Source organism: Micromonospora sp. DT15 (genome assembly GCF_049841475.1).
Taxonomy (GTDB): domain Bacteria; phylum Actinomycetota; class Actinomycetes; order Mycobacteriales; family Micromonosporaceae; genus Micromonospora.
In genome coordinates this window covers 73,754-128,748 of sequence record NZ_JBNCKJ010000010.1, presented here as the reverse complement: position 1 = coordinate 128,748, position 54,995 = coordinate 73,754, and the positions used below count along the sequence as shown (strand labels likewise).

Annotated in this window: 55 protein-coding genes (1 of these 55 cut by a window edge); 29 read left to right on the top strand and 26 right to left on the bottom strand. The window is 71.6% G+C overall.

Annotation, left to right across the window (positions count from 1 at the left end):
• Both ACLQ3F_RS22405 and ACLQ3F_RS22400 read right to left on the bottom strand, forming a co-directional pair.
• A protein-coding gene (locus ACLQ3F_RS22405) for a helix-turn-helix domain-containing protein (RefSeq protein ID WP_425851196.1) crosses the window boundary here: on the bottom strand, positions 1-53 show its start. The gene continues 1,324 nt to the left of window position 1, outside the view; the window shows 53 of its 1,377 coding nt (coding positions 1-53); its start codon is at positions 51-53; the stop codon falls past the left edge of the window.
• A 256-nt stretch (positions 54-309) separates the two neighbouring features.
• A complete protein-coding gene (locus ACLQ3F_RS22400) occupies positions 310-828 on the bottom strand; it encodes a flavoprotein (protein ID WP_425851195.1) in 519 nt (172 codons plus the stop codon).
• A 212-nt stretch (positions 829-1,040) separates the two neighbouring features.
• On the opposite strand from ACLQ3F_RS22400, the gene ACLQ3F_RS22395 reads away from it, so the two are divergent.
• On the top strand, positions 1,041-2,150 hold the full coding sequence (locus ACLQ3F_RS22395; RefSeq protein ID WP_425851193.1) for an FAD-binding oxidoreductase: 1,110 nt from the start codon (positions 1,041-1,043) through the stop codon (positions 2,148-2,150).
• A gap of 48 nt (positions 2,151-2,198) precedes the next feature.
• On the opposite strand, the gene ACLQ3F_RS22390 is transcribed toward ACLQ3F_RS22395, so the two are convergent.
• Both ACLQ3F_RS22390 and ACLQ3F_RS22385 read right to left on the bottom strand, forming a co-directional pair.
• Positions 2,199-3,674: a hypothetical protein gene (locus ACLQ3F_RS22390; RefSeq protein WP_425851191.1), complete on the bottom strand. Its 1,476-nt coding sequence runs from the start codon at positions 3,672-3,674 to the stop codon at positions 2,199-2,201.
• 61 nt (positions 3,675-3,735) lie between these two features.
• Positions 3,736-4,614: a fibronectin type III domain-containing protein gene (locus tag ACLQ3F_RS22385; RefSeq protein WP_425851189.1), complete on the bottom strand. Its 879-nt coding sequence runs from the start codon at positions 4,612-4,614 to the stop codon at positions 3,736-3,738.
• Positions 4,615-4,822: 208 nt separating this feature from the next.
• Here ACLQ3F_RS22385 and ACLQ3F_RS22380 point away from each other — a divergent pair, with 208 nt between their 5' ends.
• A complete protein-coding gene (locus ACLQ3F_RS22380; protein WP_425851187.1) occupies positions 4,823-5,728 on the top strand; it encodes a hypothetical protein in 906 nt (301 codons plus the stop codon).
• Positions 5,729-5,820: 92 nt separating this feature from the next.
• On the opposite strand, the gene ACLQ3F_RS22375 is transcribed toward ACLQ3F_RS22380, so the two are convergent.
• Positions 5,821-6,189: a DUF4180 domain-containing protein gene (locus ACLQ3F_RS22375; protein ID WP_425851185.1), complete on the bottom strand. Its 369-nt coding sequence runs from the start codon at positions 6,187-6,189 to the stop codon at positions 5,821-5,823.
• Complete coding sequence (locus ACLQ3F_RS22370) at positions 6,182-6,634, bottom strand: helix-turn-helix domain-containing protein (RefSeq protein ID WP_425851183.1); 453 nt, start codon at positions 6,632-6,634, stop codon at positions 6,182-6,184. The genes ACLQ3F_RS22375 and ACLQ3F_RS22370 overlap by 8 nt, the downstream gene beginning before the upstream one ends.
• A 108-nt stretch (positions 6,635-6,742) precedes the next feature.
• Here ACLQ3F_RS22370 and ACLQ3F_RS22365 point away from each other — a divergent pair, with 108 nt between their 5' ends.
• Positions 6,743-10,036 (top strand): ATP-binding protein, encoded by a 3,294-nt coding sequence (locus ACLQ3F_RS22365; protein ID WP_425851181.1) that lies wholly within the window; start codon positions 6,743-6,745, stop codon positions 10,034-10,036.
• 114 nt (positions 10,037-10,150) lie between these two features.
• Here the strand turns inward: ACLQ3F_RS22365 and ACLQ3F_RS22360 are convergent, their stop codons facing one another.
• From ACLQ3F_RS22360 to ACLQ3F_RS22350, 3 genes are read right to left on the bottom strand one after another with little or no spacing between them, the layout of a single operon-like run.
• On the bottom strand, positions 10,151-11,008 hold the full coding sequence (locus ACLQ3F_RS22360) for an ABC transporter permease (protein WP_357233369.1): 858 nt from the start codon (positions 11,006-11,008) through the stop codon (positions 10,151-10,153).
• On the bottom strand, positions 11,005-12,018 hold the full coding sequence (locus ACLQ3F_RS22355; RefSeq protein ID WP_355005493.1) for an ATP-binding cassette domain-containing protein: 1,014 nt from the start codon (positions 12,016-12,018) through the stop codon (positions 11,005-11,007). Before ACLQ3F_RS22355 ends, ACLQ3F_RS22360 begins: the two co-directional genes overlap by 4 nt.
• 27 nt (positions 12,019-12,045) lie before the next feature.
• Entirely contained in the window at positions 12,046-12,600 is a 555-nt protein-coding gene (locus ACLQ3F_RS22350) for an NADPH-dependent FMN reductase (protein WP_425851179.1), read from the bottom strand.
• Positions 12,601-12,733: 133 nt separating this feature from the next.
• Here ACLQ3F_RS22350 and ACLQ3F_RS22345 point away from each other — a divergent pair, with 133 nt between their 5' ends.
• Complete coding sequence (locus tag ACLQ3F_RS22345) at positions 12,734-13,249, top strand: GNAT family N-acetyltransferase (RefSeq protein WP_425851177.1); 516 nt, start codon at positions 12,734-12,736, stop codon at positions 13,247-13,249.
• An 88-nt stretch (positions 13,250-13,337) separates the two neighbouring features.
• Here ACLQ3F_RS22345 and ACLQ3F_RS22340 read toward each other — a convergent pair whose 3' ends face one another.
• The gene (locus ACLQ3F_RS22340; RefSeq protein ID WP_357194949.1) at positions 13,338-14,090 is read right to left on the bottom strand and encodes an SDR family oxidoreductase; all 753 of its coding nucleotides are present in this window, start codon (positions 14,088-14,090) and stop codon (positions 13,338-13,340) included.
• 102 nt (positions 14,091-14,192) lie between these two features.
• Between ACLQ3F_RS22340 and ACLQ3F_RS22335 the strand changes: the two genes are divergently transcribed.
• Positions 14,193-15,035 carry a helix-turn-helix transcriptional regulator gene (locus tag ACLQ3F_RS22335; protein WP_425851175.1) on the top strand — a complete coding sequence of 281 codons (843 nt, stop codon included), beginning with the start codon at positions 14,193-14,195 and terminating at the stop codon, positions 15,033-15,035.
• Between the two features lie 94 nt (positions 15,036-15,129).
• On the opposite strand, the gene ACLQ3F_RS22330 is transcribed toward ACLQ3F_RS22335, so the two are convergent.
• Positions 15,130-15,981, bottom strand: coding sequence for an aldo/keto reductase (locus ACLQ3F_RS22330; protein ID WP_425851173.1), 852 nt, complete (start codon positions 15,979-15,981; stop codon positions 15,130-15,132).
• Positions 15,982-16,078: 97 nt separating this feature from the next.
• A complete protein-coding gene (locus ACLQ3F_RS22325) occupies positions 16,079-17,044 on the bottom strand; it encodes a LysR family transcriptional regulator (protein WP_357259255.1) in 966 nt (321 codons plus the stop codon).
• A 52-nt stretch (positions 17,045-17,096) separates the two neighbouring features.
• On the opposite strand from ACLQ3F_RS22325, the gene ACLQ3F_RS22320 reads away from it, so the two are divergent.
• Positions 17,097-18,008, top strand: coding sequence for a serine hydrolase (locus ACLQ3F_RS22320; RefSeq protein ID WP_357194937.1), 912 nt, complete (start codon positions 17,097-17,099; stop codon positions 18,006-18,008).
• A 154-nt stretch (positions 18,009-18,162) separates the two neighbouring features.
• The gene (locus ACLQ3F_RS22315) at positions 18,163-19,140 is read left to right on the top strand and encodes an MBL fold metallo-hydrolase (protein ID WP_425851171.1); all 978 of its coding nucleotides are present in this window, start codon (positions 18,163-18,165) and stop codon (positions 19,138-19,140) included.
• A 41-nt stretch (positions 19,141-19,181) separates the two neighbouring features.
• Here ACLQ3F_RS22315 and ACLQ3F_RS22310 read toward each other — a convergent pair whose 3' ends face one another.
• Complete coding sequence (locus ACLQ3F_RS22310; RefSeq protein ID WP_425851170.1) at positions 19,182-19,721, bottom strand: DUF1697 domain-containing protein; 540 nt, start codon at positions 19,719-19,721, stop codon at positions 19,182-19,184.
• A 125-nt stretch (positions 19,722-19,846) separates the two neighbouring features.
• Here ACLQ3F_RS22310 and ACLQ3F_RS22305 point away from each other — a divergent pair, with 125 nt between their 5' ends.
• Complete coding sequence (locus ACLQ3F_RS22305) at positions 19,847-21,154, top strand: hypothetical protein (protein ID WP_425851169.1); 1,308 nt, start codon at positions 19,847-19,849, stop codon at positions 21,152-21,154.
• Positions 21,155-21,217: 63 nt separating this feature from the next.
• Here the strand turns inward: ACLQ3F_RS22305 and ACLQ3F_RS22300 are convergent, their stop codons facing one another.
• The gene (locus tag ACLQ3F_RS22300) at positions 21,218-21,886 is read right to left on the bottom strand and encodes a response regulator transcription factor (protein ID WP_357194925.1); all 669 of its coding nucleotides are present in this window, start codon (positions 21,884-21,886) and stop codon (positions 21,218-21,220) included.
• Positions 21,883-23,040, bottom strand: a complete 1,158-nt coding sequence (locus ACLQ3F_RS22295; RefSeq protein ID WP_357224870.1) for a sensor histidine kinase — start codon at positions 23,038-23,040, stop codon at positions 21,883-21,885. Before ACLQ3F_RS22295 ends, ACLQ3F_RS22300 begins: the two co-directional genes overlap by 4 nt.
• A 169-nt stretch (positions 23,041-23,209) precedes the next feature.
• On the opposite strand from ACLQ3F_RS22295, the gene ACLQ3F_RS22290 reads away from it, so the two are divergent.
• Genes ACLQ3F_RS22290 through ACLQ3F_RS22280 form a run of 3 tightly spaced genes read left to right on the top strand, consistent with a single transcriptional unit; the run spans position 23,210 to position 27,459 of the window.
• Entirely contained in the window at positions 23,210-23,959 is a 750-nt protein-coding gene (locus ACLQ3F_RS22290; RefSeq protein WP_425851167.1) for an ABC transporter ATP-binding protein, read from the top strand.
• The gene (locus tag ACLQ3F_RS22285; RefSeq protein ID WP_425851166.1) at positions 23,953-26,382 is read left to right on the top strand and encodes an ABC transporter permease; all 2,430 of its coding nucleotides are present in this window, start codon (positions 23,953-23,955) and stop codon (positions 26,380-26,382) included. Before ACLQ3F_RS22290 ends, ACLQ3F_RS22285 begins: the two co-directional genes overlap by 7 nt.
• Positions 26,383-26,424: 42 nt before the next feature.
• The gene (locus ACLQ3F_RS22280; protein WP_425851164.1) at positions 26,425-27,459 is read left to right on the top strand and encodes a hypothetical protein; all 1,035 of its coding nucleotides are present in this window, start codon (positions 26,425-26,427) and stop codon (positions 27,457-27,459) included.
• A 1-nt stretch (position 27,460) separates the two neighbouring features.
• On the opposite strand, the gene ACLQ3F_RS22275 is transcribed toward ACLQ3F_RS22280, so the two are convergent.
• From ACLQ3F_RS22275 to ACLQ3F_RS22260, 4 genes are read right to left on the bottom strand one after another with little or no spacing between them, the layout of a single operon-like run.
• The gene (locus tag ACLQ3F_RS22275) at positions 27,461-28,024 is read right to left on the bottom strand and encodes an SOUL family heme-binding protein (RefSeq protein ID WP_355005477.1); all 564 of its coding nucleotides are present in this window, start codon (positions 28,022-28,024) and stop codon (positions 27,461-27,463) included.
• A 32-nt stretch (positions 28,025-28,056) separates the two neighbouring features.
• Positions 28,057-28,806: a YqeB family protein gene (locus ACLQ3F_RS22270; protein ID WP_425851162.1), complete on the bottom strand. Its 750-nt coding sequence runs from the start codon at positions 28,804-28,806 to the stop codon at positions 28,057-28,059.
• Positions 28,807-28,808: 2 nt separating this feature from the next.
• Positions 28,809-29,603, bottom strand: coding sequence for an ABC transporter permease (locus ACLQ3F_RS22265; protein ID WP_393223363.1), 795 nt, complete (start codon positions 29,601-29,603; stop codon positions 28,809-28,811).
• Positions 29,600-30,496, bottom strand: a complete 897-nt coding sequence (locus ACLQ3F_RS22260) for an ABC transporter ATP-binding protein (protein WP_425851159.1) — start codon at positions 30,494-30,496, stop codon at positions 29,600-29,602. The genes ACLQ3F_RS22265 and ACLQ3F_RS22260 overlap by 4 nt, the downstream gene beginning before the upstream one ends.
• Positions 30,497-30,628: 132 nt before the next feature.
• On the opposite strand from ACLQ3F_RS22260, the gene ACLQ3F_RS22255 reads away from it, so the two are divergent.
• From ACLQ3F_RS22255 to ACLQ3F_RS22245, 3 genes are all read left to right on the top strand, one after another.
• Positions 30,629-31,882, top strand: a complete 1,254-nt coding sequence (locus ACLQ3F_RS22255) for a sensor histidine kinase (RefSeq protein WP_425851157.1) — start codon at positions 30,629-30,631, stop codon at positions 31,880-31,882.
• Positions 31,861-32,601 carry a response regulator gene (locus ACLQ3F_RS22250; protein WP_425851356.1) on the top strand — a complete coding sequence of 247 codons (741 nt, stop codon included), beginning with the start codon at positions 31,861-31,863 and terminating at the stop codon, positions 32,599-32,601. The genes ACLQ3F_RS22255 and ACLQ3F_RS22250 overlap by 22 nt, the downstream gene beginning before the upstream one ends.
• 201 nt (positions 32,602-32,802) lie before the next feature.
• A complete protein-coding gene (locus ACLQ3F_RS22245) occupies positions 32,803-33,156 on the top strand; it encodes a hypothetical protein (protein WP_357194895.1) in 354 nt (117 codons plus the stop codon).
• 104 nt (positions 33,157-33,260) lie between these two features.
• Here the strand turns inward: ACLQ3F_RS22245 and ACLQ3F_RS22240 are convergent, their stop codons facing one another.
• Entirely contained in the window at positions 33,261-34,040 is a 780-nt protein-coding gene (locus tag ACLQ3F_RS22240) for a D-Ala-D-Ala carboxypeptidase family metallohydrolase (protein ID WP_357194892.1), read from the bottom strand.
• A gap of 304 nt (positions 34,041-34,344) precedes the next feature.
• On the opposite strand from ACLQ3F_RS22240, the gene ACLQ3F_RS22235 reads away from it, so the two are divergent.
• From ACLQ3F_RS22235 to ACLQ3F_RS22225, 3 genes are all read left to right on the top strand, one after another.
• Entirely contained in the window at positions 34,345-34,983 is a 639-nt protein-coding gene (locus ACLQ3F_RS22235) for a DUF6642 family protein (RefSeq protein WP_357194889.1), read from the top strand.
• Positions 34,984-35,025: 42 nt separating this feature from the next.
• On the top strand, positions 35,026-35,490 hold the full coding sequence (locus ACLQ3F_RS22230; protein ID WP_357194886.1) for a PPOX class F420-dependent oxidoreductase: 465 nt from the start codon (positions 35,026-35,028) through the stop codon (positions 35,488-35,490).
• Positions 35,491-35,571: 81 nt separating this feature from the next.
• The gene (locus ACLQ3F_RS22225) at positions 35,572-36,630 is read left to right on the top strand and encodes a hypothetical protein (RefSeq protein ID WP_425851154.1); all 1,059 of its coding nucleotides are present in this window, start codon (positions 35,572-35,574) and stop codon (positions 36,628-36,630) included.
• Positions 36,631-36,677: 47 nt separating this feature from the next.
• Here the strand turns inward: ACLQ3F_RS22225 and ACLQ3F_RS22220 are convergent, their stop codons facing one another.
• Positions 36,678-37,910, bottom strand: a complete 1,233-nt coding sequence (locus tag ACLQ3F_RS22220) for a serine hydrolase domain-containing protein (protein ID WP_425851152.1) — start codon at positions 37,908-37,910, stop codon at positions 36,678-36,680.
• Positions 37,911-38,007: 97 nt separating this feature from the next.
• Between ACLQ3F_RS22220 and ACLQ3F_RS22215 the strand changes: the two genes are divergently transcribed.
• The 3 genes from ACLQ3F_RS22215 to ACLQ3F_RS22205 all read left to right on the top strand — a co-directional run bounded on the left by ACLQ3F_RS22215 (position 38,008) and on the right by ACLQ3F_RS22205 (position 40,179).
• Positions 38,008-38,601 carry a pentapeptide repeat-containing protein gene (locus ACLQ3F_RS22215; RefSeq protein ID WP_425851150.1) on the top strand — a complete coding sequence of 198 codons (594 nt, stop codon included), beginning with the start codon at positions 38,008-38,010 and terminating at the stop codon, positions 38,599-38,601.
• A gap of 200 nt (positions 38,602-38,801) precedes the next feature.
• Positions 38,802-39,734 (top strand): hypothetical protein, encoded by a 933-nt coding sequence (locus ACLQ3F_RS22210; protein ID WP_425851148.1) that lies wholly within the window; start codon positions 38,802-38,804, stop codon positions 39,732-39,734.
• 115 nt (positions 39,735-39,849) lie between these two features.
• Positions 39,850-40,179: a hypothetical protein gene (locus ACLQ3F_RS22205; RefSeq protein ID WP_357194873.1), complete on the top strand. Its 330-nt coding sequence runs from the start codon at positions 39,850-39,852 to the stop codon at positions 40,177-40,179.
• Positions 40,180-40,224: 45 nt separating this feature from the next.
• Here ACLQ3F_RS22205 and dacB read toward each other — a convergent pair whose 3' ends face one another.
• Together dacB and ACLQ3F_RS22195 are read right to left on the bottom strand one after the other, a co-directional pair.
• Positions 40,225-41,808 carry a D-alanyl-D-alanine carboxypeptidase/D-alanyl-D-alanine endopeptidase gene (gene dacB, locus ACLQ3F_RS22200; RefSeq protein ID WP_425851147.1) on the bottom strand — a complete coding sequence of 528 codons (1,584 nt, stop codon included), beginning with the start codon at positions 41,806-41,808 and terminating at the stop codon, positions 40,225-40,227.
• 66 nt (positions 41,809-41,874) lie between these two features.
• Positions 41,875-42,591 (bottom strand): MIP/aquaporin family protein, encoded by a 717-nt coding sequence (locus ACLQ3F_RS22195; RefSeq protein WP_357227241.1) that lies wholly within the window; start codon positions 42,589-42,591, stop codon positions 41,875-41,877.
• A gap of 109 nt (positions 42,592-42,700) precedes the next feature.
• Here ACLQ3F_RS22195 and ACLQ3F_RS22190 point away from each other — a divergent pair, with 109 nt between their 5' ends.
• On the top strand, positions 42,701-43,774 hold the full coding sequence (locus ACLQ3F_RS22190) for an NAD(P)-binding domain-containing protein (RefSeq protein WP_425851145.1): 1,074 nt from the start codon (positions 42,701-42,703) through the stop codon (positions 43,772-43,774).
• Between the two features lie 191 nt (positions 43,775-43,965).
• Positions 43,966-44,247 (top strand): adhesin, encoded by a 282-nt coding sequence (locus ACLQ3F_RS22185; RefSeq protein WP_091393621.1) that lies wholly within the window; start codon positions 43,966-43,968, stop codon positions 44,245-44,247.
• 10 nt (positions 44,248-44,257) lie between these two features.
• Here the strand turns inward: ACLQ3F_RS22185 and ACLQ3F_RS22180 are convergent, their stop codons facing one another.
• Complete coding sequence (locus ACLQ3F_RS22180; RefSeq protein WP_425851143.1) at positions 44,258-45,328, bottom strand: beta family protein; 1,071 nt, start codon at positions 45,326-45,328, stop codon at positions 44,258-44,260.
• A gap of 92 nt (positions 45,329-45,420) precedes the next feature.
• Between ACLQ3F_RS22180 and ACLQ3F_RS22175 the strand changes: the two genes are divergently transcribed.
• The 4 genes from ACLQ3F_RS22175 (at position 45,421) to ACLQ3F_RS22160 (ending at position 50,411) form a co-directional block, all read left to right on the top strand.
• Positions 45,421-46,299 (top strand): sulfotransferase domain-containing protein, encoded by an 879-nt coding sequence (locus ACLQ3F_RS22175; RefSeq protein ID WP_425851142.1) that lies wholly within the window; start codon positions 45,421-45,423, stop codon positions 46,297-46,299.
• 233 nt (positions 46,300-46,532) lie between these two features.
• On the top strand, positions 46,533-46,925 hold the full coding sequence (locus ACLQ3F_RS22170; protein ID WP_425851140.1) for a cupin domain-containing protein: 393 nt from the start codon (positions 46,533-46,535) through the stop codon (positions 46,923-46,925).
• 42 nt (positions 46,926-46,967) lie between these two features.
• The gene (locus ACLQ3F_RS22165; RefSeq protein WP_425851139.1) at positions 46,968-48,767 is read left to right on the top strand and encodes a glycoside hydrolase family 15 protein; all 1,800 of its coding nucleotides are present in this window, start codon (positions 46,968-46,970) and stop codon (positions 48,765-48,767) included.
• Positions 48,768-49,025: 258 nt separating this feature from the next.
• Positions 49,026-50,411 carry a pectate lyase gene (locus ACLQ3F_RS22160; protein ID WP_425851137.1) on the top strand — a complete coding sequence of 462 codons (1,386 nt, stop codon included), beginning with the start codon at positions 49,026-49,028 and terminating at the stop codon, positions 50,409-50,411.
• A gap of 51 nt (positions 50,412-50,462) precedes the next feature.
• Here the strand turns inward: ACLQ3F_RS22160 and ACLQ3F_RS22155 are convergent, their stop codons facing one another.
• Together ACLQ3F_RS22155 and ACLQ3F_RS22150 are read right to left on the bottom strand one after the other, a co-directional pair.
• On the bottom strand, positions 50,463-51,653 hold the full coding sequence (locus tag ACLQ3F_RS22155) for a threonine synthase (RefSeq protein WP_425851135.1): 1,191 nt from the start codon (positions 51,651-51,653) through the stop codon (positions 50,463-50,465).
• 14 nt (positions 51,654-51,667) lie between these two features.
• The gene (locus ACLQ3F_RS22150) at positions 51,668-52,717 is read right to left on the bottom strand and encodes a DNA polymerase ligase N-terminal domain-containing protein (protein WP_425851133.1); all 1,050 of its coding nucleotides are present in this window, start codon (positions 52,715-52,717) and stop codon (positions 51,668-51,670) included.
• Positions 52,718-52,811: 94 nt separating this feature from the next.
• Here ACLQ3F_RS22150 and ACLQ3F_RS22145 point away from each other — a divergent pair, with 94 nt between their 5' ends.
• From ACLQ3F_RS22145 to ACLQ3F_RS22135, 3 genes are all read left to right on the top strand, one after another.
• Positions 52,812-53,600 (top strand): aldo/keto reductase, encoded by a 789-nt coding sequence (locus ACLQ3F_RS22145; protein ID WP_357194844.1) that lies wholly within the window; start codon positions 52,812-52,814, stop codon positions 53,598-53,600.
• 126 nt (positions 53,601-53,726) lie between these two features.
• Positions 53,727-53,879 carry a hypothetical protein gene (locus tag ACLQ3F_RS22140; protein ID WP_238666485.1) on the top strand — a complete coding sequence of 51 codons (153 nt, stop codon included), beginning with the start codon at positions 53,727-53,729 and terminating at the stop codon, positions 53,877-53,879.
• Complete coding sequence (locus tag ACLQ3F_RS22135; protein WP_425851131.1) at positions 53,879-54,847, top strand: N-acetylmuramoyl-L-alanine amidase; 969 nt, start codon at positions 53,879-53,881, stop codon at positions 54,845-54,847. The genes ACLQ3F_RS22140 and ACLQ3F_RS22135 overlap by 1 nt, the downstream gene beginning before the upstream one ends.
• Positions 54,848-54,995: the final 148 nt, after the last annotated feature.

The window sequence follows — 54,995 nt, the reverse complement described above, 5'->3', positions numbered from 1 at the left end:
CGGTACGCCCGGATCACCCGCCCCAGATGCCGCTCGGCCAGCGCGAGTCGCACGGGCTCGTGCTCCCAGAAGCTCGCCGGCACCTTTGGTGGGGCGCTCAACCGGTCTCGCTCGGCGGCCTGGCACGGGGTGCACCGTCCGCTGTCGTTGTCCCGGGCCAGCCGTCCGCCGCACCGAGGGCAGTTCGCGTGTGTCACCGGCGGCTCCGTCCGTCTCGCCTCATCGAGCCTATCCATTGAACACGCTGCGTGGAGCACTGGTATACGCGCGACGCATATCGTCAGAGGACCGCCAATAAGCAGCGACTGCTCAGGACGGGCGCGCCGCCCGCAGCGCGTCGATGACCACGCCCCAACGCTCCGGCCCGTTCACCGAGTCCAGCGGCTTTCCGTCGGCCACGACCACGCCCGCAGCGCGCAGCACCTCCAGGTGGCCCGCATACGCCGGATGCGCGGCCAACTCCGCCTTGGTGTGCGGGAACGCGATGATCGGCAGCCCAGCCCCCAGCGACTCGTTGAGGACGCCGAGCGCCAGCGTGTCGTTGATGCCCAACGCCCACTTCGTCACCGTGTTGAACGTGACCGGGGCGGCCACCACCACATCAGCGGCCGGGTGCGGCTCGGGGTCGCCGGGCATCCGCCACTCCACGCGTACCAGATAGCCGGTCTTGTCCTGTAACGCCGCCCGGTCGAGCCACGACGCGGCGGTGGGGCTGACGATCATGCAGACCCGCCACCCGTCGGCGATCAGGAGGTCGACCAGCTCCTCGATGTGTTCCGCCGGTCCCGCGGCGCAGACGACCAGATACAGCACCGGGCGTTCCGTCATGCCCGCAGTCTGCCCGATTCGACAGTCGCGGCGTGCAGCGCATACCGATCGCGTATGCCATCAACGATCACCGAGACATGCCGTTGTGCCTGGTCAGCCGCGACAGTCGACGCATGGCCCGGGGCGGGTGCTCGGCCTCGGAGTTGCGCCGGCCCTCAACGGCGCAGCGCCTCCCGCCCCGGTGCCAGCCCACGAGTCGACTTGGAGCCGGCATGCCCACCGTGAACGACGACCACCCGGCTCGTGTGGGCCTGGCCGCCGCCTGGGAGTCGGTCGACGTGCGGGCCGCCGCCGACTTCTGGTGCACAGTCGAAGACCGCCGAGCTGGGCTGCTCCCGCAGCGCGACGCCCCGCTGTTCTTCACCGCGCTGGGTCGCCTCCTGGTCGACGGCGACGGCGACAGCCCGGCGAGTCGGGCGGCGCTGCTCCGGGTGCTCGGCCACGCGTACCGTCACTTCGACCTGCTTCCGCACGCCACCACCATCGGCGACGCGTTGCTCGCCACCGTCGCCCGTCACGCGCGCCCACTGTGGACGCCGCAGCTCACCGTCACCGCCGAGCGCGCCCTGTGCCGCGCCACGCACGCCATCCGCCGCGTCGCCGCCGAGGCCGGCGACGGCCGGGCCTGGTGGCACGTCGAGGTCATCGGCCATGACCGGCCGTCGTCCGACATCGCCATCCTGACGGTACGTCCCTGGCGGCGACTGCCTTTCCAGCCAGGTCAGGCCGTGCCGGTCTGCACGCCGCGCCTGCCGGGTCACTGGCGCTGGCTCTCGCCGGCCAACGCCCCACGCGCGGACGGCACCGTCGAGCTGCACGTCCGCGCCGTGCCCGCCGGCACCGTCTCCCACCGCCTGGTCCATCGGGTACGCCCCGGCGAGCTGCTCTGGCTCGGCCCACCCGTCGACACCGGCCTGAGCCTCGACCCGGCGAGCACGAACGATCTGCTGCTCGTCGCCGGTGGCACAGGCCTGGCGCCGCTGCGCGCCCTGGTCGAACAGGTCGCCGCCGCGCCGGACGGCCGGCGGGTGACGCTGATCGTCGGCGCGCGCACCTTCACCGACCTGTACGACCCGATCGCCCTCGACACGTTGCAGTGCGCCCACGACTGGTTGACCGTCGTGCCGGCCCTCTCCGACGACCCCTGCGCCGAGCCGGCCGAGCGGGGCGACGCCCTGACCATCGCCCTCGACCATTACCAGCCGGATCAGGACATCTACCTCTGCGGCCCACCCGCGATGCTGACCGCGGCGCGGTCACGGCTGCCCGCCCTCGGCATCCCCGCCGCGCGCATCCACCTGCCCAGGGGCTTCACCTGCTGATGGTGTGCCTACCGGACGAACTCTGATCCGCCCTCATACGCCCGTCGATCACCAGTTGACACTGAGCTGCGTGACGGCCTGGCGGAAGCGCCGCGGCGGCAGGACGGCCCGGAGCTTGTCGGCAGCGTCAGCGAAGTCCGAGATCGTGGTGACGCAGCCGTGGCCGAGATGGGCGAGCCGGATGACGCCGAACCGCTCCACCACGAGCGCCTGGGACAGCGGGACGGTGTGCACGTTCCCGTCGCCATCCACTGTCGAAATCGCGTCGATGCCGATGACCAACGAACCCTTGTTGCGGAACCGCTTGGAGAGCGCCGGCCTGACCACCTCGCCTGCCGGTACGAAGCGGGTGGTCGGGCAGGAATCTTCGGTGGCGCCAGGAAGGCTCGGTTTCGACAGGTACGGCACGACGATCATGGCGGAGGAGAGCCAGCCCGATACGACGTCCCGCGCCGATTCCGGAGTGAGTCCTCCCAGCTCGCCGAGCGATTCCCAGTAGTCGATCTTTGCCGTGCCGAGCAGCTCCCGGTGGGTCAAGGATTCGAGGCTGGAGATCGCATCGATCCATTCAACGTCGACCGTCAGGTCCTCGTCCTGCGTTGGCATCAGGTCTGCGATCTCCGCTCGGTCAATTCCGTCCGAGACAAACCGCCGCAGCTCGGCCCAGAGCAGCTCCGCCGCGACGGTGGCGTCGAACCTCTTGCCCTTCCTGCCGAACTCCGGCGTGACCCTCAACCCGAGCTCGTGCCGCGTACTGTCGACGACCTCGCACATGAATTCAGCACCGAGGGCAACCCCGGCCCGGTGTACCGCCTCAGCGACTCGCGCCCTCAGGGCCCACATCAGGAAGGCCGCTTCCGCGCTGGGCTCGACACTAATTATCAGCGCTACGCCATGGACCTCGTCGGCGTACCAGATCGGTCCCATCTGGTTGTTGACGAGTGGCGTGCTGCGGGTGACTCGCGGGCCAGTGGGCAACGGGAGTCGCATCGCCTGAGGCGGTTCGCCCGTCACTGTGAGAACCGCGTTTCCGCTGGTGAAGAACCTCTCGACGTACCGTCGGATCTCGTCCGCCGTGAAGAGCCTGTAGTCCACTGCGGGCCAGCGCGACAGGCCGTGTCCGCTCGGCCCGAAACGCCGCGACAGCAGCGCGCCCCACGGGTCGCGTAGCCCTTCTTCGATGTTCGACATGTACCGGCTGTCCGCATCGAGGCCCTCGACCGCGTCGGACAGATCCTCCGGCGGAAGATTGCTGATAGCCGAGCAGATGGTGGCGAAATGCCTCACTACCTGGTCAGGTGGGCCGCCTGCGAGGAATGACGTGTCGTTCATCCATATGTTGTCCTGGTGGTTCTCCGCGACATGATCCTCGGTCCAGTCCACCAGGTGCTGGACGAGATGGGTCAGGCCGATGGAGTCGATCTCTTCGTCGCGGGCGCCGCACCCAAAGGTCAACGACGCGGCCAGGGTGCCAGGCACATTGCGTTGGATGACAGTAACTCCGTCTATCTCCGCACGCCGCATGAGCGGATCGTAAGGTGACCGGTCAAGGGCTGAGGCGTTCGACCGAGCCGGTGCCGTTGGGTCAACTGTTGGTGTCGCCGAACTCGCGTACCCCGTCGACGTCCAACGTGATCCGCCCGTTCTCGGTCCACTGGCCGGTGGCGGCGAGCCAGCTCGGGTCGTCGCGCTCGTCGATGGTGCTCCAACTGTGCCGGTGGTGCCGTAGCTGGATCGGCCCGGTCGACTGACCCGGCGCGAGCGTGCCGTCGGTGAAGGTCAGCTCCACCCAGCCGGGGACCGGCGTGCCCGGCGGGGGATAAGGCGGCGCCGGCGTCGACAACACGGACGGCCCACCCGGGGGTACGAAGAACTGCACGGTCTGCTGGATCCGGTCACAACCCAGCGCGGCCCAGTCGCAGTTGGGAACCAGCGAGGTGTTGCCGCCCTCGAAGCGCAGGTGGTAGCGCACCTGCACGGTGCTCAGGTCGAGCGGCCCGGTCCCGGTGTTGGTGACCTTCAAGAGGTGCTGGATCTGGTTGTTCGTCGGTGACCAGTCGAGGTTGAGGTAGCTGACCGTCGCGCGTCCGTTGGCGGTGCGCACCGTGGTGGCGGGTGAGGTGTCCGAGTAGCCGCCGAGCGCGCGGGCGGCGATCGCGATCCGGTACGTCGTGCCGGGTGCCAGGTCGGTGAGCGTGATCGTGGTGTCCGTGGTGGCGCCGAGGAAGCGGTACGTGTTCGGCCCCAACGGCACCTGCACCTCATAGTTGATCGGCTGCCCCGTGCCAGGTTCGACCCAGGTGGAGGGCGCCCAGCTGAGCGTGAGCTGATGCGGTTCGTTGGCGACCACAGTCGGGGTGCCCGGGGTGCTGATCGCTGGGCCGTCGGCACGGGCGGCGTTGACGGCGAGCAGGCTCGCCAGCGCGGCGACGGCTACGGCGGCGGTGACGCGGCGAGCGGACATGAGGCGAATGCTAGGACCGCACCCGCAGAACTGATAGTTAACAGTCAATATGTGGACGCGGGTTCATACTGCTGGTCTGTTACGCGACGTAGTCGGTTTGGAGATAATGCCTGGTCAGGGGGCTACCTAGCGTCAACCCGTCATCACGAACGGCTCGACGTCGGCGTCGCACCTGCCGCCCCGTCCGGCCACAGACGGGAGAAAACCTATGCGTACTCAGAACACAGGCCGGCGGTTCGGCGCTCGGGCGTCCGTACTCGTGCTCGGTCTTGTCGCGACCGGAGCGGTGCTCGCCCCGGCGAGCCCGGCGTCCGCCGCGGTCCCCGGCCTGGTGCGGGTCGCCGCCACCAGCGTCAGCAGCTCGGCCGACTACCACAGCGTCACGGCGACCTGCCCGGTCGGCAAGGTGCTGACCGGCACCGGCTACGAACTCAACGGCGTCACCGGCGAGGGCATCGTCGACGACCTGCGCCCCAACGGTGGCCCGGCCACCGCGCCGACCGCCGTCACCGTCGGCGCCTACGAGACCGAGGCGTTCGCGGGCAACTGGTCGGTGACGGCGTACGCGATCTGCGCCAACCCGGTGCCCGGCCTCGTCCGTGTCACCGTGGCCGGCGTCAGCAGCTCGGCCGACTACCGCAGCGTCACGGCCACCTGCCCGGTCGGGAAGGTGCTGACCGGCACCGGCTACGAGCTGAACGGCGTCACCGGTGAGGGTGTCGTCGACGACTTCCGCCCCAACGGGGGCGTGGCCACGGCACCGACCGCGGTCACCGTCGGCGCGTACGAGGCGGACGCCACAGCCCTGAACTGGTCCGCCACCGCGTACGCGATCTGCGCCAACCCCCTCGCGGGCCTGGTGCGCGCCTCCACCGTGGGGGTCAGCAACTCCCTCGACTTCCGCAGCGTCACGGCGACCTGCCCGGTCGGGAAGGTGCTGACCGGTGCCGGCTACGAGCTGAACGGGGTGACCGGCGAGGGCATCGTGGACGACTTCCGCCCCAACGGCGGCCCCGCGACCGCCCCGACGTCCGCAGCGTCCGGCGCTTACGAGGAGGACGCCTTCGCCGGCAACTGGTCCGACACGGCGTACGCCATCTGCGCCCTGCCGTAACGCCAGCTCATTGGTGGTGGCCGCCCCGCACCCAGGGCGGCCACGCCTGTGCTCGTTCCCCCGAGCGCTGTCGTGCCCGACCGCTGAGGTGGCTATCGGGCGGCGCGGAGGCGGGTGTCGAGGGTGTCGAGGTCGGGGACGAACCAGATCTGCCCGCCCTGGTTCGACTCGTGCACCAGCGCGCGCAACGCTGAACTCTCCGCGAGCTGCGCCGAGATGTCGCCGACGACGGCCAGCCGCACCCGGTAGTTGACGAACTTCTGCATCACGTCGCCGGCGAAACGGGTGCCCAGCGAGAAGAAGCGTGCGTCGAGCCGGTTGGCCGGCACGGCGACCACCTGGGCGCCGAGGAACGCCGCCCCGATCAGGTCCAGCGCGTCCTGCTCGGTGACCACCGGCGGGCCGTCGGGGTCGCAGACCAGCACGGGCACTCCGGCGCGTTCCTGGATCTCGTCAGGCATCGTGGACCTCCCGGTCGAGCAGGCCGTTGTCGGCGTTGAGTACGGCGTCGAGCAGGTGCAGCAACTCGGCGGTGGCGGCCGGGTCGCCCAGGATGATGATCTTCATGCGATGGCGTTGCTCGTCGTACACGGTCTGCACCCGCAGCGGGTTGGCCTGGTCGTGGCCGGTGTTGGCGCTGGTGAGCACGAGCGTGCCGAGCCGGTCGGCGGCGGCCCTGTCGACACCGTCGACCTGGACGATGCTCGACACTTCCGCCTGCCTGGCGACGCCGGGCGCGGCCGGGGCCTGGCCGGTGAGCGCGTCGAGGTCGCCGGCGGCGATCCGGTACTGCTTGCCGATCCGCACCGCGCGCAGCCGGCCCGAGCGGATGTAGCCGCGCACGGTGCGTACGTGCAGGTTGAGCCGGTCGGCGACCTGCTCGACTGAGTACATTTCTTCCGTCATTGGTCCCTATCCTACCCGGAGAGGGAAGTATAGGGAGTGATGGGGTCGACTCGTTTACCGCATTAACCCGCTCGCGCTGTCGGACAGGTCCAGTACCGTCTGGGGACCATGGACGCGCTCGGCGACGCCATCATCGGGCGGGATCACCCCGCAGGTCTGCTGCGCGCCGAGTTGGATCGCGCCACCACCAGCCACGGCGGCCTCGCCCTGGTCACCGGCGAGCCGGGCATCGGCAAGACGACCCTCGTCACGTCGGCGGCCCGGGAGGCCCGCCAGCGGGGCGCGCTGGTGCTCGGCGCCGCCTGCTGGGACTCCGACAGCGCCCCCGGCTACTGGCCGTGGGTGCAGGTGCTGCGTGCCCTGCGGCGCTCCGCCGACGACTGGGCGGTGGCGCGGCAGTCCGCCGAGCCGGCCCTCGCGGCCCTGCTCGGCCAATCCGGTGCCGACGGCGAGCAGGCCGGTCGCCTCGTCGGTTGGGCAGGCGTCGACTCCGGCCCGGACGCCGCCGACCAGGAGGCGTTCGCGCTGTACGACGCGGTGACCGCCGCCCTGGTCGCCGTCTCCCAGCACCGGCCGGTGGTGGTCGTCCTCGACGACCTGCACTGGGCCGACCCGGCCTCACTGCGGTTGCTGAGCTTCGCCGCCCAGCACACCTGGTTCGAGCGACTCCTGCTGATCGGCACCTACCGCGACGCCGAGGTCGAGTCGGGCGAGCACCCCCTGCGCCCGCTGCTGATGCCGCTGGTCGCGAAGGCCACCACGATCACCCTCACCGGTTTCACCCGCGACGAGGTGGCCGCACTGATGACCCGGACCGCCGGCCGGGAGCCGGAGGCCAGCCTTGTCGACGAGGTGCACCGGCGTACCGGCGGCAACCCGTTCTTCGTCGAACAGACCGCGCGGCTGTGGCACGCCGACGACGCGGTCGGCACCATCGCACCCGGCGTTCGGGAGGCGGTGCGCCGCCGCCTCGCCCAACTGCCCGCCACCGTGGTGGAGGCGCTGACCGTCGCCGCCGTACTGGGTCGCGAGTTCCACCGTCAGGTCCTCGCGGCCTGCGCGGCCGCTCCCGCGGCGCAGGTCGACCGGCTGCTCGACCGGGCGGTGACCGCCCGACTGGTGGTCGCCCGGGGCGGTGGCCGCTTCGCCTTCGCCCACGACCTGGTCCGCGAAACCCTCTACGACGGGCTGACCGACGACGACCGGCGGGCCCGGCACGGCGCGGTCGTCCGGGCGGTCGACGACCTGCGGGAGCTGACCGACCGCCTGATCCCCGACGACCTCGCCCGCCACGCCTACCTCGCCGGCCCCGCGCTCGACCGGGCCCGGGTGGCCGCGCTGCTGCTCGCCGCCGGCCGGGCCGCGTTCGCCCGGCTGGCGGGAGACGAGGCGGCGCTGCACTTCCGCCGAGCCCTGGAGGTGGTCGAAGACCCGGCACAACGGGTGCGGATCCTCGTCGAGTTCGCCGAGTCGCACTACCACCACGCCGACCGGGAAGAGGTCACGAGGCTGCTGGCCGAGGCCGCCAAGCTGGCCCGGTCACTCGACGACCCGGTGCTGCTGGCCCGGGTCGCGCTCATCGTCAACCGCGCCCGCCAGGTGGACGCCGCCCAGTCGACCGAAGCGGCGGAGCTGGTGCGCGAGGCGTACCGCCGGTTGATCAGCGAACCGGACGCCACCGCGCCGGTCGGCGCCCTGGTCGCCGATCTGATCACCGCCAGCGAGACGATCGCCCGTCGGGGGCAGGACGACGAGGCGCTCACCTTCAGCCTCTGGGCCCGCCACGACACGACCTGGGGGCTCGGCACCGCCGCGACCCGAGCCGCGCTCACCGCCGAGATCCGGGCCGTGGCCCGGCGGACCGGCGACCGGGAAACCGAGCTGTGGGCCACCTCGCTGCGCTGGGTGGCGCTGCTGGAGCTGGGCGACCCGCGCTTCGTCGAGGAGCTCGTCACCTTCGTCGACGCCGAACGGGAGGGCGACTTCGCCCGGCACCGGATGGCTGCGGCCGTCGACAGCGGGATCATCGCGGCGTTCCGGGGCGACTTCGCCACGGCCGACGAGCGGTTCGCCTTCCTCACCGACCAGGCCGACGCGAGCTACGCCGAGTTCGGTTTCATGGGGCATCACCTGCGCTGGTCCCGGCTACTGCTCCAGGGTCGGGTCACCGAGGCCGCCGCGCTCGTGGAGGGGCTCGCCCCGACGGACTACCCGTACCGGGAGCTGCTGCGAGCGATCACCGCTGCGGAGCGTGGCGACGGCGAGACGGCGCTCCGGTTGACCGTCGGCATCGAGGCCACCGCAACCCGGTACCCGCGCCCGGTGTCACCGCTCTGGCTCCGACTCCGCGCTCAGGCCGCCGCCGCGTCCGCCGACCCGAAGCGCTGCGATGCCGCGCGGGCCGCGCTCACCCCACACCGTGGGGAGTGGATGGTGGGGCTCTTCGGCTGCGACATCAGCGGCCCCGTCGACCACTGGGTGGCGCTGATCGACGCCGCTCAGCAACGCTGGGACGACGCCATCGCCGGATTCACCGCCGCCCGGGACTCCGCCGACCGGATGGGCTCCCGAACCTGGTCGCTGCTCGCCCGCACCGGCCTCGCGAACGCCCTCGCCGGCCGAGGTCACCCCGGCGACTCGACCACGTCGACAGCGTTGCGCGCCGCCGCCGTCCAGGAGGCGACCGCCCTCGGCATGACGCAGGTGCTCCACCGGCTCGCCGCGCCGACAGTCCGCGACATCCACCACCCGGACCAGGCCGTCTCGCTGGGTCAGGTTGCTGGTTGGGGCCAGGCCGTCGGGTCGGGCCAGGTTGTCGCGCCCGGTCGTGCCGCGCCGGTCGCGGCTGCGTTCAAGGGGTACGAGTTTCGGCGCGACGGGCGGGTCTGGCAACTCGCGTACGACAGTGTCGTGGCGCACCTGCCCGACGCCAAGGGCCTGCATGACCTGCACCTGCTGCTCAGCCGGCCCGGCAGCGACGTGCCGGCCGTCGAACTGCTCGACCCGGCGGCCGGGCCGGAGCTGGTGGCCGCCCGGCGAATGGGCGCCGATCCGGTCCTCGACGACGAGGCGAAGGCCCGCTACCGGCGGCACCTGGCCCGACTCGACGAGGAGATCGACCGGGCCGCCGCCCGCGACGACGACCGGAAGGTGTCCAAGCTGGACGCCGAGCGGGGTGCGTTGCTCGACGAGCTGCGTGCCGCGGCGGGCCTCGCCGGCCGGAGCCGTCGCCTGGGCGACGAGGCCGAACGGGCCCGCAAGACGGTGACGGCGCGAATCCGCGACGCGCTTCGCAAGCTCGACGACCGGCACCCGGCGCTGGCGAGCCACCTGCGCGAAACGGTCTCCACCGGCACGACCTGCCGCTACCAACCACCCAACCCGCTGCCCTGGCAGCTCTGACCTCACCCCAGCCCTCCGCGATCTTGCACTTTCGGTCGTCGGTTCAGGTGGATTCGTCACCCTTGTCGGGACAGAAAGTGCAAGATCGCGGGGGTGGGTGGGGTGGGGTGGGGGTTAGCGGCGGTTGTACTTGTACATGGTCAGGGTGCCGAAGACCAGGACGAAGCCGGCGCTCCACAGCAGCAGCCACATCGTCGCCGACGGGTCCGAGTCGCCGCTCATCGCTCCCCGGATCGCGGCCACCAGCTGCGTCACCGGGTTGACCTTCACGAACGCCTGGAGCCAGCCGGGCATCGTGCTCGGCTCGACGAAGACGTTGCTCAGGAACGTCAGCGGGAACAGCACCATCATGCTGACCCCCATCACCGACTTCTCGCTGCGCAGGATCAGCCCGAAGAACGTCCACACCCAGGAGAACGCGAACGAGAAGACCACCAGCAGCCCGATCCCGGTAACAGCCCCGACCACCCCGCCCTCGGGGCGGAACCCGAGCACCAGCCCAAGACTCAGGATCACCACGGCGGCGAGGATGTAGCGCAGCACGTCGCCGAAGATCATGCCGACCAGGGCGGCCGGACGCCAGATGGGCAGCGTCCGGAACCTGTCGAAGATGCCCTTCTCGATGTCGGTGTTGAGGCCGACGCCGGTGTACATCGTGATCATGACGACGCTGGTCACCATGATGCCGGGCAGGAAGAACTGCAGGTAGTCACGCGGGCTGCCGGCGAGGGCGCCACCGAACAGGTACGTGAACATCAGCACCATGATGATCGGGAACGCGGTCACGTCGAAGAGCTGCTCCGGCACGTGCTTGATCTTCAGCATGGCCCGCCAACCGAAGGTGAGCGACGCGCTCAGCGCGCTCGGCCGGGGCGGTCGGGAACCGGGCGCGAGCACAGTGGCCAGCGCCTCGGCGGACGGAACGTAGACGGTCGGCGCCCGTTCGGTGGTGGTGGTCGTGGTGTCGCTCATCGGGCTGCCTCCAGCTCGTCGTCGCGCTCGTCGGTCGGCACGGCGGGATGGTCGGTCAGGGCCAGGAAGACCTCGTCCAGGCTCGGCTGGCCGAGGGAGAAGTTGTCGACCACGATGCCGGCGCGGGCCAGGTCGCCGAGTACGCGAGCGGCCTGGGAGCTGGCGTCGAGGTCGGTGCCGGCCTCGCCGACGCGGGCGGTCAACGCCACCGGGTCGGCGGCGAGCTGCACCGGCACGTCGAGCGCCTCCCGGAGCACCCGCTCCGCCTCGGGGCGCTGAGCGGGGTCGCGCAGTCGCAGGTGGACGGTGCCGGAGCCGATCGACGACTTCAGCTCACCCGGGGTGCCCTCCGCGATCACCCGGCCGTTGTCGACGACAGCGATCCGCCCGGCGAGCTGGTCGGCCTCGTCGAGGTACTGGGTGGTCAGCAGCACCGTCGTGCCGTGCGACACCACCGCCCTGATGATCTCCCACACCTGGTTGCGGCTGCGCGGGTCGAGGCCGGTCGTCGGCTCGTCGAGGAAGAGCAGATCCGGGGTGTTCAGGATGCTGGCGGCGATGTCGATGCGTCGCCGCATCCCGCCCGAGTACTTCTTCACCTGGCGGTCGCTCGCGTCGGTCAGCCCGAACGCGGCCAGCAGGGCCGCGGCGCGATCCCGAGCGGCCGGCTTGCGCAGGCCGAGCAGGCGAGCCAGGAGCACCAGGTTCTCCGTACCGGTCAGGTCTTCGTCGACGGAGGCGTACTGGCCGGTGAGGCTGACCCGGGAACGGACCTTGTCGGCCTCGGTGACCACGTCGTGCCCGAAGACCCGGGCCGAGCCGCCGTCGGGTCGCAGCAGGGTGGCGAGCACCCGGACCGCCGTGGTCTTGCCCGCGCCGTTCGGGCCGAGCAGGCCGTAGACGGTGCCGGCGGGCACCTGGAGGTCGATGCCGGCCAGCGCCCGGGTGTCCCCGAACGAGCGGGTCAGCCCCTCTGCCTCGATGGCCAGGCCGGTGGTGCGTCTACTCATGATCATTGCCTTTCGCGTCGGACGTGTTCAGGAGACGTAGGGTCGAGCCGCCCGGCCGTCGCGCAGTGCCAGACCCCACCAGCGCAGCTGGTCGAGCAGGACGCCGACATCGCGTCGCAGCTCGTCGGTGCACTGGGCGGTCGGCTCGCCGGCGAGCAGGTCGATCCCGACGACGTCGCGCACCGTCATCGCGTGCAGTGCGGTGAAGACGGTACGTAACTGGTCGACCGCGTGCAGGCCGGTGGACCGACAGCCGTACGACACGAAGCCGACCGCTTTGGCCTGCCACTCGTCGTACGCGTAGTCGATGGCTTGTTTCAAGGGTGCCGGGAAGCTGTGGTTGTACTCGGGGGTGACCACGACGAACGCGTCCGCCCGGCCCACCTCGCTGACGAACGCCCGGATGGACGCGGTCGGCTCGGCGGGGTAGGCGGCCGGGAAGTCGTACTCGGTCAGGTCAACGACCGTCACCGTCAGGTCGTCGTGCCGCGCGGCCTGCTCGACGAACCAGTGCGCCAGCCGGTCGCCGACCCGCCCCTCCCGGGTGCTGCCGACGATCACGGCGATCCGCAACGGTGCCATGGCCCACCCCCCTTCCACAGTGAAGGCGCGAGGTGACGACAGACGCCCGCTAGATCCGATCTAGCGGGCGCGGTTCGGGGCGAAACTGTCGGTGGGATCGGCTTGACTGGGGGTCGACGAACGGGGGAGCGCAATGGCGCAGATACGCATCGAGCCGTGGCACGAGGACGACCTCGACCTGCTGCGGCAGCTCAACTCACCGGAGACCCGCAAGCACACCGGCGGCCCGGAGACCGACGAGCAGGTGCTCGCCCGGCACGACAGGTACGTGCACTTCTCGGGCACCCAGCAAAGCTGCATGTTCACGCTGTTGCTGGCGGACGGGGCGCGGGCGGGCAGCGTCGGCTACTGGGCCCGCGAGTGGCGCGACCAGCCGGTGTACGAGCTGGGCTGGGCGGTGCTGCCCGCGTACCGGGGGCAGGGGCTGGCCACGGCGGCGGTGCGCGCGGTGTTGGACGTGGCCCGCGCCCGACGGGATCGGCACTACGCCCACGCCTACCCCTCGGTCGACAATCCCGCCTCGAACGCGGTGTGCCGCAAGACCGGCTTCACGCTGCTCGGCGAGACCGGTTTCGAATACCCGCCGGGGCAGATGATGCGGGCCAACGACTGGCAGCTCGACCTGACCGCCCCACCGACAGCGAGCTGAGCTCGGCGGGGCGGCCGGTGACAGGTCACCAGGTGGTGTCGAGGCGGTGCCGTTGCTCAGCGGGCAGCTCCAGGTCAAGCGTTCGCCGTCACCAGGGCAGCACGCCGTACCCGCCGCCCGCGTCCATCTGGAAGCCCCAGAGCAGCCCGCTCGGCCCGTCGGCCGGCAGGGTGGCCAGGTGCACGCTCACCTCGGCGCCCTGCTCGGCCGTGCGGAAGCCGCTGTTGCCGTTGAGGTCGGTGGCGCAGTAGCCCGGGTTCGCCGCGTTCACAGTGATCGGGGTGTCCCGCAGCTCCTTGGCGTACATCGCGGTGAGCATGTTCAACGCCGCCTTCGACGACGGGTACGGCACGGAGGTCAGCTCGAACAGCGCGCCGGCCGGGTCGGTCATCAGGGCGATCGAGCCGACCTCGCTCGACACGTTGACGATCCGGGCGGCCGGCGCCCGGCGCAGCAGTGGCAGCATCGCGTTCGTCACCGCCACCACCCCGAAGACGTTCGTCTCGTACAGCCGGCGCAGCGTCGCCACCGTCGTCTCGCTGGGCAGCCCTCGTGCGCCGTCGGCGAGGACGAGGCCGGCGTTGTTGACCAGCACGTCCAGCCGGCCGTACTCCGCCTCCACCCGCTTCGCGGCGGCCGTCACCGACTCGGCGTCGGTGATGTCGAGCGGGAGGAACACGGCGTCCGCGCCGCCGTCGCGCAGTTCCCGTTCGGCTGCCCGACCCCGCTCGGCGTCCCGGGCGCCCACCAGCACTGTCATCCCCTGGGCGCCGAGCTGCCGGGCGGTGGCGAAGCCGATTCCCTTGTTGGCCCCGGTGATCAGGGCGATCGTGTTCGTCATGACGAAGAGCGTGGCCGCGCCGACGGCGTCCGGGGAGAGGCGGGCCAAGGCTGGGACCGGTGGTACCACCCTGGCCGGCCCGGGTCGAGGCATGCTGGGGTCATGACGAGCAGCGGGCTGCGGCGTGACGAACTGGCGGCGTTCCTGCGTACCCGCCGCGCCCGGCTGCGCCCCGCCGAGGTCGGGCTCCCCGAGGGCGAACGTCGACGCACCCCGGGGCTGCGCCGGCAGGAGGTCGCCCACCTCGCCGGCATGTCGATCGACTACTACATCCGGTTGGAGCAGGGGCGCGGGCCGCACCCGTCCCGGCAGGTGCTCGCGTCGATGGCCCGGGCGCTCATGTTGAGCCGGGACGAGCGCGAGTACCTGTTCCGGATCGCCGGGGAGCACCCGCCGCCCACCGTTGGTCCGAGCCGGGAGGTGACTCCGGGGCTGCGGCACCTGCTCGACGCCATGACCGAGACCCCGGCGTACCTCGTCGACGCCGCGTACCACGTGCTGGCCTGGAACCGCATGGCCACGTACTTCCTGGGGGACCTCGGGGCCGTGCCGGACGCGGAGCGCAACATGATCCGCTGGACGTTCCGGCAGCCGGTCACCGAGGCGCAGTGGACCGATGCCGACGCCCGCCGCTTCGTGCACAGCACGGTCGCCGACCTTCGGGCTGCCTACGGCCGTTACCCGGCCGACCCGACGATTCGTGATCTGGTCACCGAACTGCTCGGCACCTCGCCACGGTTCGCCCAGCTCTGGGCCGAGCATGAGGTGGAGGAGCGCCGTCCCGTGATCAAGCGGGTGCCGCATCCCCGCCTGGGGTCGTTGGAGTTCGAGTGCCGCGTGTTGCTGGTGCAGGAGACCGAGCAGCGGCTGATCGTCTACGTCCCCGAGCCCGGCTCGCCGACCCACGCGGTGTTCCGCCGGATCGCCGAGCGCGTCGGCTCCTGACCTCGCCGAGAAGCGCCACATCCCAGAGTCGTGACGAAGGCTCTGAGGTGTGGCGCTCACCGGAACATCAGCCGTCGGGCGGCCGGGGTTCGGGTCAGTTGGGCAGGTAGGCGAAGGTGTCCGGGTTCGGGCCCTGCCGGCCGGCCTCGCCCTTGTCCAGCGCGGTGATCCGCTCCATCGCCGCGTCGTCCAGCTCGAAGTCGAAGATCCGGGTGTTCTCCTCGATCCGCTTCGGGGTGGTCGACTTCGGGAAGATGATGTCGCCGCGCTGCACGTGCCAGCGGAGCACCACCTGCGCCGGGGACCGGTCGAGCTGCCCGGCGATGTCGACCACCGTCGGGTCGTCGAGCACCTTGCCCTGCGCGATGGGCGACCACGCCTCGGTGAGGATGTTGTGCGCGCGACCGTAGGCGCGGACCTCGTCGTTGGTGAAGTACGGGTGCGCCTCGATCTGGTTGACCGCCGGCACGACGCTCGCCTCGTTGGCCAGCCGCTCCAGGTGCGACACCTGGAAGTTCGACACGCCGATCGAGCGGGCCCGGCCGTCGCGCTGGAACTCCTCCAGCACCTTCCAGGTCGAGACGTAGTCGCCGTCGTACAGGGTCGGCAACGGCCAGTGGATCAGGAACAGGTCGATGTGGTCCATCTTCAGCGCCGCGAGGGTCGAGTCGAACGCCCGGCGGGCGTCGTCGGGGCGGTGGAAGGCGTTGTTGAGCTTGCTGGTCACGTAGACCGAGTCCCGGTCGAGGCCGGACATCCGTACCGCCTCGCCGACCTCGGCCTCGTTGCCGTACATCTCAGCGGTGTCGATGTGCCGGTAGCCCACCTCGAGGGCGGTGGTCACCGCCGAGACGGTGTCCTTCGGCTCGATCTGGAACACCCCGAAGCCGAGCTGCGGAATGGTGGTGCCGTCGTTCAGGCTGATGTCGGGAATCGTGATTGCCACTGCGGCTCCTTCGCGTCTTCGTTTCCTGTCATCCATACCCGTGCGGGTGGACGATCCACCGCCCAACCGGAGGTGACGAACGCAACGGCGGACCGGTTCACCCGGTCGTGTCGAACAGCACCGGCCACGGCCGTGCCGCCGGCACCGACGTCACGGGCGGCGCGGGCACTGTGGGCTCGGCGGCGGCCAGCACCTCCGCGGCGAGTTGGCCGAACATCGCCGCCGCCGGGTGCGCCGACCGGTCCGGCCAGGCCGCCGAGGTGCGCTTGGCCAGCGGCGCGTCGGTGATCGGCCGCCAGGCCATCCGGGGTTCCCGGCGGGCCACAGCCGCCGGTTCTACTGCCACCCCGCCGCCGGCCAGCACCAGCCCGCAGAGGAACTCCGGGTTGCGGGCCGGGCGCACCCGGTCCGGGCGCCAACCGTGCTGCCGGCACACCGCCAGCAGGTGGTCGTGCCAGCCGGGGGCGGTGGCGCGGGGAGCGGCCACCAGATCAAGACCGGCCAGCGACGCGAGCGTCACCTCGCGGCCGCGGGCCAGCGGCGAGGTGCGCGGCAGCAGCACCCCCAGGGGTACGTCGACAGGGGCGCCGAAGCGCAGCCCGTCCGCCGCCACCGGGTGGTGTACGAGCCCCACGTCCAGGGTCCGCTCGGTGAGCATCCGCACCTGCTCGGCGGTGGTCAGCTCGTGCAGTTCCACGTCCAGGCCGGGCGCCCGGGTGGTGAGCCCGTCCAGCAGCGAGCGCAACGTCACGGCGGGCGTCTCCGGCGGCACCCCGGCCCGGAGTACGCCCAGCTCACCGGCACGGATCTGCCCCATCAGGCTGCGGAGTCGCCCCTCGCCGGCGAGCAGTTCCTCCGCCTCGCCGAGCAGCAGCTCACCGGCGGTGGTGAGGCGCACCTGGCGGCGGGACCTGTCGAACAGCTCGACGGTCAGCTCCCGTTCCAGCCGCTGGATCGACTGGCTCAGCGGCGGCTGGGCCATCCCGAGCTGTTCAGCGGCCCGGCCGAAGTGCAGTTCGTGTGCGACCACCACGAAGTGCCGCAGGTGCCGGAGCAGATCCACTGCCGGGACCCTACGCCAGCGCTACCGGGGCGGCACTGGTTACCGTGCTGGCGTGGACGTGGAGGAACGCATCGGGGCCATCTTCGCCGCCGTCGGGGTGACGGCCAGCCTGCACGTCGTGGACCTGGACGCCGTCGACCCGGATGCCGTCGGGGGCGGCGGGCTTCGGGAGGTCGGGGTACGGGCCGACGAGCAGGTGGTGATCGCCTCGATCTTCAAGATCCTGCTGGTGTTGGAGTTCGCCCGGCAGGTCGAGGCCGGTCAGCTGGACCCGACCGAGCGGGTGCTGGTCACCGCCGCCGACCGGCTCGGTGGATGGGGTCTGGCCGGCTGCGACGACGACGCCGAGGTGTCGCTGCGCGACCTCGCGTACTTCGCCATGTCGGTCACCGACAACACGGCCGCCGATCTGCTGCTGCGCCGGGTCGGCCCGGACCTGCTGCCGATGCTCGCCGTCGAGCTGGGTTTGACCCGTACCCGGGTCCTCGGTGGCCCTCGGGAACTGGTCGAGATGATGCTCGCCGACGTGGGCGCCCGGACCGAGGCGGAGTTCGCCCGGATCTTCCCGACGCTGCCGGCGGACCGGGTGCGGGCGATGCGGGTCTTCGACCCCGCGCACACCACGTCCAGCACCGCCCGGGAGATCACCCGGCTGCTCACGCTGATCTGGCGGGACGAGGCCGGGCCGGCGGCGGCCTGCGCGATGGTCCGCACCTGGATGGCCCGGCAGATCTTCTGGACCCGGCTGGCCGCCGGTTTCCCGCCCGGCGTCCGGGTCTCCGGAAAGACCGGCACCCTGCCCGGGTTCCACCTGGAGGCCGGGGTCGCCGAATACCCCGACGGCGGCCGGTACGCCATCGCCGTCTTCGCCCGCGCCGAGCAGTTGACCCCGCGCCGCATCGACGTGGACCTGGCGATGGGGGAGGCCGCCCGCACTGCCGTCGAGGCGCTGCGCGGCGACTGATTTCGCGACCCGCCGAGCGCCGCCGCACCTCTGCTGAGCAGCACCGATATCCGGCGGCGTATCGAAGCCGACGGTCCTTGATCTTGGACCGCGGCCGGGTGCCGCTGGTTGGCTCGTGGTCGACACATCACCCGACCACGGGGAGTACATCCGCATGCCCAGTCTCGACCGCCGACGCTTCCTGCGCGACGCCGCCACCACCGCCCTGGTCTCCGCCGGTGGCCTCGCCGCCGGCGTCGCCACCCCGGCCCAGGCCGCGCCCTCGACCGCCGCAGCCCCCGGGCCGACCGCTCGCCGCAAGGGCGCGGTCAGCTTCCGCTGGTGGGGTACTGCCGGCTGGCGCGTCGACATCGGCGACCGCACCGTTCTCGTCGACCCGTTCCTCAGCCGGATCGACACCGGGCTGTTCACCGGGGCGTTCAAGACCGACACCACGTTGACGGTGCGCACCGACGTCATCGACCCGCGGGTCGACCGGGCCACGACGGTGCTCGTCACGCACACCCACTGGGACCACTTCATGGACGTGCCGTACATCGCCAAGCGCACCGGGGCGCGGGTGTTCGGCACGCTGACCGCGTACCACCTGGGGTTGGCCTACGACGTGCCGTCGACGCAGCTCAGCGCCGTGAAGGGTGGGGAGGTGCTGGACTTCGGCGACCACAGCGTCGAGGTGGTCGGCTCGCTGCACAGCCGCAACCCGTCGTACTCGGTGGCCTTTCCCGGGGTGCGGGTGAGCCCGCCGCCGCAGCCGGCCACCATCGCCGACCTGCCGGAGGGCGACACGCTGGGCTACCTGCTGCGGGTCGACGGCGGGCCGTCGGTCTACTTCACCGGGGCCAGTGACGTCGCCGAGCGGAACCTCACCGGCCTCGCGCCCGACGTGGCGATGGTGGCCATGCAGAACGCCACCACCACCGGCGACTACCTGCCCCGGCTGCTGGAGGGGCTGGACTACCCGAAGGTCGTGGTGCCGGTGCACTACGACAACTTCGAGACGGCGTTGCAGAACCCGCCGCCGGTCGCCCCGACCGACCGGACCCGGCTGAACGAGATGATCGCGGCGGTGCGCCGGATCTCGCCGCGCAGCCGGGTGCTGGTGCCCGAGTACGAGACCGCGTACCACTTCTGAGCAGAGTCGGTGGGGGTCGCCGAGCCGCGACCCCCACCCGGTCAGGAGGCAGCCATCCCCGCCAGGGCCCGCACCGACTTCCAGTTGCGGGAGGTGGACACCACGCCGAGCTTCTTCTCCAGGTACGCGTTCGTGAACTTCGACCGCCCGTAACCGCCGTCGACGTAGTGCAGGAACACCTCACGGCCGGTCACCGTGAACGACACGTTCTCGCCACCAGGCACGGCCAGGGCATCCGCTGTGGACTTCTCCGGTGCGGTGGCGAGAAAGGCCACCAGCAGCCGCGTCGGGTCGTCCTCCCGGTCGGCGTACGGGTTGCCGCCGGCGATCGCCGCCAACTCCCGGGCGCTGCGCACCAGCACCGGCACCGTCAACGCCAGCTCGTCGGTCAGCGCCCGCGCGATGCCGGCGGCCAGCTTCTCCGCGTCGCGCACGGAGCTGCCGAAGACCACGTTGCCGCTCTGCAGGTACGTCTGGGCGTCCTCGTGCCCGAGGTCGGTGACGATCCGACGCAGGTCGGCCATCGCCAGCCGGGTGCTGCCGACGTTCACCCCACGCAGCAGGGCGACGTAGCGGGTCATGGCTCCTCCGTCCACATGGGTACGGCGTCAGCCTAGCGGTGTGAGCGAAGCTGTCGGACGGGATCGATAGGCTTCCACCGCCGGCTGCCACCCAGCGAATCGCCGGTCTTCCCTGGAGGTCAACTTTGATCCGTTCCCGCTTTGCCGTGGCGATCGCCGTCGCCGCAGCGACAGCGATCGTGGGGCTTCCCGCGACCGCACACGCCGACGAGATTCCAATCGTCACGTCTGCCCACAGCGACTACGACCTCGATCGGGGCACGTTGCTGGTGTCCATCACGTCGCCCAGCGACGTCACCGACGTCCGTGCGCACATCCGCGAGTACAACACCGGGGCGGAGGTTGCCGTTCAGGAGGACTTCTACCTCCAGTCCGGCACCGAGCGTGACGGCGTATGGCGATCCAACCCGATCATCCTCGACAAGCTCGGTTACTACCGGGTCGACGTGGAGGTCACCGACGAGGCCGGTCACCACGTCACCCAGACCGATGCCGGCGACCTGGACTACTCGGTGGTCACGTTCTTCGACAACGTCACGCTGAACCGCACCACTGTGACCTATGAGAACCGCAACGTGACAGTGCGGGGATGGCTCAAGGGGCGCTGGCCGGGCAGCGGCGAGATCAGGTCCCTGGGGAGATTCCCCATGACGGTGAACGCCGACTTCAGTTGGGACGCGGTCACCACCAGGGCCGACGGTTCCTTCACCGGCACTGTCACGATCGGCCGCAAGGACGTGCAGGTGTACGCGAACTACAGCTATGACAACGACCATCTCTTCCACGGCTCGTCGCGTTCGGCCGAGACCGCCATCGCGATCACCAAGCGGCCGATGCGGATCACCATCGACACGGACCGACCCAAGATCCTCAAGGATGAGAACGTCACGGTGAGCGGTCGGCTGACCTGGCGGACGCCGGAGGGCTGGGTGCCGGTGCCTGGTGTGGAGCCGGGGGTCTCCCTCTGCATGAGCGCCGACTACTGCCGCACGTACCTCGGCTCCGCCACCACGGACGCGGACGGTCGGTACTCACTGACCACCTCGCCGTACGAGACCGGCCGCCTCCAGGTGGGCTACTCGATGGACGACGACTTCGTCAGCACCGCGATCGCCAGCACGAACATCTCCGTGCTGCAACCGGCCGCGTTCCGCAGTTTCTCGGCGGCCCGGGAGAACGCGACGACTGTGACGCTCAGCGGCGAGATGGAGTTCAACGGCGGGTTGTCCCCGGGGACGGTGCCGCTGAAGGTGCAGTTCTCGGCGACCGGCGACGACGACACCTGGGGCACCCAGGCCACCATCTACGCTGGCGGCAGTTACGACTTCGCCACATCGGTCTACCGGAAGACGGCTGGGTTCTGGCGGGTCGTCTACCCCGGCACCTCTACCGACTTCCAGTCGGCGACCAGCGCGTCGGTGTACGTCAGCTGATCTTGGTGGGCGCGGGGGCGTCCAGTTCGGATGTTCCCGCGCCCTCGTCGACACACCACCTCGCTACCCCGACCGGTGGGGACCCACCAGGCCCGTCTCGTACGCGACGATGACCAGTTGCGCCCTGTCGCGTACCGCCAGTTTGGTCAGCAGCCGCCCGACGTGCGTCTTGACGGTGGCCTGGCTGAGGTTGAGGTGCGCGGCCAGCTCCGCGTTGGACAGGCCCCGGGCGATCAGCGCGAGGACCTCCCGTTCCCGATCGGTCACCCCGTCGAGCTGGCGGGGCAGCGGCCGGGTCGGCTCCGGCTGCCGGGCGAACTCGTCGATCAGCCGGCGGGTCACCGTCGGCGCGAGCAGCCCCTCCCCGGCGGCGACCACCCGGATCCCGGTCAGCAGATCCGCCGGTGGGGTGTCCTTGAGCAGGAACCCACTGGCCCCGGCGCGCAGCGCCCCATAGACGTACTCGTCGAGGTCGAACGTGGTCAGGATGATGACCCGGGTGTCGGCCGTCGCCGGGTCGGCGCAGATCCGCCGGGTCGCCTCGATGCCGTCCATCTCCGGCATCCGGACGTCCATCAGCACCACATCCGGCCGGTGCTGCCCGGTCAACGCGACAGCTTCCACACCGGTGCCCGCCTCACCGACAGTCGTGCAGTCCGGGCTGAGATCGACCAGCAACCGGAAACTGCCGCGCAGCAACGCCTGGTCGTCGACGATCAGCACGCGGATCACGCGGCCACCCGGTAGGGGAGGCTGGCCGTCACCGCGAAGCCACCGTCGGGGCGGGGCCCGGCGCGGAACTCCCCGCCGTGCAACGCCACCCGTTCCCGCATGCCGATCAACCCGTGCCCCTCCCCGCCGAGCAGGACCGGCCGCTGCCCGTCGTCGGTCACCTCCACCCGCACCTCGTCGGGCAGGACGGTCACCGTGGCCCGGCAGGAGGCCGGCGCCGCGTGCTTCACCACGTTCGTCACCGCCTCCTGCACGATCCGGTACACAGCGAGGCCCACCGACTCCGGTACCGCGCCCGCCGGCTCGTCCCGCCGCACGTCGAGCTGCACGTCGACGCCGCCGATCGCCGCCTGCCGGGCGAGGAGGGGCAACTCGTCCAGCCCTGGCGTCGGCGCGTACGGGCTGTCCTCGCGCAGCACGCCGAGCACCCGACGCACGTCGGTCAGCGCGGTGCGGCCGGTCTCCTCGATGACCCGCAGCGCGGCACCCGCCTCACGGGGGTCGGCCTCGGCGACGTGGTTGGCGACGGCCGCCTTGACCACTATGAGACTGAGCGTGTGCGCGACCACGTCGTGCAGCTCACGCGCCACCCGCAACCGCTCCTCGGTGGCGGCCTGACGAACGAGCTGGTCACTCTGCCGGGTGGCGAGGGCTCGTCGCTCCCGGATCTGCCAACCGATCACCCAGGCCGGCGCGACCATGACGGCGGCGTAGGCGACAGCGCCGGTCCGCGACCAGAGGTCCCCCGCGGTCAGCACCAGGCCGACGCTCACCAGCGCCAGGCAACCGGCGGCGCAGAGCAGCGACCGGCGGGTGGGCGTCGCCACGGCCACCGTGTAGAAGGACAGCCCGATGGCGAGCGCCGGAGCGGCGGCAGCGTAGTTGGGGATCACACCGGTGATCAGGGCGACGGTGGCGACGGAGCTGATCACGACGGCCACCGCCATCGGCCACCGTCGCCGGACGGCCAACGGCAGCCCGAGGGCCATCCCGACCAGCACCGACACCCAGAGCGGCTCGCGTACGCCACCGTGCAGCGGCGACTCCAGCGCGGCGTACGGGCAGAGCAACCCACCGACGGCAACCGCCAGCAGGGCGTCCACCGTGTACAGGTCCACCGGCCGCATCCGTCGGGTCAACAGGAGAGCAGTCACCAGTCGAACGGTAACGATCGGCTGGATCGACCGCGTCCGCCTGTGGGCCGTCATCCCCGAGGACGACGTACCGGTGCTGCCGGGCCTGCGACTCCACCCGGGGGAGGGCCGGAAAGTGCCCGCTCCGGCACGACGCGCCGTACCCCCCGCGTTCGGGACCGTAACGGTCATGACCACAGACACGGTGACAGTGACGGGGCTGCGAGCGGTGTACGGCACCGGCACCCGGCGGGTGACGGCGCTCGACGGCGTGACCACGCGCTTCGCGAGCGGCACGTTCACGGCGGTGATGGGGCCCTCCGGCTCGGGAAAGTCGACACTGCTGCACTGCGCGGCGGGGCTGGACCGCCCGACCGAGGGAACCGTCACGATCGACGGCACCCGCCTCGACGACCTCGGTGAGGACGCGCTGACCCGGCTGCGGCGCGACCGGATCGGCTTCGTCTTCCAGGCGTTCAATTTGGTGTCCACGCTGACCGCCGCGCAGAACGTCGAGTTGCCGTCGCGCCTGGCCCGCCGTCGACCGCCAGCCGGGGACGTGGTCGCCGCCCTCGACGCCGTCGGTCTCGCCGACCGGGCCGGGCACCGGCCGAGTGAGTTGTCCGGCGGGGAACAGCAGCGCGTCGCCGTGGCCCGAGCGTTGATCACCCGCCCGGCGGTGGTCTTCGCCGACGAGCCGACCGGGGCGTTGGACAGCGCGTCCTCCCGGCAGGTGCTCCGGCTGCTGCGGGCACTCGTCGACGACCACGGGCAGACCGTCGTGATGGTGACCCACGATCCCGCCGCCGCCGCGTACGCCGATCGGGTCCTCCTGTTGGCCGACGGTCGCGTCGTCGACGAGCTGACCGGCCCGATCTCCGCCGCCGCCGTCGCCGCCCGGATCGCCGAGCGCGAGACCGCCCGGGAGTTGTCGTGCTGAGCGTCCGGCGGTCGGCCAGCGCCTTCGTGGCCGTGGCCATCGGGGTCACGCTTGTCGCGGCGGCCACCCTGCTGCTCGCCTCCGGCCGCCCGCAGGTGCCGGACCGGCTGGCGCGGGCGGCGGTCGTGGTGCAGAGCCCCGAGGCGGGCGCGTCCGCTGAGGAGTTCATGCCGACCCGGCCCTGGTCGGCCAGCGCGGCGGCGGAGTTGGTCGGCAGGCTGGCCGGTCTGCCGGACGTGGTGGCGGCGGTGCCGGACCGCACCTTCTACGCCCAGCCGCTCGTCGACGGCCGGCCTTCGGCCGCCGACACCCGGCGCGAGGACGCCTACCAGGGGCACGGCTGGTCCAGCGCCCAACTGGGTGGGCTGCGCCTCACGGCTGGCGAGCCACCCCGCCGGCCCGGCGAGGTGGTCGTCGACAGCGCGCTCGGACTGCGCGCCGGCGCACCGGTCACACTGCTGACCGCGGCGGGCCCGGAGTCGTACACCGTCACGGGTCTGGTCGACGGACCCGGCGTGCACGTCGCGGACGAGGTCGCCGCAGCGCTCGCGCCCGGCGTGCGGGCCATCGGGCTGGTGCTCGCCCCGGACGCCGACCCCGAGCGGGTCGCCACGGCGGCTCGCGGAGTCGTCGGCGGCGACGGACTGGTGTTCACCGGTGCCGCCCGTGGTGCGCTGGAGCCGCGCGGCGACGCCCGTACCCGGTGGATCGGCATGCAGGTGCTCGCCGCCACGGCGGCCCTCGCCGGCTTCGTCACGGTGTTCGTGGTCGCCTCCACCTTCGCCTTCACCGTCGCGCAGCGCCGCCGTGAGCTGGGTCTGCTGCGCGCCGTCGGCGCCACCGGAGGCCAGGTCCGCCGGATGGTGTACGCCGAGGCGCTCGCCGTCGGCGTCTCGGCGGGGCTCGTCGGCCTGCTGATGGGCGCGGTGCTCGCCCCGTTGCTGGGTCGGCTGCTGGTCGACGTCGGCTTCGAACCGTCGACCTTCCGGGTCCGCTACGAACTCTGGCCGATCGCGGTCTCGCTCGCGGCCGGGCCGGTGATCGCGGTGCTGGCCGTCTGGTCGGCGTCCCGCCGAGCGGCGCGGGTCCGCCCGTTGGAGGCGTTACGCGATGCCGCTGTGGAACAGCGACCGATCGGTCGGCTGCGTGCGGTCACCGGGGCGCTGCTCCTAGGGGCGGGGGGCGCTCTCAGTCTGGGCACGGCGACCGCCGACGAGGCTCGGGTGGGGGCGCAGTACGCGCTCTACGCGGTGATGGCGTTGGTGGCCGGCACCACGGTGCTCGCCCCGGTGGTGGTCGGGCCGCTGGTGCGCCTGCTGCGTTCTCCGGTGCGTCGGCCCGGTGGCGCGATCGGGATGCTGGTCCGGGGCGGGGCATTGACCGCGACCAGGCGGACCGCCGCCATCGCCGCGCCGGTGCTGCTCACTGTCGCGTTCGCGGTGCTGGTGTCCGGGATGGTGCGCACCAGCACCGCCGCGTACGCCGCGGGTCGGGCGGACAACGTGAACGCCGGCTGGATCGTCGTGCCGGACCGGGCACCCGGCCTGTCCGACCGGGCCGTCGCCGCGACCGGTGGCACCGCGCTCCTGCCGACCACCGTCTACCGCACCGACCCCGGAACGTCGCCACCGGACCGGCCAATGACCGCGCTCGGCGTGGACCCGGAGGGCTTCGCCGCCGCGAACCGGGTGCTCACCGTCGTCGCCGGTTCGCTGAACGACCTGCGGGGCGACGACACGGTGGTGGTCACCGCCTCGGCGAACCGCCTGCCGTCGGAGCCGTACCCGATGGTCTTCGCCGACGGGACGACGGTGTCGCTGCGCGTCGTCGCCGTGGTCGACGACACCTCGATCCCCGGCGACCTGCTGGTGCCCCGGGTCGTGGTGCGGGCGCACGACCCGTCGGCGCTGACGTCCACCGTGTACGTCCGGGACCGCATCGATCCACCGGTCGGCGCGCGGATCCTCGACGTGCCGGGCTGGGCGGCCGAGGCGGACGCCACCGAGGACCGCCTCGTCTGGCTCTTCACGCTGCTGCTGATCGGGGTGTCCGCCGGCTACGGGGCCGTCGCGGTGGCCAACACGCTGCTGCTGGCCGCCGCCGGCCGCGCCGCGGACCTGCGGCTGATCCGGATGGCCGGGGCGACCCGACGGCAGGTCATCTGGCTGGTCACGGCGGAGTCCGCGCTGGTGGTCCTGATCGGCGCGCTGCTGGGTGGGGCTGTCGCGTTCGTCGGTCTGCTCAGCATCAGCGCCGGCCTCGCCGAGCAGGTCGGTGCCCCCGTCGACCTGGTGATGCCGTGGTCGGTGATCGCCGGGGTGGTGGGGCTGTGCCTGCTGCTCGCGGTGCTGTCCAGTGTGTTGCCGACGTGGCGGCTGCTGCGCCACCGTCCCGCCCGGTCGCCGGTGGGCCTCGTCGGATGACAGCGCCCCCCGCGCGGACGGTGGGCCAGCTACCGTCAATGGATGCGATTCGCGCGCCCGGTCGGGCTGCTCCTCTCCGCCGCCGCCGTCGCGCTCTGGGCGTACGGCATGACCACGTGGCAGCCGCTGACCGAGCCGCTCGGCCCGTGGTCGGAGCACCTGCCGGGCAACAACGCCTACTGGGCGCGCGACCTGCGCTTCATGGCGATCATGGCGGTGCCGCTCGGGTTGGTGCTGGCCGGGCGGGGGCAGGTGCGGTGGAGCGGCCCAGCTGTGGTGCTGGGCGGCTGCTGGATCGCGGTCGACGTGGCCGTCGACCGGGCCGACCTGATCGGCGTCGACGCGACGGTGCGCCTCGCCGTCGCCGGCTACGCCGTGCTCGGCGTGGTCGCGGCGCTGCTGCTCTGGTGGGAGCGCGCCGTGCCGCCAATGGGGGAGCCCGATACGCAGTCGGCACGGGAGCGCGGCGCGATCCCGGCCACCGACCGGCGGGTGCTGACCGGCGCGGCCTGCGTGGCCGGGGTCCTGACGCTGGTGGCGGCCGGAATGGAGTCACCGACCGACCGGGAGCCGGAACTGCACCAGGGTGCGCTGGCCACGGCGGCGCTGCTGGTGGCCCTGGCCGTCGGTGCCGCGTTGGCGGCGGCTCCGGCGCGGACCCGGGTTCGCGTCGGGCTGGCGGCCGGCCTCACAGTGGTGGCAGTGCTCGGCGTCGGGTGGGTCCGTGCCACAGCGCCCGGCACACGCCTCCTGCCGGAGGCCGCTCTCGGGGCGGTGGTGCTCACCGGAGTCACACTGCTGGCCTGGGACTGGCCGGGCGGTCGGCCGATCTGGCGGCACCACGCCCTGGCCGCGCTCATCGCCCTCGTGGGTCCGGTGGTGTTCCTGTTGGCCACGGCCATCTCCATGATGATCCTGATGCCGATCGGCGCGGCGTTCACCGCGCTGGCCGGCAACAGCCCGATCAACTCCGCCGACTCCGATCTACTGGTCTCCCTGGTCGGGCTGCTCGCCGGGTTGGGAATGGCAGTGCTGCTGGCGCGGCCGAGCGTCGAGGACCGTCGGCAGCTCCGCTAGCTCACTCGACGACCGGCAGCACCACCTCGTTGCGACGCAGGAACCACGGCTTCCACGGCGGGTCGAAGCGCGCGTACCGGATGGCACCTGTCGGTTGCAGCCCGGCCGCGGTCACCGACCGGCCGAGCATGGTGGCCCGCTGACTGAACGCCTGCTCCGTCCACCGCCCGGAGAACCGCATCGCCGCCGCCAGCCGCGCCGGAACCTCGCGGATCCGCACCCGGGCGTCCACCGGCTCGGGCAGGGTGGCGGCGGTGAAGCTGGCCGGCATGACGAACTGGATCAGGTACGCGCCCGGCCACTCACCCTCGATCTGCACAACCGGCACGGTCATGGCGATCTTCTCCGAGCCGCTGACCGCCGCGAGCGCCGGCGCGGCGGAGCCGATCGGGTGCCGGGCCCGATTGGCGCCACCGATGTACGCGGCCAGCGGCCGGAACGCCTCGATCGGCGCCCGGGTGAACGACGCCTGGATCTGCATTTCGGCCACCAGGTGGGCGGGGTACCGACGCAGCTCGAAACCGGGGTGTCGAGACACCACCCGGTACGGCTGCTGTTCGGTCATCGCGCGGCTCCCAGGGTCTGCTGGGACAGACGCTACCGCCCGTCCGGCTCCCGCTCGGCCGAAGTCGGCCGCTCCGGCCCGGGAGCGAGTGCCCTGGTGGTCAACCGCCAGTACTGCCGCTTGCCCTCGTCGCGCAGCACCACCCCGATCTGCCCCAGCTCGCGGCGCAACTCCCGGGCGTCGTCGCGGCGGTCCCGCTCGATGGCCCGATCCCGGGCACGTAGCAGCGCGTCCGCGCCGGCCGGCAACCCGGGCAGGCCCGGAACCCACAGCCGGTACGCCGACCGGTGCGGGTCGTCGTCCGCCCAGCCCCAGCCGTGCTCCCGGAACGCCGCCGCCAGTTGGGCCGCCGGCAGGTCCGTCGACTCCCGGACGAGTTCCGCGCCGTCGGCGTCCAGCAGCACCAGGTGCTTGTCGGCGAGGAAGACCACCCGGGTGTCGACCCGGGCGATGGTCCGGTTCTCATCCGAGCGGCGCAGCTGGACCTGCGCCCCGTCGACGGTGACGATCAACCGTTCGGCGGTGCCGATCCCGGCGATGACCAGGCCGGCCAGGACGCCAACCCCGATCGTGCCGGCGGTGGCCTGCGGCTCGGGCAGCCGGTCCAACCACTCGATCAGGTCGCTGAACGGCACCCAGGGCAGCCGGGCGAGCCAGCCCGTCGCCGCCGCGAGGAGCCACCCGGCGCCCGCGCCGAGCAGCGGAAAGCCACCCCACAGGACCGCCAGTTCCAGCGGGCCGCCGCTGACCACGGTGCGCGGACGGTAGCTGGCCATCTCCATGGTCAGGACACCTCGCGGCGTAGCGTCCGGAACAGCCCGGCGGCCAGCGGGAGCACCATCCAGACCAGCAGGGAGACCGCAAGGCGCCCCCACTGCTCGCCGGTGACGTGACTGGTGAACAACGGCTCCATGGTCCGGCTGGTGTCCAGCCAACCGGCCGGACCGCGCAGCGGTCGGACCAGTTCGCCGAGCACCGACCAGAGGGTCGGCAGCAGCAGGTAGCCGACAATGGCCAACGGCGTGTTGAGCAGCAGCAGACCGAAGGCGGCACCCATCAGCACGCCGGCGACCTGAACAACCGCCGCGTTCACGATCAGCGACGCGTCGACCTGCCAGGTGCCCGCGCCACCGGTGGCGGACGCGACCAGCGTTCCGACGACGGCGACGGCCACTGTGACCAGCAGGGAGGCGAGCGCCGCCAGCACCACCGCGAGTAGCTTCGCGGCCACCACCCGCTGCCGCCTGGGCACCAGCGCATAGGTGGTGAGGGCTGTGCGCTGTGACCATTCGCTGGTGATCGACAGAATGCCGAGCACCGGCAGGAGCACGTTGACGGGCAACAACGAGCTGGCGAAGAACGTGAAGAAGGTCTGTTCGGAGTCCTCGGCGTAGATCAGCAGGAGGGTGACGATCGCGACGACCACGAGACCGATGGCGATCAGCAGCCAGCGGCCGGCCCGGGTGTCGACGAGCTTGCGCATCTCCACGGCGCTGAGACGGAGCAACGACGGGCGGCGTACCGGAGAGTGGTGCCTTGGCGCGACGGCGCCGGCGGCGGGCGCGGTGGTGGTGGTCATCGAACGGCCTCCTTGGTCGATTCGCCGGCGGTCAGGGTGAGGAAGAGCTGTTCCAGGCCGCCGCCGCTGGCGGGTCGCAGCTCGGCCAGCGCGACGCCGGCATCGGCCGCCGCCTGGCCGACCGCCTCGGCGTCGGCCTGCACGAGCAGGCCCTCCGAGCTGTCGGCGGCGCTCAGGTTGGCCGCCTCCAGCGCTCGACGCAGCGCCGCGTCGTCGCGGGCGCGAACCACAGTGCCGCCCCCGGCCAGCAGTTCGTTCTTGTCGCCCTGGGCCACGATCCGGCCGCCCCCGATCACCACCAGCCGGTCCGCGACCGCCTCCACCTCGCGCAGCAGGTGGGAGGAGAGCAGCACTGTGCCGCCCCGGTCGGCGAAGTCACGCAACAGGCCGCGCATCCAGAAGATCCCCTCCGGGTCCAGGCCGTTGGCCGGCTCGTCGAGGATCAACACCCGGGGGTCGCCGAGCAGCGCGTGCGCCAGCCCGAGCCGTTGGCGCATGCCCAACGAGTACGCCCGTACCCGACGCTTCGCGGCCACCGCGTTCAACCCGACCAGGTCGAGCTTCGCGGCGACCTCGCGCCGGTCCAGACCCATCGTGTACGCGGACAGCGTCAACGCCTCGCGGCCGGTGCGCCCGGCGTGCTGGGCGGAGGCGTCCAGCAGGACCCCGACCTCCCGACCCGGGTTGGGCAGTTCCCGGTACGGGTGCCCGGAGACGGTGGCGCGGCCGGCGGTCGGCGTGGTCAGCCCACAGATCATGCGCATGGTCGTCGACTTGCCGGCGCCGTTGGGGCCGAGGAAACCGGTGACGGTGCCCGGCTCGCACTGGAACGACACGTCGTCCACGGCCGGGTGTGGCCCGTACCGCTTGGTGAGGTTCTCCACGGTGATCATGCGGTTGAGCCTGCCCGCGCCGCCCGGCCATCCGCTGCGGCCACCGGTCGGTACCGTCTCGACCTTGGTCGATCATCGAATCTCGACTTTGGTAGCTGGTCGTGTCGCCCGTCGGCTGCCTAGCATGGGCGCGTGACCAGCATCGCCGTTCCGGAGCACCCCTGGCTGCTGCCCGGGGAGCTGGTGGTGCCGGCCGAGCGTGTCCGGGAGAGGCCGCGCCGCACCACACGTGACTGGGTGGTGGATGGCCTGGCGTTCCTGCTCGGGCTGCTGTGGGTGCTGTTCGTCACCTTCGACGCCCTGTCGCCCAACCCGGAGGCGGCGACCGCGCTGCCGCACGACTGGATGGTCGGCGTCGACACGGTGCTCGGGCTGGTCTGCTGCGGCCTGCTCTGGGTGCGTCGGCGGTGGCCGCTCGGGCTGGCAGTGGCCACCCTGCCGCTGAACCTGTTCTCGTTGGCCGCCGCCATCCCACTGTTGATCATCTACTTCACAGTGGTGGTGCATCGCCGGACCGCCGTCGCGGTCGCGATCACCGGTGCCGGGCTCCTCACCAACCTGGTCTTCAGTTGGACCCGTCCAGATCCGGTGATGCCGTACTGGGCCACTGTGACCTGGGGGGTGGTGATCACCTTCGCGGTGCTGGCCTGGGGGATGTTCGTCCGGGCCCGCCGACAGTTGATCGTGTCGTTGCGCGAGCGCGCCGAGCGGGCCGAGGCGGAGCAGCAACTGCGGATCGCCCAGGCCCGCCACCTCGAACGCACCCGGATCGCCCGGGAGATGCACGACGTGCTGGCCCACCGGATCTCGCTGCTCAGCCTGCACGCGGGTGCGCTGGAATTCCGACCGGACGCGCCGGCCGACGAGGTGGCCCGCGCCGCCGGGGTGATCCGGGGCAGCGCGCACGCCGCCCTCCAGGACCTGCGCGAGGTGATCGGGGTGCTGCGCGCCGAGGACGACGGAACAGGCGACACCCCCGAGCCGCCGCAGCCCACCCTCGCCGATCTGCCGGCGCTGATCGCGGAGTCGCGGTCGGCCGGGGTGCGTGTCAATGTCAGCGACAGCGTCGCCAGCCCGGGGGAGGTGCCGGCGGCGCTGGGCCGGGCCGCGTACCGGATCGTGCAGGAAGGGCTGACCAACGCCCGCAAGCACGCGGCCGGCGCGGCCGTCACCGTCGATGTGGCCGGCGGGCCGGGCACCGGACTGACAGTGGCGATCGGCAACCGGTGGCCGGTCGGCGTGCCGCCCGGCGGCACACTGCCAGGTGCCGGCACCGGCCTGGTCGGCATCAGTGAACGGGTCACCCTGGCCGGTGGGCGGCTCGCCTACGGTCGGGACGACAGCGGTGACTTCCGGCTGGCCGCCTGGCTGCCGTGGCCGGCGTGACCAGCCCCGCCGGGCCGCCGGACGCGACCATGCCGGCCGGAGCGGCTGCGCCGCCGGTGCGCGTGCTGATCGTGGACGACGACGCGTTGGTCCGGGCCGGGCTCTCGATGATCCTCGGCGGTCTGCCGGACCTGGCCGTGGTCGGCGAGGCGGCCGACGGTGGCGAGGTGCCGGCGGCCGTCGCCGCGTACGCCCCGGACGTGGTGCTGATGGACATCCGGATGCCGCGGGTCGACGGGCTGACCGCCACCGAGGCGCTGCGTGCCCAACCGCACCCGCCGGAGGTGCTGGTGCTGACCACCTTCGACGCCGACGAACAGGTGCTGCGGGCACTTCGCGCCGGGGCGGCCGGTTTCCTGCTCAAGGACACCCCGCCGGCAGAGATCGTGCGCGCCGTACGCCGGGTCGCGGCGGGCGAGGCGACGCTCTCGCCGACGGTGACCCGGACGTTGATCGCCCACGTGACCGCCGCCGCCCCCGGCCCGGTCGGCCCGGACCCGCGCCGGGAACGGGCGCTGCGGCTCCTCGCCGGGCTCAGCGAGCGGGAGCGGCAGGTGGCGGTCGCGCTCGGGCGGGGTCACACCAACGCGGAGATCGCGGGGGAGTTGTTCATGAGCGTGGCGACGGTGAAGGCCTACGTGTCCCGGCTGCTGACCCGGCTGGAGCTGAACAACCGGGTCCAGGTGGCCCTGCTCGTGCACGACGCCGGCCTCGTCTGACGGTCGGTCGCGCCGGCCTGTCGGCGGAGGATCTGCTTACCGCGTACCGGAATTGAACTTTCGTCCGGTGTCCGCCGTACCCATGGCCGAGGATGTCGGTGCGGTAGGTCCGCCGTACCGCTGCCGAACTGCGGGAGGCCTGCCGTGCGAGTTGGTGAGCAGTCGACGGATCCCATCGATCAGGTACTGGGTGAGGTGCCAATGCCGGCACCCCTGACCCCGGAGGATGTCCGGCTCGCGGTCCGGGCGGTGGTAGTGCACACCGCCGAGGAGTGGCCCACCGGGCCGCTGTGCCGCAACGACGGCGCTTCCTACCCGTGCCGACTGCACCGCTGGGGGCGTCGGGTGTTGGAGGCACACGGGCTCAACGAGCGGCAGATCGAAGCGTTGATCCGGCATGGCAATCCGTTCGTGCACGTGCCGTTTCCGTTCACGGCGACCGGGCCGTCGCGGCAACAGGCCGCGCGGGCCGTCCCCCAGGGGGTACGGCCCACCGCTACCGGCCGGCCGGTGACTCCCCCCGTCACCGCGCCGCGCTGGCCCCGGGCGAGCTGAGCGCGCTGTCCCCCTCCGCCCACACGACCCGGGGCGACACGACGTCGGCCCGGCGCGGAGATTCCCCCCTCCGCGTCGGACCGACGTCGCTCTGAGCGGTCGACTCAGTTGCCGACCCCGCAGTCCGGGGCGGACCAACTCGTCGTGTTCGAGCTGTCGTCGCTGTTGTTCTCCCGGCGTGAGTCGACGTGCACGTGGTCGTCGTGGTCGGGGTAGCCCGGCCCGTAGATCCCACTGAAGCCGTTGTTGCGGGCGCCGCGGGCGACCTGGCACAGCGAGGACGTCCGTGAGGTCACGTCGGCCGCGTTGCCGTACAGGTGTTGGCTGTCGGACGCGCCGCCGACCTGGTTGTTGCAGGCGCGACTGCGGTATCCGCTCGACACGTAGAGCGGCTTGTCGCCGAGGCTCTTGCGCAGCGCCTCCAGCTTCCACATGGTGCGCAGCGCGTTCTGCTTGGTCTGGTTCGCCGACAGCGGGCCGCCGCTCCACCCGCTTTCGCCGCACCCGTTGTCCAACTCGCCGTAGGTGAAGTGCGCGGGCGTGCAGTCGTTGTCCTGGAGTTGGTAGAGCTTGGCGAAGGTCTGTGGGCCGGCGATGCCGTCGGCGCGCAGCCCGTACGCCTGCTGGAACCGCTTGACCGCGGCGGCGGTCTTCGGCCCGTAGCGGCCATCGTTCTCCACGATGTCCCGGTAGCCGGCCCACCCGGCGACCCGGATCTGCAACTGGCGGACGTCATCGCCGGACCGCCCCTGGCTCAGGGTGCGGTTCCAGGTGTAACAGCCGTCCGCGTGCGCCGCCGGTGCGGCGACCACCGTGGCGATTACGGCCCCTGGCAGTGCCAGGGCGAATGCGACGGCGACCCGCTTCAAGGTGTTTACGCGCACAGAAGTCCTCCCGATAGCAGAGCGAATGGGGTGGCTCCAGGACATCGACCGAGAAGTCCCGTGATTTCCACCCTCGCACTGATCAGTGCCGTTGGAGGTGGTTAACGAGAATCGTGCTCACAATCCGCTGTGGCTGGGTATTGGCTGGGAATTCGGCTGATTTGCGAAACAGCCATTTCCGGCCGATCACCCCTCCTACGGCCAAGCGCACCGAACGTCGCAATCTGCCACACGCAGGGTGATGTTCCCGGGGTGATCGGGGCCGGTAACGTCAGCCCCGGGTGGCGGACTGGCGGAGGTGCACGTGGCACGCGGTGGCGTCTTCTGTGTCGAGGGTCAGTGGCACCGTGACCTCAACGAGCGGGGCTCGGTGCTGCCCACGCTCGAGCTGCTGGAGCGGCTGGGCAAGATCCGGTTCATCCACAAGGACGCGGCCACCCGCGACGAGCTGTTCTACTTCCTGGACCGTTGGCTGCTCAAGCAGTACGCCGACCACCGGGTCGGCTTCTTCGCCATGCACGGCGAGCCGAGCCGGCTCTGCCTCACCGACTGGCAGTCGGTGGAGTTGAACGAGGTGGCCGAGCTGATGGCCGGCCGCGCGGAGGGGCGGCGACTCTATTTCGGCAGCTGCTCGGTGCTGCGCGCCTCGGACGCGGTGCTGCGCGAGTTCCTGGAGGTCACCGGAGCCGCCCTCATCTGCGGTTTCACCCGGGAAGTCGACTGGGTCGAATCGGCGGCCTTCGAAACCGTGCTCCTCGACGTGCTCGCCAACGGCCAGCGCCACAATGCCGCCGAGCTGCGGATGGGCTCCGCCCACTGGGCGCCGCTCGCGTCGTACCTCGGCTTTCGGGTGATCTACGCCAACGGTCGGGCCTGGCGTCCGTCCGGCCGTCCCCGGGTGCCCACCCAGGAGGCGCGCCGCGCCGCGGCCCGACCCCGCTGACCCGCCGCCGCCGCTGCGCCCGCACCCTGGTAGGAACGGGGGATGGCACGCAGCATCGCAAGGAACACCCGGGTCGACCGGGACGGCCTGCTCGACTTCCTCCGGCCGCGACACCGCGTCGTGCTGATGACCACCCGGGCGGACGGGCGACCGCAGTCCTCCCCGGTCTCCGCCGGGGTCGACGGGCAGGGGCGACTGGTCGTCTCCACCTACCCCGAGCGGGCCAAGGTGAGCAACCTCCGCCGCGACCCCCGGGTCTCGGCCTGCGTGCTCAGTGACGACTGGAACGGCCCCTGGGTGCAGATCGACGGCACCGCCGAGGTGCTCGACCTGCCCGAGGCGCTGGAGCCGCTCGTCGAGTACTTCCGCAGCATCTCCGGTGAGCACCCGGACTGGGACGACTACCGGGCGGCGATGGTGCGTCAGGGCAAGTCGCTGATCCGGATCACCATCGACGCCTGGGGCCCGATCGCCACCGGTGGCTTCCCGGCCCGTCTCGCCGACTGACCCCTCGTTCGGTGGATCCACCCGCTGGTGCGCATCGACTATGGTGAACCAAGCAAGATCCACTGACCCGAACGGGGACCCATGAACAACCCTTCCGTCCCTCGCCGACTGCTCGCCTGGGCGGTGCCGGCCACCCTCGCGTTCGCCGTCGTCGCGCCGGCCCTGCCGGCTCAGGCCGCCCCAGCCAACACCCCGACCCCGGCCGTCGCCGGCCCGGTCGACAAGGACCTCAACGGCGACGGCGTACCCGACCTGGTGACCGTCGGCGGCACCACGACGGGCCTCGCCTCCGGCGTCTGGGCGGCGCGGGGTCGGGTCGACGCGACCACCGGCGTCGGCACCGGCCGCGTGAAGGTCCCGGCCGTGAACATCGGCGTCCACGGCAACGGGGTCTCCGGCAACGAGATCCCGGCCGCGGACTTCGACGGCGCCCAGGTGATCACCGGACGCTTCTTCGGCACCGCGAACCAGGACTTCCTGGCCTACTACCCGGGTGGCGTCAACGCCGGAGGCGGCAGCTTCATCGCGGGCGTCGGCGACGGCACGATGGTGAACCCGTACCGCGGCAGCGGACAGGTCACTCTCATCGGCGACTACCTCCTCGACGAATACGGCAACTCTCCGATCCAGCTCGTCAACGGGTTCACGGCGGACGGCGTCGACACTGGCATCCCGGACCTGCTGGGCATCGTCGGCGACGCGAGCAACGGTTACCGCCTGGCCTACTACCCCAACGTCTGGGCACCCAGCCTCTACCTTCCGCTGCCGCAGGGCAACGCCACTCCGACCGGCGGCAGTGACTGGCAGAACTGGACCCTGGCCAGCACCGAGCTGGCCTCGGGGGCGGCGTTGGTGCTGCGTAACGCCACCACCGGTGACCTCTACCTCTGGCAGGGCGTCACCATGACCGACAACGGCGACGGGACCGGCGCGCTCGCCTACACGCAGTACCGGCTCGCCTCCGGGTGGAACACGGGCGTCGCGATCAGCAGCCTCACCGCCGCCGACCTGAACGCCGACGGCGTGGCGGACCTGTGGGCGGTGTTCCCGGACGGCAGCGTGCGGGCGTACCTGATCTCGAACCTCTCGGCCGTGAAGCCGGCGAAGATCCGGGCGATCCAGGCGCAGCAGCTCCGCTGACCTGAGGTGTGGGGTCCGTCAGCCGCAGGCGACGGACCCCACGCCGGTCAGTCGACCAGGGCGGCGTAGACGAGCTGGCGCAGCTGGGAGCGGAGCGGGTAGGTGCTCGACGGCATCAGCTGCGTGAACAGCAGCGCGGTGATCTCCTCGGCCGGGTCGACCCAGAACGCGGTGCTGGCCACCCCACCCCAGTAGTACTCGCCGACGCTGCTGGGCACCCGGCTGGGGACCGGGTCGTCGACCACCGCGAAGCCGAGACCGAAGCCGATCCCGTCCAGTGTGGTCTCCGCGAAGCCGCCGGTGGACAGGGTGCCCAGGTCCTGACCGCCGGGCAGGTGGTTGCGGGTCATGAACCGCACAGTGCGCGGCCCGAGCAGCCGGACGCCGTCAAGCTCGCCGCCGCGCAGCAGCAACTGCGTGAACCGGTGGTAGTCGGCGGCGCTGGAGATCAGGCCGCCGCCGCCGGAGAGCAGCGCCGGCTTGCTGAACGCGAGCGACCCCAGGCTGTCGTAGCGGACGGCCCGACCGCTGCGCGGTTCCGGTACGTAGAGCGCGGCCAGCCGGTCGGCCTCGTCGCCCTCCACCCACCAGCGGGTGTCGGTCATGCCCAGTGGGCCGAAGATCCGGTCGGCGAAGAACGCGTCGAGGCTCTGCCCGGAGATCACCTCGACGAGTCGGCCGAGCACGTCGGTGGCGACGGAGTAGCCCCACGCCGAGCCGGGCTGGAACAGCAGCGGCAGTTCGCCGAAGGCCGCGCAGGCCCCGGCCAGGTCGACGTCCGCGGGCGGGTACAGGTCGTAGCCGGCGGCCCGGTAGAGCCCGTCGACCACCGAGGTCTGCATGAAGCCGTACGTCAGGCCGGCCGTGTGGGTGAGCAGGTGCCAGACCCGGATCGGCTCGACCGCCGGCACCGTGAACGGCTTGAGCGCCGACCCCTTGGAGTAGACCCGCAGGTCGGCGAACTCGGGGAGCCAGCGGCTGATCTCGTCGGTCAGCTCGAACCGGCCCTCCTCCCACAGCATCATCGCCGCGACCGAGGTGACCGGCTTGGTCATCGAGTAGATCCGCCACAGCGTGTCGGCCTCGACCGGTGCGCCCGACTCGCGGTCACGCAGCCCGTACGTCGAGGAGTGCGCCACCTCGCCGCGCCGGGTGACCACCACCTGCCAGCCTGCCAGCCGGCCGTCGTCGACGTACCGGCCGAAGTGCTCGTCGATCCGCGCCAGCCGCGCCCTGTCGAAACCGATCTGATCCGGGTCCTTGCTCCGAGCCACACTCACGCCGCCGAACCTACTCGCCGGTACACCGGTGCGGGAAGGGGGCCGGCACCGGCCCCGCCGGCGGTCGGCTGTCGGCCGCGCCCACTAGCCTGGCCAGATGCCGGAGTTGACCGAGGACATGACGTTCCGCAACGAGGACTGGTACGGCGAGGAGCTGGCCGACCGGCACTTCGTGGGTTGCGAGTTCTTCGGGGTGGACCTGACCGAGGCGGTGAGCAGGGGTGCTGTCTTCACCGGGTGCACGTTCGGCAACGTGGCGTTCAACGCCTCCCGACATGTCGATTCCGCCTTCACCCGTTGCGTGTTTCGGCGGTGCAATTTCTTCGAGGCCGAGTTCACCGGCTGCAAGCTGGTCGGCAGCACCTTCAGCGAGTGCGATCTGCGTCCCTTGACGGTGGACGGCGGTGACTGGTCCTTCGTCGCGTTGCCCGGCGCCGACCTGCGTGGCGTCCGGCTGACCGGGGTGCGCATGCGCGAGGTGGACCTCACCAGGGCCAACCTCACCGGTGCTACGGTCACCGGTGTCGATCTTTCCGGGGCGCAGCTGACCAACGTCCGGCTCGGTGGCGCCGACCTGCGGGGCAGCGATCTCACCGCGCTGGACCCGACGGTCGTCGAACGGGCCGGTGCCGTGATCGACGTCGAGCAGGCAGTGGTCGTCGCGCAACTGCTCGGCTTCCGGATCGGCTGACCCGGAAAGGGCTTCTGGTCTGCCCAGGTGTCCGTCCGGGGCGGCCGGGTTGTCCGGCAGCGTCCCATTGTGGGCTGGACACGTCCGGCAGTCCGGATCTAGCGTGTCGTCCACGCCCCGGGTAAACGTGAAACTGCCCACAGTGGTTGGTGTGGTCCTCGGCGGTCCGAAACGGCCGGGCGGCGGAGTTGGAGGGGTCGGTGGCGGACGAAGACCGCACGCGGGCTGGTTCGAGGGCTGGCGACACGCCGTCGAAGCACCGTCCGCGTGCCATTACCGCCGGGAAGACCCGCAGTGTGTTGCGCCGCGCCCGACAGCGGCGGCGCTGGGCGGTGGAGGGAGCGGCCGTACTCGTCTGCCTGGTGGTGTTGATCTCGTATCTCGCCACCCGGTCTAGTCCAGCGCCGGACGACGACCAGGCGGTTCCGGGCGGCGTTTCCGCCCGTTCCACCGGTTACCCGGCCGCCGAGGGGCGCACCGGCGAGGCGGGGCCGGCGACGCCCGGCCTGCGTCCGCGCCAGCGCCCACCCTCGCCGGACCCGACGCCGTCGGCCAGCGCGCCCACCCCGCCACCGCCGAAGCCCGGTTCGCCGGCACTGACTGTGAGCCGGGGCGAGATGCCCGCCATCGTCGACCTCACCGCCGTGGGCGCCCGGGACTGGGTGCACTGGGGGGAGCGCGGCGGCAGGTCGACGAACCGCAAGCGTTCCGGCTCCGGCGAGATCATCGACGGGGGTGGCCCGGGCCGGCGGGTCGGTTGGGACGGCAACCAGGAGTACGTGCGCTGGGCCGACGGCACGCCGGAGCGGTCGACGGACGGCAGCTCCAACGGCGTCTACGCCTGCGGTGCCGGGAACGGGTTCAGCCTCGCCGTCGCCGGCAGTGGTGAGCCGCGCACGGTCCAGCTCTACGGTGGCACCTGGATGGCTCGGGGGCGACTGGAAGCGCGGCTGTCCACCGGCGGGCCCGCCAGCATCGCCCGACTGGAAGACCCGTACACCAGTCAGAGCGCCCAGTTCACGATCCGCTTCACTCTGCCGAAGGGTGCCCGGCTGCTGTTGAACTGGACCGTCGAGAAGGTCTTCACGCAGCACTGCGGCAACGTCGGCCTCCAGGCCGTGACGGTGCGTTGACTGACTGACTGATCGCTGTGCGATCGGCCAGCGGGACAGTTTGTCCGTCGCGGACTGTCGAACGCGTCGTAACTTTCTGCTGTCCCCATCCGACCATCCAGTGTGGAGGCAGCCGATGAGCAGCAGCACGACCCACCGCGTCCGTCGCGCCGCTTCGTCCGGCACCGGTGAAGCGTCCGGGGAGGTTCTTCGCGACATCCCCCTGCCGCCGTACGTGACGGGCGAGGACACCCAGTTCGCCGTACGGGCGGTGGTGGTGCACGCCCCCCGACGGTGGTCCGGGGGCGTGGTCTGCCGTAACGACGCCAGCCCGCACCCGTGCCGCCTGCACCGCTGGGGCACCCGGGTGCTGGCGCTGCGCGGGCTGCGGGCCGCCGAGATCGCCGCGCTCATCGAACGCGGTGACCCGACGGCGGTGGTCCCCCCACCGGACCGTCCGGCCTGAGCGCTCGCCGGGCCGGGAGGCGCGTCCGCGCCTCCCGGCCATCGTTCAGCAGGTGATCGGTTTGACCCAGGAACACTCGATGCCCTCCGGGGTACGCGGCGTCTCCGGCACCGCCGGCGGGGCCACCCGTGCCGCCGACGCACCACCCTCGCGGAAGCCGGCAAGCGCCACGGCGACCTGGTCCTCAAGCGACTTCACCGACGCCGTCAGGTAGTTGTTGAGCAGGATGGAGAACGCCAGCAGTCGCCCATCGGCGCTGGTCACGTAGCCGGAAAGCCCGGAGACACCGGTCAGGCTGCCGGTCTTGGCGTGCACGTTGCCCGCAGCCGGTGTGCCGGCCATCCGGCTGCGCAGGGTGCCGCCGACGAACCGCTGCGGCTGACCGGCGATCGGCAGCGCCGCGTACCAGGTCGCGAACCACGGTTCGGCGCGGACGGCGCTCAGCAGGTCGACGAACTCGGCCGCCGGGATCAGGTTGCGCCGGGACAATCCCGAGCCGTCACGCTGGCGCAGTCTCCCGGTGTCCATTCCGGTGTCGGCGACGTACTCGCTGATCGCGGTGAGACCGGCCGTCCAGGTGCCGGAGCCGGAGAGCACCCGACCGATCTCCTTGGTCAACACCTCGGCGTGCCCGTTGTTGGACAGCTTCAGGAACGGCGTCATCAGCTCGCCCAGGCTCATCGAGTCGTGGCGCGCCACCGGGTGGGCCGTCTCCGGGGTGGGCTGGCCGAGCACGGTCCGGCCGAGCACCCGGACGCCGTGTCGGTGCAGCGCCGACCGGAACACGTCGGCCGCGTAGCCGGTGGGTTCCCAGACGGTGACCCAGTCGCTGGCGGGCTCGTCGCCGACGGCGATCTGACCGGTCACCACGACGGTGTTGCCGCCGTGCTCGCGCTCGATCGAGATCGAGGTCTCGCCGTCGCTGACCGTCTGGGCGCGGTTGTCGACTTTGACGTACCCGGTTGCGGGGGTGGTGGTGACCACCGGCGGGGTGCCGGCCCGGTCGGCTGGTGCGGCGTGCACGATCACGGTGCCCGCGTCGTAGTCGGTGTCCGGGGCGACGGTGAGCGCGGAGACCTGCGCGGCGTAGTAGTAGGGCTCGTCGTCCCAGGTCCAGTCGGGGCCGAGTCGGGTGTTGTCGTAGCGGGTGTCGTCGGCGACCAGGTTTCCGGTGACCACCCGCACGCCGTCGGCGGCGACCCGCGCGGCGAGCGCGTCGTAGTCGGCGGCGAGCATTGTCGGATCGCCCCCACCGCGCAGGTAGAGGTTGCCGGAGAGCAGGCCCGCACGGCGCTTGCCGCCAGCGAGTACGTCGGTGCCGAAGCGGTGCCCCGGGCCGAGCAGCTCAAGGGCCGCGGTCGAGGTCAGCAGCTTGGTGTTGGACGCCGGGACCAGCCGGCGGTCGCCGTTGCGGTCGTAGAGCGTCTGGCCCGTGCTGGTGTCGACGACGACCACCGACGCCTGTGCGCCGGCCAGCCGGGTGTCGGCGAGGATCGTGTCGATGGTGTCGTGCAGGCGGGTCGTCGCGGGGGTGGGCGATTCGGCTGTGGCACCGGGCGCGGCGGCAGTGGCCGCGGTGGCGACCAGCGCGAGCAGCGCGAGGGCCCGGGGAAAGTGACGACGATGCATCCGCTGATGCTGTCACGGAGATATTCGCCAGAAAAGACCCTCAGGCGAAAGTTATTGCCGTCCAGGTCATTTCGGCCTGCCGACCGTCTTCTCGTGGCCACCCCAGTAGTGCCGCTGCGCGCCCATGACCAGTGGTGCGACGAGCGCGGCGAGCGCCCCACCGAGCAGCGGGAAGACGATGAACACCCAGAGCTGCCGCAGCGCCACGCCGCCCTCGAAGACCGCCGGGCCGAACGCGCGGGCCGGGTTGACCGCAGCTCCGGTCAGCGTCACGCCCACCAGTTGGGTAACGGCCAGGGCCAGGCCGATGGCCAGCCCGGCGGTGCCCGGATTCTCACTCCGACTGGTCACCACCAGCACGACCAGCACGAAGAGGAAGGTCAGCACGACCTCCAGCACGGCTGCTCCGCCCCGGTTGATGTGCGCGCCGTAACCGTTGGTGCCCAGGGCCCCGGTCTGGTCCGCGACGTCACCCCACCGGGTGAGCGCCCAGAGCACGAAGGCCGCGACTGTCGCGCCGACGAACTGCGCGATCCAGTACGCCACCGCCCCGAGTACCGAGATCTTGCCGGAGAGCAGCACACCGAGCGTCACCGCTGGGTTGACGTGGCTGCCGGAGAGGGGGCCGATCGTGTAGACGAGGGCCACCATCACGAACCCGAAGGCCAGCGCCACCACCACCACGCCGCCCTGGACCCGGGCGGCGACCGCGCTGCCCACTCCGAAGAACACCAGCAGAAGGGTGCCGAGGAATTCGGCCGCGTACCGACGGAAGTCGCTCATTCACTCAGCGTAAGTGCAGCTCAGGTGGCCGAAGCCGGAATGGCCGTCTGTGATCGGCGCGACGGTCGAGGACGGGCACAGCGGTGACGTCTGGCGCGTTGTAGCCCACGTGGACACCCACTCCGTGGACGTCGTGGTGATCGGCGCCGGGCAGGCCGGCCTGAGCGCCGGCTACCACCTGCACCGCACCGGCTTCGCGCCCGGCAGCGGCTTCGTCATCCTCGACGCCGACAACGGGCCCGGCGGCGCCTGGCAGCACCGCTGGCCGACGCTGGTTTTCGACCGCGTGCACGGCTTCCATGACCTGCCTGGGCTGCCGTTCCCGCCCACCGAGCCGCAGCGCCCGGCTTCCGAGCAGGTCAGCGCCTACTTCGCCGCGTACGAGAGGGCCTTCGACCTGCCGGTGCGGCGGCCGGTGCGGGTCCGGGGGGTGCACTCCCGCCCGGACGGACGACTGGACGTGCGCACCGACCGGGGCACCTGGACCGCCCGAGCCCTGATCAACGCCACCGGCACCTGGACGCGACCGTTCTGGCCGCACTACCCGGGCCGGTCGACGTTCCGGGGACGCCAGTTGCACACCGCCGACTACCGGGGGCCCGCCGAGTTCACCGGCCTGCGCGTGGTGGTGGTCGGCGGCGGCACCTCGGCCGTGCAGCTGCTCGGCGAGGTCTCCACGGTCGCGGCGGCCACCACCTGGGTGACCCGCCGGCCGCCGACGTTCAACGACGAGGAGTTCGGCCCGGAACTGGGTCGCGCCGCGGTGGCTCGGGTGGACCGGGTGGTCCGCTCCGGCCGGCCACCGGGAAGTGTGGTGGGCGTGACAGGGCTTCCGGTCACCCCGGAGGTACGCCGACTGCGCGAGCGCGGCGTCCTCGACCGGCTACCCATGTTCGACCGGATCACGCCCGACGGGGTGGCCTGGACGGACGGGCGGTTCGTGCCGGCGGACGTGATCCTCTGGTGCACCGGCTTCCGGGCTGCCATCGACCATCTCGCCCCGCTGGGGCTGCGCGCGCCGGGCGGCGGTATCACCATGGACGGCACCCGGGTGGTCGCTGACAACCGGGTTCACCTGGTCGGGTACGGCCCCTCGGCCAGCACTATCGGGGCCAACCGGGCCGGCCGCGCGGCGGTCAACGAGATTCGCGCCTGGCTGGCGCCGGCCGCCGCTCTCCACTGACCTGGCTCTATTTGACGGATGGTCGGTCAGCGGGCACGGTGGGAGTGACGGGGCCGTCAGCTGCCCCGATTCGATGCGACGGCGATGATCGTTCGCCCCTCTGTCGCCTCCCACGTTGCTCGTACGCGGACCGACTGTCCGGTCCGCGCGGTATCCGACCGCGAGCCGACAAATCACGAGGAGTTCCGTCAATGCTCACCATGACCGACAACGCCGTGCTCGTCATCCGTGACCTCGCCAACCAACAGGACGTCGCCCAGGACGGCGGTGTGCGTATCGCCGCCGACACCGAGGCGGGCTCGCTCACCGTCGAGCTGGTGCCCGAACCGGTACAGGGCGATCGGGTGGTCGACAACCAGGGCGCCCGGATCTTCCTGGACGAGGACGCCGCCGAGCTGCTCGGGGACGCGTCGGTGGACGCGACTGTCGACGACGAGGGCATCATCCAGTTCGGCTTCACCGAGAAGCAGTAGACCCGGCCCCTCAGCGCAGCGATCGTCCCCGCTGCGGTGGTGGCCCCTGCCCGGGGTGCCACCGCGGCGCCCCGTCGCCGGCCGGATGCGACAGCGTGGCGAGCACGTGGGCCAGGTGGTGCGAGGTGCTCCACGCCGCCCAGTTGGCGGTCGAGCCGGCCCCGGCGCCCCGGCGGGCCCGGCGCAGCAGCTCATGGTCACCCCAGGAGAAGGCCGCACCGGTGGTCGGCCAGTGCGGTGCCGACACCAGCGTGCGACACAGGTCGGCGAACCGGTCGTCGCCCCGGCCGCCGCGTCGCGCCCAGCGGTAGACCCACCAGCTGCCGTCGTCGGTGTAGCGCACGGTCGGCAACCGGTCGCCAGTGTCATCCGCGCCCGGCCCGGTCGGGTGGACGCCGTAGTCGCCATAGTCGACCCCGGCGTCGGCCAGCCGCCGCCACAGTTGCCAGTCCCAACGGTCCAGTTGGACAGGCTCGTCGGTGGGCAGACGGGACAGCGTCGGAGGCATACCGCCCGCCGCCACCGTCACCGACCGCCAGGCGTGTCGGCGTGCCCAGTCCAGCAGGTGGCGTACCCGGGGCTCGGCGGTCCGCACATCCGCCGGGCAGCAGACGTCCCCCGCGTCCACCAGCAGGTCGCACTCCTCCGGGGCGAGGCCGGTGAACCGCCAGATCCGTTCCACAGCCGTGGTGCTCGCGTCCGGCCCGGCCCGGTCCCGACCGGCCCGTAGCCGGATGAGCGCGCGTCGGCCGTACGCCCGCGCCGCCGCGCCGTGCGCGACCAGCCGGTGGTCGTTCTCGGAGAGCCCGATCACCGGCACCACCGGTACGCCCCAACGGGTCAGCTCCGCCTCGGGGATGTCGGGTAGTGCGCTGACGTCGACGGCGGGCAGCAGCCCGGACGGCATCCGGCGAATGGCGTCCATCGTGGACCTACCGATCGCGCCGATCTCCAGGATCGGGGCGACCAGTGCGGCGTACGCGGGATCGAGGTGGCTCAGGGCCTCAAGCTCGCCCCGTCGGTTGGCGAGGATGGGGCGGTAGACCGGTGCCGTCGCCCGGCCCCCGTGGGCGGGCACCATACTTCAATCTAGCCAGGCAGATGGACATGCCCCCAGGAATGTAAGCCGGAATTCGGCTGCTCGACTGTCGGTTCGGCGACTACCATCCACCGATGCCCACGCCGATGCACCGCTACCAATCCGACGAAGAGGACAGCGCGCGGTGGGGCGGGTTCCCGTTCCGCGACGGTGACATCGTGATCAGCACCCGCTCCAAGAGCGGCACCACGTGGATGCAGATGATCTGTGCGCTCCTGGTGCTCCGTACCCCGCAGTTGCCAGCGCCGCTGACAGAGCTCTCGCCGTGGCTGGACTGGTTGGGCGAGCCGCGGGCCACCGTGTACGACCGGCTGGCCGCCCAGCCACACCGGCGGTTCATCAAGACGCACACCCCGCTGGACGGGGTGCCGCTCGACCCTCGGGCGCACTACGTGGTGGTGGCCCGGCACCCGCTGGACATGGCGGTCTCCCTCTACCACCAGGGCGCGAACCTGGACCGGGCGCGCATCGCCGAGCTGACTGGCCGGCCCGTCCCGACCGGACCGCCCCCGCAGCGGCCCTCGGTAGGGGAGTGGTTGCCGAGCTGGGTCGACCGGGAGGCGGACCCCCGCGCCGAGCTGGATTCGCTGCCCGGAGTGCTGATGCACCTCAGCGACGCGTGGGCCCGCCGGCACGAGCCGAACGTCGAGCTTGTGCACTACGACGACCTGCTGGCCGATCTGGGCGGTGAGATGCGCCGGCTCGCCGACCGGTGGAAACTCCCGAGCCCGGGGCCGGAGTTGGTGGAGGCGGCCACCTTCGGTCGCATGCGGGAGCGGGCCGACCGGCTCGCACCGGACACGCTCGGCGTGCTGCGCGACCGGCAGGCGTTCTTTCGCCGTGGCGGCTCAGGTCACTGGCGCGATCTCCTGAACGAGGCCGGCCTCGTCCGCTACCGGCGACGGGTCGCGGCGCTGGCCCCACCCGACCTGCTCACCTGGCTGCACCGCTAGGTCACAAGAGCGCGCGGCGCCGCTCCGTGATCGGAACGTCGCCGCGCTCTGGCCGTCTCCCACCACCGCAGCCGTTCGGCGGTACGCCGGCGGGGACCTGGCTCGACCGGCCGTTCGCGCCGGTCCGCTCCTCGATCCCCGGTCCGTGCGGATCCAAACCCGCCCAGCGTCAGGAATTCCACCATTCGTGAGTCCCGGCGTGGCGCACCGCCGGACGGGGTAAGAGCATGGGCATGGAGCATTTCACTATCGCGACTGTCGCCGAGCAGAGCCCGGATTTCCGGCGCGTGCTGTGGACCGGTGAGCACACCCAGTTGGTCATCATGACCATCCCCGCCGATGGGGAGATCGGCGAGGAGGTGCACGAAGACATCGACCAGATCCTCACCTTCGTGAGTGGCGTCGGCGAGGCGCGGGTCGCCGGCGCGAAGCGGAAGGTCGTCGCAGGCGACCTGGTCGTGGTGCCAGCGGGCACCAAGCACAACTTCGTCAACACCGGTCCCAACCCGCTGGTGCTCTACACGGTGTACGGGCCGCCGGAGCACGCCGACAAGGCCGTGCACAAGACCAAGAAAGAGGCCGACGCGGCCGAGGCGGCGGGCGAGGACGAGCCACCGACCGAGTGATCCGTCCGGCCTGATCCGGGCCGATGCGGGTACCCCCGGCGGGTGGAGCAGCAGCCGCAGATCTCCGACTACGGGTTTCTGTCGGACTCTCGTTCGGGTGCCCTGGTCGGCAAGGACGGCTCGATCGACTGGTGGTGCCCGCACCGGTTCGACGGGTCGTCCGTGTTCGCGCGGTTGCTCGACCCGGGAGCCGGCCACTTCCGGCTGGCGCCGGTAGGGGTCGGCGGCCCGGGTCACCGGGTGGAGCGCGCGTACCTGCCGGACACGTTGGTGCTGCGGACGGTGCACCACACCCCGCACGGCAGCGTGGCGGTCACCGACGCGCTGGCCGCCGAGGTCGGCGCCCGCGCCCACGAGCTGGGCAAGAACTCACCCGCCGTGCTGATCCGGGTCGTTCAGGGGCTCTCCGGGCGGGTACGCATGGCGTTGGACTTCGCGCCCCGCCCGGAGTACGGCCTGCTCACGCCGTACCTGCACGAGCAGCCGGACGGTGGGGTGCTGGCCGGTGCCGGCCCGGTGGTGCTGATGTTGCGCGCCGGAGGCCTGCACCTGCGGGCGGGCACCGACCGGGTGACCCACGAGTTCGAGGTCTCCGCCGGTCAGGTGATCGGGATGGACCTCGCGTTCGGCGAGGCGTACGGCGACCCGCCGGCCCGGGTGGACCCGCTGACCAGCCTTGCCGAGACGACGCAGGCGTGGCGGGCGTTCCGGGAGACGCACACCTATTCCGGTCGCTACCCCGAACTCGTCACGCACAGCGCGACGGTCCTGACCGGTCTCACGTACGCCCGCAGTGGCGCTGTCGCCGCCGCGTTGACCTCGTCGTTGCCGGAACAGATCGGCGGCGACCGGAACTACGACTACCGCTACTCCTGGTTGCGGGACTTCTCGTTGACCATGCGCGCACTCTGGGTGGCGGCCTGCCCCGACGAGACGTCCCGGCTGTTCAACTGGGCGACCCGCTCGATCGGCCGGTTCGGCGACGAGCCCGTGCCGGTGCTCTTCGGGCTGGAGGGGGAGCGCGACATCTCCGAGCACCACTGCAACCACCTGCGCGGCTATCGCGACAGTCGACCCGTGCGGGTCGGCAACGACGCGTGGCGGCAGCGGCAGCTCGACGTGCCGGGTGAGGTGATGTCGGCGGTGTGGCGGCTGCGCGACTACCTGGGCACGCGGTTCGAGGACGAGCTTCGGGAGATGGTGCTCGGGCTGACCGAGCAGGTGGCCACGACGTGGCACCTGCCGGACCGGGGCATCTGGGAGACCCGCGACGAGGAGCGCCACTACGTCTCGTCCAAGGTGTCCTGCTGGTTGACCATGGACCGGGCGGTGGGGCTCGCCGACCGGCTCGGGGATCGGGCCGACCCCCGTCGGTGGGCGCGGGTACGCGACGAGATCCGCGACACAGTGCTGCGCGAGGGGTGGAACGACCGGATCGGGGCGTTCACCGGCGCGTTCGGATCGCCGGAGCTGGACGCCTCGGTGCTCGCCCTGCCGGTCACGCACTTCCTGCCGGCCACCGACCCGCGGATGCGCTCGACGATCGCGATGGTCGAGCGCGAGCTGGGCACCGAGGACGGCCTGCTGCGGCGCTGGACGACCGACCCGGCCGGATTCCTGCTGTGCTCGTTCTGGCTGGTGGAGTGCCTGGTGATGACGGGTGAGCCGAAGCGCGCCGAGGCGCTCTTCGAGCGGGTCGTCGGGTACTCCAACGACGTGGGACTGTTCAGCGAGCAGATCGACCTGACCACCGGCATGCAGATGGGCAACATGCCCCAGGCGCTCTCGCACATCGGGCTCATCAACGCGGCCTGGCGGATCACCGAGCCGGAGAGCTACTGATCGTTCGGCGTTTCCGTCAGGGCCGGAATCCTGCAACAGACCTGCAAGCGCCAGGCATTGACGCTGATGGTTGGACAGTCCTAGCCTCGATGGAGTGGGAAAGCCCTTTCCCAGGGCTGTTGATCCCGCTTCACCCCGCTTCGGATCCGGGCGTCCGACGGGGGCGCACACCGATCCCGTTCAACGCGGCACGCCGTGCGAACACGTCTCGGTACGGCCGCCGAGGGATCACCACCACATGCGTCAAGGAGGACACCTGTGCAGAAAAGACGACTCTCCGGCCGCCGACCACTCCTGCTGGCGGTGGGCGCCGGGGTGACCGCGGCAGCCCTCGCCGCCGGCATGACCTCGGCCTTCGCGGCCACCGTCTTCAGCGACGACTTCACCGACGGCGACACCTCCGGCTGGTCCAAGTCCGGCGGCACCTGGACCGTCGACGGCTCGGGCGTGCTCAACCAGTCCAACGCCGGTAGCGAGCTGGCCCGCCAGTTCGCCGGCCAGAGCAGCTGGACCAACTACTCCGTGCAGGCCCGGGTCAGGCCGACGAGCTTCGGCTCGTCCAGCGCCCTGGTCGGGCTCGCCGCCCGCTCCACCAGCAGCACCAAGATGTACCGGCTGGCCCTGCTCGGCTCCGGCCGGGCCGAACTCCAGGCCGTGAACGGAAGCTCCGTCACGGCGATCGGTTCCGCCGCGCTGGGCATCGGCACCGGCACCTGGTACACGCTGCGCATCGAGACCAGCGGCAGCACCATCCGCGGCTTCGTCAACGGCACCCAGATCGCGTCCGGCAGCAACAGCCTGGCCGGTGCGGGCCGGATCGGCCTGGTCACCGCGTACGCCAGTGGCGGCTTCGACGACGTGCTTGTCGACTCGTCCGGCGGCGGCACCCCGACCACCCCGCCACCGACGACCACCCCGCCACCGACGACCACCCCGCCACCCACCACGCCGCCGCCGACCACCACACCTCCGCCGGCTGGCTGGCCGACGCCCACCGGCAGTCAGAAGGTGGACGCCACGATCCCGGTCTCCGGCTCGTTCGACGGTGGGCTCAAGCGCTACTACGGCATCGGTGACGGCGGGCAGAGCGAGAGTCAGGACCCGATGTTCGAGCTGGCCGCCGGCGCCACCCTGCGCAACGTGATCATCGGTGCTCCGGCCGGCGACGGCGTGCACTGCGAGGGCAACTGCACTCTGATCAACGTCTGGTGGGAGGACGTCGGCGAGGACGCGGCGACCTTCCGCGGCGGCACCACGTACACGGTCGACGGCGGTGGGGCCCGCTCGGCCAGCGACAAGGTCTTCCAGCACAACGGCTCGGGCACCGTCTACATCAAGAACTTCCGGGTGGAGAACGCCGGCAAGCTCTACCGCGCCTGCGGCAACTGCTCCACGTCGTACCAGCGGCACGTGGTGATCGACAACGTCATCGTCCGGAACACCGACGCGATCGTCGGCATCAATACCAACTGGGGCGACACCGCCCGGTTCAGCCGGATCACCATCGTCGACGACCCGGACCGGGAGACCTCGATCTGCGTGAAGTACAAGGGCGTACCGAAGGGCAGCGAGCCGACCGAGATCGGCGAGGGCGCCGACGGCGTCAACTGCCTCTACTCGCCCTCGGACATCACCTACCAGTAGACCGGCACGACGGCGCCCCGCGCACCGCCCGGTCCGCGGGGCGCCGTCACCTCACCCCATCAGGGGTACGCCGGAGACGTCGACAGTGTCCGGATACTTCAGCCCGGCACCGGTGTTGAGCACCACCACCCGCTCACCGGCCCGGATCCACCCGCCCGCCCGCAGTTGCTTGGCCGCGGTGAGGCAGGCCGCCCCCTCCGGGCAGAGCAGCAGCCCCTCCCGGGCGGCGAAGTCCCGCAGATCGGCCAGGATGTCCGCGTCGTCGACGGCGACCGCCGTGCCGGAGGACTCCCGCAGCGCCGCCAGGATCAGCTCGTCGCCCAGCGGGGCCGGCACCGTGATGCCGAACGCCACGGTGTGCGCGTCCGTCCACGGTTGGGCCCGATCCTCGCCGGCGGCGAAGGCCCGCACGATCGGCGCGCAGCCGGTGGACTGCACCGCCACCAGCCGGGGCAGCTTGTCGCCGATCCAGCCCAGCTCGCGCAGCTCATGCAGCGCCTTGTGGATGCCGATCAGGCCCACCCCGCCGCCGGTCGGATAGATGATCACGTCCGGCGTCTGCCAGCCGAGCTGCTCGACGATCTCGTACCCCATCGTCTTCTTGCCCTCCAGCCGGTAGGGCTCGCGCAGCGTGCCGGCGTCGAAGATCGCCCCGTTCGACTCCGCGATCAGCTCGGCCACCCGCCGACCGGCGTCGCCGATCAACCCGTCGACCAGGCGCAGGTCGGCACCGGCGGCGACGCACTCGCGCCGACAGATGCTCGGCGCCTCCAGCGGCATGACGATCGTCGCGCCCATTCCGGCCCGCGCGGCGTACGTGGCCCAGGCCGACCCGGCGTTGCCGTTGGTGGGCATCGCGAGCCGCTCGACGCCCAGCTCGCGGGCCCGGCTCACCCCGACCGCCGCGCCCCGGGCCTTGAACGAGCCGGTCGGGATCAGCCCCTCGTCCTTGACCATCAGGTCCGCGATGCCGATCTCGGTGCCGTACGCCGGAGCCCGCAACAGCGGCGTCCAGCCCTCACCCAGCGTGGTGACGTGCCGAGGGTCGGCGACCGGCAGCAGCTCCCGGTAGCGCCACAGGTCGGCCGGGCGCAGCGGGAAGTGTTCCGGGGTGACCACGGTCGCCACAGCCGGCAGGTCGTAGCGGGCCAGCAGCGGCGACCCGCACTCGCAGAGATTCTGTAACCGGTCGGCGGCGTGTTCCTTGCCGCAGCGCGGGCAGTCCAGGTGAGTCAGGTACACGTCGCTCCTCGCCGTCACACCGCGTCGATGCTCAGCCAGTGCCGGCTGCGCCGCCCCGGCTGGTAGACCGAGTCCAGTCGCTTGGCGACCACGCCCGGCAGGCCCTGTTCCCGTCCGGCACGCAGGGCCTCGTCGCCCGCGCCCGGGAACCACGGCGGAGTCTGCCAGTGCGTACCGGACAAGACCAGCCCATCGAGCAGCTCCCGGCGTTGCGCGTACGGCACGTCGACGCTGCTCACGCCCTCCAACCAGAGCAGGTCGACGATCAGGTACTGGGCGCCGGCGGGGACCCGATTGCCGGCGGCCGGTCGAACCGGGCGGACCCGCCCGGCACCGTCGATGCGGACCAGCACACCGTCGAGCACCGCCTCGGTCGGTGCGAGTGCCTCGGCCATCGCACGCAGCCACGGATACCCGCCGGTGATCTCCTCGTCGGTCTCGGAGAGCAGCCGCAGTCGCCCGCCGGAGACGTACGCCATCGCCCGCACGCCGTCCCAGCGCAGCTCGTACCCCCAGGCGGCGAGGTCGCGGGGGAGCCGGGCGGCGGACGTGGCGTGCATCGGTCGGACCAGTTCCGGCATCGGCGTCCAGCCCGGCGGCGCGGGGTCGGTGCGGCGGACCATCCAGTCCCGTCCCCCGGTGGCGAAGAGGACGTAGCGGCCGGCGGTCCGCTCACCGGAGAGCGTCACGATCACCTCGTCGTCGCGCCACTTCTCGCAGCGGTAGGTGCCCCGGTCGTGAATGAGCATCCGGCCGCCACCGTACTCACCGGCGGGGATCTCACCGGCGAAGTCGAGGTACTCCATCGGGTGGTCCTCGGTGTGCACGGCGAGGTGGTTGTGACCCGGATCGCGGGGTAGACCGCGCGGGACCGCCCAGGACGCGAGCACCCCCTCGTGCTCCAGGCGCAGGTCCCAGTGCAGGCTGCGGGCGTGGTGCTGCTGGATGACGAAGCGGGCGGCGTCGGCGTCGGGGCCGGCCGGCGGCGGGCTCTCCGACGGCACCGGCTCGGGTGTGCGGGCCGCGTCCCGCCGTCGCCGGTACTCGTCCAGCCGGTCGGTCACACCCGCATTCTCCGGCACAGCGGACCGGTGCGCTGGACGCCGGAGTGTCCGGTTCGCTCGGCGGTCGGGGGCGCGGCGGGGTAGAACGGACCTCATGGACCTCACCGACCAGCCCACCGCCCTGCTCCCCGGTGACGTGCGGATGCCCCTGCTCGGCTTCGGCACCTGGCAGGCCACCGGCCAGGCCGGTTACGACGCCGTGCTGGCCGCGCTCGACACCGGCTACCGGCACCTCGACACCGCCACCGTGTACGGCAACGAGCGGGAGGTCGGCCGGGCGGTACGCGAGAGCGGGCTGCGTCGGGAGGACCTCTTCATCACCACCAAGCTCCCGCCGGACCGGGTGGGTCGGGAGCGCGCGACGCTGGAGGCCAGCCTTGAGGCGCTCGGCGTCGAGCACGTGGACCTCTGGCTGATCCACTGGCCGCCGTCGTCGCCGGGGGACAGCATCCCGCTCTGGCGCGAGATGCTCGCCGCCCGCGACGAGAACCTGGCCCGGGCGGTCGGGGTGAGCAACTACAGCACCGCGGAGATCGACGAGCTGATCCAGTCCACCGAGGAGAACCCGGCGGTCAACCAGATCCGGTGGAGCCCGTCGCTGTACGACCGGCAGCGGCACGCCGAGCACCGGGACCGGGGCGTGGTGCTGGAGGGCTACAGCCCGTTCAAGACCAGCGACCTCAGTGACCCGGTGCTGACCAGGATCGCCGGCGCGCACGGCGTCTCCCCGGCGCAGGTGGTGCTGCGGTGGCACATCGACCACGAGATCGTGGTGATCCCGAAGTCGGTGACCCCGGAGCGGATCACCGCGAACTTCGACGTCTTCCACTTCTCGCTCACGGCGGAGGAGATGCGCGACATCGACGCGCTCGGCGAGGTCTGAGTCGGCGGAATCCTTCAGTACGTGACCGGTAAATGAAGGGTATCGACATCGACGTACGTGACGGTATAGCGTCCCGTCATCACGTTCGTCGATCCATTCGTACCCGTCAGTCGCTGGAGGATCGCCATGGCCAGAACCCCGTCCATCCGTCTGCCCCGTCGTGGGGTGCTCGGCATCCCCGCCCTGGTGGTCGCCGCGCTGACCGTCGTCACCCGACCCGCCGCCGCGAGCGCCGCGCCGAAGGCCGAATGCCTCGCCGACCTGCTCCAGGACGCCTGATGGCGACGATCCCCTGGCTGGTGGACGTGCTGCGCGCCGCCGGGGTCCAGGTCGTGGTCGAGGGGGACTGGCTCAACCGGATGCGGCCCGGCTCGTTCGACCCGATCGGAGTGCTCTGGCACCACACCGCGTCGACCTCCAGCGCCAGCAACCCGCACCCGGCGCTCGGCATCTGCATCAACGGCCGGTCCGACCTGCCGGGCCCGCTGTGTCAGGCGCTGGTCGACTACAACGGTGTCTTCCACGTCATCTCCGCCGGCCGGTGCAACCATGCCGGGGCCAGCGGCGGCAGCGGGCCGATCCCCGCCGGGGACGGCAACACTCTGATGATCGGCTGGGAGATCGACTACAACGGCGTCAACCAGGAGATGACCGCCGCGCAGTACAACGCGTCGCTCGCCGCCACCGCCGCCGTGCTCACCCGGCTCGGCCGGGACAGCAGCTACGCCCGAGGCCACCGGGAGACCAGCACCTCCGGCAAGATCGACCCGTCCTTCATCGACCTGAACGTCATGCGCGCCGACGTGGCCGCGAAGATGTCCGGCGGGACCCCGCCGGCGTGGTCCTCCATCGTGGACAACACCACCGCCGGCCGTTTCAGCGCCAGCGCGAACTGGGGTGTGTCGACGTACTCGGCGCAGCGCTACGGTGCCGACTACCGGTACGCGGAGCCGGTCGCGGCCAGTGACGCCGCCTGGTACAAGTTCAACGTCCCGGCCACCGCCAACTACCGGGTCGACGCCTGGTGGCCGGCGACCTCCGGATACAACGGTGCCGCCCCGTACATCGTCGCCACGACCACCGGCAACCGGACGGTCGTCGTCGACCAGCGGGCCACCGGCGGGCAGTGGCGGTCCCTCGGCACGTTCACGCTGCCGGCCGGGGACGCCAACCGGGTGGCGGTGAGCCGGTGGAGCAACGCCACCGGTCTGATCGTCGCCGACGCCGTCCGCCTCACCCGCGTCTGACCCCGACGCCCGCCGCGGCTTGACCCGCCCGGCCCTGACTTGATCGACTCGACTTCCCGGAAGTCGGGGTGTCCCACGTGCGAGGATGCCCCGACTTCAAGGAACCCGAGCGGATCTCCTGAATGGTGGGGGCGCGACCGTACGGTCG

Excerpts from the sequence above, each read along its gene's own strand:
- ACLQ3F_RS22400 (WP_425851195.1), bottom strand. The coding sequence starts at position 828 with ATGACGGAACGCCCGGTGCTGTATCTGGTCGTCTGCGCCGCGGGACCG.
- ACLQ3F_RS22395 (WP_425851193.1), top strand. The coding sequence starts at position 1,041 with ATGCCCACCGTGAACGACGACCACCCGGCTCGTGTGGGCCTGGCCGCC.
- ACLQ3F_RS22390 (WP_425851191.1), bottom strand. The coding sequence starts at position 3,674 with ATGCGGCGTGCGGAGATAGACGGAGTTACTGTCATCCAACGCAATGTG.
- ACLQ3F_RS22385 (WP_425851189.1), bottom strand. The coding sequence starts at position 4,614 with ATGTCCGCTCGCCGCGTCACCGCCGCCGTAGCCGTCGCCGCGCTGGCG.
- ACLQ3F_RS22380 (WP_425851187.1), top strand. The coding sequence starts at position 4,823 with ATGCGTACTCAGAACACAGGCCGGCGGTTCGGCGCTCGGGCGTCCGTA.
- ACLQ3F_RS22375 (WP_425851185.1), bottom strand. The coding sequence starts at position 6,189 with ATGCCTGACGAGATCCAGGAACGCGCCGGAGTGCCCGTGCTGGTCTGC.
- ACLQ3F_RS22370 (WP_425851183.1), bottom strand. The coding sequence starts at position 6,634 with ATGACGGAAGAAATGTACTCAGTCGAGCAGGTCGCCGACCGGCTCAAC.
- ACLQ3F_RS22365 (WP_425851181.1), top strand. The coding sequence starts at position 6,743 with ATGGACGCGCTCGGCGACGCCATCATCGGGCGGGATCACCCCGCAGGT.
- ACLQ3F_RS22360 (WP_357233369.1), bottom strand. The coding sequence starts at position 11,008 with ATGAGCGACACCACGACCACCACCACCGAACGGGCGCCGACCGTCTAC.
- ACLQ3F_RS22355 (WP_355005493.1), bottom strand. The coding sequence starts at position 12,018 with ATGAGTAGACGCACCACCGGCCTGGCCATCGAGGCAGAGGGGCTGACC.
- ACLQ3F_RS22350 (WP_425851179.1), bottom strand. The coding sequence starts at position 12,600 with ATGGCACCGTTGCGGATCGCCGTGATCGTCGGCAGCACCCGGGAGGGG.
- ACLQ3F_RS22345 (WP_425851177.1), top strand. The coding sequence starts at position 12,734 with ATGGCGCAGATACGCATCGAGCCGTGGCACGAGGACGACCTCGACCTG.
- ACLQ3F_RS22340 (WP_357194949.1), bottom strand. The coding sequence starts at position 14,090 with ATGACGAACACGATCGCCCTGATCACCGGGGCCAACAAGGGAATCGGC.
- ACLQ3F_RS22335 (WP_425851175.1), top strand. The coding sequence starts at position 14,193 with ATGACGAGCAGCGGGCTGCGGCGTGACGAACTGGCGGCGTTCCTGCGT.
- ACLQ3F_RS22315 (WP_425851171.1), top strand. The coding sequence starts at position 18,163 with ATGCCCAGTCTCGACCGCCGACGCTTCCTGCGCGACGCCGCCACCACC.
- ACLQ3F_RS22310 (WP_425851170.1), bottom strand. The coding sequence starts at position 19,721 with ATGACCCGCTACGTCGCCCTGCTGCGTGGGGTGAACGTCGGCAGCACC.
- ACLQ3F_RS22290 (WP_425851167.1), top strand. The coding sequence starts at position 23,210 with ATGACCACAGACACGGTGACAGTGACGGGGCTGCGAGCGGTGTACGGC.
- ACLQ3F_RS22280 (WP_425851164.1), top strand. The coding sequence starts at position 26,425 with ATGCGATTCGCGCGCCCGGTCGGGCTGCTCCTCTCCGCCGCCGCCGTC.
- ACLQ3F_RS22275 (WP_355005477.1), bottom strand. The coding sequence starts at position 28,024 with ATGACCGAACAGCAGCCGTACCGGGTGGTGTCTCGACACCCCGGTTTC.
- ACLQ3F_RS22270 (WP_425851162.1), bottom strand. The coding sequence starts at position 28,806 with ATGGAGATGGCCAGCTACCGTCCGCGCACCGTGGTCAGCGGCGGCCCG.
- ACLQ3F_RS22265 (WP_393223363.1), bottom strand. The coding sequence starts at position 29,603 with ATGACCACCACCACCGCGCCCGCCGCCGGCGCCGTCGCGCCAAGGCAC.
- ACLQ3F_RS22260 (WP_425851159.1), bottom strand. The coding sequence starts at position 30,496 with ATGATCACCGTGGAGAACCTCACCAAGCGGTACGGGCCACACCCGGCC.
- ACLQ3F_RS22245 (WP_357194895.1), top strand. The coding sequence starts at position 32,803 with ATGCCGGCACCCCTGACCCCGGAGGATGTCCGGCTCGCGGTCCGGGCG.
- ACLQ3F_RS22230 (WP_357194886.1), top strand. The coding sequence starts at position 35,026 with ATGGCACGCAGCATCGCAAGGAACACCCGGGTCGACCGGGACGGCCTG.
- ACLQ3F_RS22225 (WP_425851154.1), top strand. The coding sequence starts at position 35,572 with ATGAACAACCCTTCCGTCCCTCGCCGACTGCTCGCCTGGGCGGTGCCG.
- ACLQ3F_RS22215 (WP_425851150.1), top strand. The coding sequence starts at position 38,008 with ATGCCGGAGTTGACCGAGGACATGACGTTCCGCAACGAGGACTGGTAC.
- ACLQ3F_RS22205 (WP_357194873.1), top strand. The coding sequence starts at position 39,850 with ATGAGCAGCAGCACGACCCACCGCGTCCGTCGCGCCGCTTCGTCCGGC.
- dacB (WP_425851147.1), bottom strand. The coding sequence starts at position 41,808 with ATGCATCGTCGTCACTTTCCCCGGGCCCTCGCGCTGCTCGCGCTGGTC.
- ACLQ3F_RS22195 (WP_357227241.1), bottom strand. The coding sequence starts at position 42,591 with ATGAGCGACTTCCGTCGGTACGCGGCCGAATTCCTCGGCACCCTTCTG.
- ACLQ3F_RS22185 (WP_091393621.1), top strand. The coding sequence starts at position 43,966 with ATGCTCACCATGACCGACAACGCCGTGCTCGTCATCCGTGACCTCGCC.
- ACLQ3F_RS22180 (WP_425851143.1), bottom strand. The coding sequence starts at position 45,328 with ATGGTGCCCGCCCACGGGGGCCGGGCGACGGCACCGGTCTACCGCCCC.
- ACLQ3F_RS22175 (WP_425851142.1), top strand. The coding sequence starts at position 45,421 with ATGCCCACGCCGATGCACCGCTACCAATCCGACGAAGAGGACAGCGCG.
- ACLQ3F_RS22170 (WP_425851140.1), top strand. The coding sequence starts at position 46,533 with ATGGAGCATTTCACTATCGCGACTGTCGCCGAGCAGAGCCCGGATTTC.
- ACLQ3F_RS22145 (WP_357194844.1), top strand. The coding sequence starts at position 52,812 with ATGGACCTCACCGACCAGCCCACCGCCCTGCTCCCCGGTGACGTGCGG.
- ACLQ3F_RS22140 (WP_238666485.1), top strand. The coding sequence starts at position 53,727 with ATGGCCAGAACCCCGTCCATCCGTCTGCCCCGTCGTGGGGTGCTCGGC.
- ACLQ3F_RS22135 (WP_425851131.1), top strand. The coding sequence starts at position 53,879 with ATGGCGACGATCCCCTGGCTGGTGGACGTGCTGCGCGCCGCCGGGGTC.